At 62.7% G+C, this 55,507-nt stretch carries 59 protein-coding genes and 1 pseudogene (1 of these 60 cut by a window edge); 11 read left to right on the plus strand and 49 right to left on the minus strand.

The genetic code is table 11. The annotated features are described in order from the left end of the window. The 21 genes and pseudogenes from NKI39_RS25020 to NKI39_RS25120 all read right to left on the minus strand — a co-directional run. Nucleotides 1-306 (minus strand): annotated as a pseudogene (locus NKI39_RS25020) (IS110 family transposase); the annotation flags it as partial. Nucleotides 307-597: 291 nt separating this feature from the next. Beyond that, nucleotides 598-2,094: a sugar ABC transporter ATP-binding protein gene (locus NKI39_RS25025; protein ID WP_352771376.1), complete on the minus strand. Its 1,497-nt coding sequence runs from the start codon at nt 2,092-2,094 to the stop codon at nt 598-600. Continuing rightward, a complete protein-coding gene (locus NKI39_RS25030; RefSeq protein ID WP_352474242.1) occupies nt 2,094-3,152 on the minus strand; it encodes a hypothetical protein in 1,059 nt (352 codons plus the stop codon). Before NKI39_RS25030 ends, NKI39_RS25025 begins: the two co-directional genes overlap by 1 nt. Beyond that, entirely contained in the window at nt 3,149-5,272 is a 2,124-nt protein-coding gene (locus tag NKI39_RS25035; RefSeq protein WP_352835145.1) for an ABC transporter permease, read from the minus strand. The genes NKI39_RS25030 and NKI39_RS25035 overlap by 4 nt, the downstream gene beginning before the upstream one ends. 217 nt (nt 5,273-5,489) lie before the next feature. Then, nucleotides 5,490-6,515: a sugar ABC transporter substrate-binding protein gene (locus NKI39_RS25040; protein ID WP_352835147.1), complete on the minus strand. Its 1,026-nt coding sequence runs from the start codon at nt 6,513-6,515 to the stop codon at nt 5,490-5,492. 57 nt (nt 6,516-6,572) lie between these two features. After that, on the minus strand, nt 6,573-7,559 hold the full coding sequence (locus NKI39_RS25045; protein ID WP_352452739.1) for an ABC transporter permease: 987 nt from the start codon (nt 7,557-7,559) through the stop codon (nt 6,573-6,575). A gap of 280 nt (nt 7,560-7,839) precedes the next feature. Then, nucleotides 7,840-9,282, minus strand: coding sequence for a DHA2 family efflux MFS transporter permease subunit (locus tag NKI39_RS25050; RefSeq protein WP_352835150.1), 1,443 nt, complete (start codon nt 9,280-9,282; stop codon nt 7,840-7,842). Between the two features lie 226 nt (nt 9,283-9,508). After that, on the minus strand, nt 9,509-10,309 hold the full coding sequence (locus NKI39_RS25055; protein WP_023675787.1) for a 3-methyl-2-oxobutanoate hydroxymethyltransferase: 801 nt from the start codon (nt 10,307-10,309) through the stop codon (nt 9,509-9,511). Nucleotides 10,310-10,346: 37 nt separating this feature from the next. Then, entirely contained in the window at nt 10,347-10,661 is a 315-nt protein-coding gene (locus NKI39_RS25060; RefSeq protein ID WP_023675786.1) for a MocE family 2Fe-2S type ferredoxin, read from the minus strand. Between the two features lie 44 nt (nt 10,662-10,705). Next, nucleotides 10,706-11,794, minus strand: coding sequence for a fatty acid desaturase family protein (locus tag NKI39_RS25065; RefSeq protein ID WP_352835153.1), 1,089 nt, complete (start codon nt 11,792-11,794; stop codon nt 10,706-10,708). Between the two features lie 91 nt (nt 11,795-11,885). After that, on the minus strand, nt 11,886-13,067 hold the full coding sequence (locus NKI39_RS25070; protein ID WP_352835156.1) for an aldose 1-epimerase family protein: 1,182 nt from the start codon (nt 13,065-13,067) through the stop codon (nt 11,886-11,888). Between the two features lie 34 nt (nt 13,068-13,101). Beyond that, complete coding sequence (locus NKI39_RS25075; RefSeq protein WP_352835234.1) at nt 13,102-13,884, minus strand: ATP-binding cassette domain-containing protein; 783 nt, start codon at nt 13,882-13,884, stop codon at nt 13,102-13,104. Beyond that, nucleotides 13,881-14,885 carry an ABC transporter permease gene (locus tag NKI39_RS25080; RefSeq protein WP_352835159.1) on the minus strand — a complete coding sequence of 335 codons (1,005 nt, stop codon included), beginning with the start codon at nt 14,883-14,885 and terminating at the stop codon, nt 13,881-13,883. The genes NKI39_RS25075 and NKI39_RS25080 overlap by 4 nt, the downstream gene beginning before the upstream one ends. A 61-nt stretch (nt 14,886-14,946) precedes the next feature. After that, the gene (locus tag NKI39_RS25085) at nt 14,947-15,888 is read right to left on the minus strand and encodes a sugar ABC transporter substrate-binding protein (RefSeq protein WP_023675781.1); all 942 of its coding nucleotides are present in this window, start codon (nt 15,886-15,888) and stop codon (nt 14,947-14,949) included. Nucleotides 15,889-15,925: 37 nt separating this feature from the next. After that, nucleotides 15,926-16,840 (minus strand): sugar phosphate isomerase/epimerase family protein, encoded by a 915-nt coding sequence (locus NKI39_RS25090; protein ID WP_352835162.1) that lies wholly within the window; start codon nt 16,838-16,840, stop codon nt 15,926-15,928. 26 nt (nt 16,841-16,866) lie between these two features. Beyond that, nucleotides 16,867-17,955 (minus strand): Gfo/Idh/MocA family protein, encoded by a 1,089-nt coding sequence (locus NKI39_RS25095; RefSeq protein WP_352835237.1) that lies wholly within the window; start codon nt 17,953-17,955, stop codon nt 16,867-16,869. A 50-nt stretch (nt 17,956-18,005) separates the two neighbouring features. Beyond that, nucleotides 18,006-19,067 (minus strand): ABC transporter ATP-binding protein, encoded by a 1,062-nt coding sequence (locus tag NKI39_RS25100; protein WP_352835165.1) that lies wholly within the window; start codon nt 19,065-19,067, stop codon nt 18,006-18,008. A 4-nt stretch (nt 19,068-19,071) separates the two neighbouring features. Then, nucleotides 19,072-20,163 (minus strand): ABC transporter ATP-binding protein, encoded by a 1,092-nt coding sequence (locus NKI39_RS25105; protein ID WP_352835168.1) that lies wholly within the window; start codon nt 20,161-20,163, stop codon nt 19,072-19,074. Then, entirely contained in the window at nt 20,163-21,122 is a 960-nt protein-coding gene (locus tag NKI39_RS25110) for a carbohydrate ABC transporter permease (protein ID WP_352835170.1), read from the minus strand. Before NKI39_RS25110 ends, NKI39_RS25105 begins: the two co-directional genes overlap by 1 nt. After that, nucleotides 21,119-21,979: a carbohydrate ABC transporter permease gene (locus NKI39_RS25115; RefSeq protein WP_352835174.1), complete on the minus strand. Its 861-nt coding sequence runs from the start codon at nt 21,977-21,979 to the stop codon at nt 21,119-21,121. Before NKI39_RS25115 ends, NKI39_RS25110 begins: the two co-directional genes overlap by 4 nt. 79 nt (nt 21,980-22,058) lie before the next feature. Then, the gene (locus tag NKI39_RS25120) at nt 22,059-23,672 is read right to left on the minus strand and encodes an extracellular solute-binding protein (protein ID WP_352835177.1); all 1,614 of its coding nucleotides are present in this window, start codon (nt 23,670-23,672) and stop codon (nt 22,059-22,061) included. Between the two features lie 374 nt (nt 23,673-24,046). Between NKI39_RS25120 and NKI39_RS25125 the strand changes: the two genes are divergently transcribed. The 3 genes from NKI39_RS25125 (at nt 24,047) to NKI39_RS25135 (ending at nt 28,537) form a co-directional block, all read left to right on the plus strand. Then, entirely contained in the window at nt 24,047-25,078 is a 1,032-nt protein-coding gene (locus NKI39_RS25125) for a LacI family DNA-binding transcriptional regulator (protein WP_352678761.1), read from the plus strand. A 241-nt stretch (nt 25,079-25,319) separates the two neighbouring features. After that, the gene (locus tag NKI39_RS25130) at nt 25,320-27,452 is read left to right on the plus strand and encodes a TonB-dependent hemoglobin/transferrin/lactoferrin family receptor (RefSeq protein WP_352835180.1); all 2,133 of its coding nucleotides are present in this window, start codon (nt 25,320-25,322) and stop codon (nt 27,450-27,452) included. 2 nt (nt 27,453-27,454) lie between these two features. Then, the gene (locus tag NKI39_RS25135) at nt 27,455-28,537 is read left to right on the plus strand and encodes an SIP domain-containing protein (RefSeq protein ID WP_352541118.1); all 1,083 of its coding nucleotides are present in this window, start codon (nt 27,455-27,457) and stop codon (nt 28,535-28,537) included. On the opposite strand, the gene NKI39_RS25140 is transcribed toward NKI39_RS25135, so the two are convergent. From NKI39_RS25140 to NKI39_RS25150, 3 genes are all read right to left on the minus strand, one after another. Then, complete coding sequence (locus NKI39_RS25140; RefSeq protein ID WP_352474226.1) at nt 28,534-28,956, minus strand: aconitase X swivel domain-containing protein; 423 nt, start codon at nt 28,954-28,956, stop codon at nt 28,534-28,536. The genes NKI39_RS25135 and NKI39_RS25140 overlap by 4 nt on opposite strands. Further along, complete coding sequence (locus NKI39_RS25145; protein WP_352503643.1) at nt 28,953-30,203, minus strand: aconitase X; 1,251 nt, start codon at nt 30,201-30,203, stop codon at nt 28,953-28,955. The genes NKI39_RS25140 and NKI39_RS25145 overlap by 4 nt, the downstream gene beginning before the upstream one ends. A 202-nt stretch (nt 30,204-30,405) precedes the next feature. Beyond that, nucleotides 30,406-30,660, minus strand: a complete 255-nt coding sequence (locus tag NKI39_RS25150; protein WP_352474222.1) for a hypothetical protein — start codon at nt 30,658-30,660, stop codon at nt 30,406-30,408. Nucleotides 30,661-30,935: 275 nt separating this feature from the next. On the opposite strand from NKI39_RS25150, the gene NKI39_RS25155 reads away from it, so the two are divergent. Further along, complete coding sequence (locus NKI39_RS25155) at nt 30,936-31,268, plus strand: hypothetical protein (protein ID WP_352474220.1); 333 nt, start codon at nt 30,936-30,938, stop codon at nt 31,266-31,268. A gap of 134 nt (nt 31,269-31,402) precedes the next feature. Here NKI39_RS25155 and NKI39_RS25160 read toward each other — a convergent pair whose 3' ends face one another. Beyond that, the gene (locus NKI39_RS25160; protein ID WP_502898606.1) at nt 31,403-32,158 is read right to left on the minus strand and encodes a hypothetical protein; all 756 of its coding nucleotides are present in this window, start codon (nt 32,156-32,158) and stop codon (nt 31,403-31,405) included. 379 nt (nt 32,159-32,537) lie between these two features. On the opposite strand from NKI39_RS25160, the gene NKI39_RS25165 reads away from it, so the two are divergent. After that, complete coding sequence (locus NKI39_RS25165; RefSeq protein WP_352474216.1) at nt 32,538-32,852, plus strand: hypothetical protein; 315 nt, start codon at nt 32,538-32,540, stop codon at nt 32,850-32,852. Between the two features lie 137 nt (nt 32,853-32,989). On the opposite strand, the gene NKI39_RS25170 is transcribed toward NKI39_RS25165, so the two are convergent. The 4 genes from NKI39_RS25170 to NKI39_RS25185 all read right to left on the minus strand — a co-directional run bounded on the left by NKI39_RS25170 (nt 32,990) and on the right by NKI39_RS25185 (nt 34,586). After that, on the minus strand, nt 32,990-33,217 hold the full coding sequence (locus NKI39_RS25170; RefSeq protein ID WP_352503642.1) for a DUF2934 domain-containing protein: 228 nt from the start codon (nt 33,215-33,217) through the stop codon (nt 32,990-32,992). 86 nt (nt 33,218-33,303) lie between these two features. Next, nucleotides 33,304-33,516 carry a hypothetical protein gene (locus tag NKI39_RS25175; protein ID WP_352452715.1) on the minus strand — a complete coding sequence of 71 codons (213 nt, stop codon included), beginning with the start codon at nt 33,514-33,516 and terminating at the stop codon, nt 33,304-33,306. Between the two features lie 124 nt (nt 33,517-33,640). Continuing rightward, on the minus strand, nt 33,641-33,946 hold the full coding sequence (locus NKI39_RS25180) for a DUF1236 domain-containing protein (RefSeq protein ID WP_352474210.1): 306 nt from the start codon (nt 33,944-33,946) through the stop codon (nt 33,641-33,643). 343 nt (nt 33,947-34,289) lie between these two features. Beyond that, complete coding sequence (locus NKI39_RS25185) at nt 34,290-34,586, minus strand: hypothetical protein (RefSeq protein ID WP_352474209.1); 297 nt, start codon at nt 34,584-34,586, stop codon at nt 34,290-34,292. A 168-nt stretch (nt 34,587-34,754) separates the two neighbouring features. Between NKI39_RS25185 and NKI39_RS25190 the strand changes: the two genes are divergently transcribed. Next, a complete protein-coding gene (locus tag NKI39_RS25190) occupies nt 34,755-35,030 on the plus strand; it encodes a hypothetical protein (RefSeq protein WP_352474207.1) in 276 nt (91 codons plus the stop codon). A 14-nt stretch (nt 35,031-35,044) separates the two neighbouring features. Here the strand turns inward: NKI39_RS25190 and NKI39_RS25195 are convergent, their stop codons facing one another. The 6 genes from NKI39_RS25195 to NKI39_RS25220 form a co-directional block, all read right to left on the minus strand. After that, the gene (locus tag NKI39_RS25195) at nt 35,045-35,344 is read right to left on the minus strand and encodes a hypothetical protein (RefSeq protein ID WP_352835182.1); all 300 of its coding nucleotides are present in this window, start codon (nt 35,342-35,344) and stop codon (nt 35,045-35,047) included. Nucleotides 35,345-35,515: 171 nt separating this feature from the next. Continuing rightward, a complete protein-coding gene (locus NKI39_RS25200; protein ID WP_036245970.1) occupies nt 35,516-35,839 on the minus strand; it encodes a hypothetical protein in 324 nt (107 codons plus the stop codon). Continuing rightward, complete coding sequence (locus tag NKI39_RS25205) at nt 35,839-36,042, minus strand: hypothetical protein (protein ID WP_352491004.1); 204 nt, start codon at nt 36,040-36,042, stop codon at nt 35,839-35,841. Before NKI39_RS25205 ends, NKI39_RS25200 begins: the two co-directional genes overlap by 1 nt. Next, the gene (locus NKI39_RS25210; protein ID WP_352773023.1) at nt 36,027-36,296 is read right to left on the minus strand and encodes a hypothetical protein; all 270 of its coding nucleotides are present in this window, start codon (nt 36,294-36,296) and stop codon (nt 36,027-36,029) included. Before NKI39_RS25210 ends, NKI39_RS25205 begins: the two co-directional genes overlap by 16 nt. Beyond that, the gene (locus NKI39_RS25215) at nt 36,296-36,508 is read right to left on the minus strand and encodes a hypothetical protein (protein ID WP_352474200.1); all 213 of its coding nucleotides are present in this window, start codon (nt 36,506-36,508) and stop codon (nt 36,296-36,298) included. The genes NKI39_RS25210 and NKI39_RS25215 overlap by 1 nt, the downstream gene beginning before the upstream one ends. Nucleotide 36,509: 1 nt before the next feature. Next, nucleotides 36,510-37,307: an N-acetylmuramidase family protein gene (locus NKI39_RS25220; protein ID WP_352835184.1), complete on the minus strand. Its 798-nt coding sequence runs from the start codon at nt 37,305-37,307 to the stop codon at nt 36,510-36,512. Nucleotides 37,308-37,459: 152 nt separating this feature from the next. Here NKI39_RS25220 and NKI39_RS25225 point away from each other — a divergent pair, with 152 nt between their 5' ends. The 5 genes from NKI39_RS25225 to NKI39_RS25245 all read left to right on the plus strand — a co-directional run bounded on the left by NKI39_RS25225 (nt 37,460) and on the right by NKI39_RS25245 (nt 39,660). Further along, nucleotides 37,460-37,645: a hypothetical protein gene (locus NKI39_RS25225; protein WP_352474196.1), complete on the plus strand. Its 186-nt coding sequence runs from the start codon at nt 37,460-37,462 to the stop codon at nt 37,643-37,645. A gap of 133 nt (nt 37,646-37,778) precedes the next feature. Continuing rightward, on the plus strand, nt 37,779-37,961 hold the full coding sequence (locus tag NKI39_RS25230; RefSeq protein WP_352491000.1) for a hypothetical protein: 183 nt from the start codon (nt 37,779-37,781) through the stop codon (nt 37,959-37,961). A gap of 176 nt (nt 37,962-38,137) precedes the next feature. Next, nucleotides 38,138-38,305, plus strand: coding sequence for a hypothetical protein (locus tag NKI39_RS25235; protein WP_352835187.1), 168 nt, complete (start codon nt 38,138-38,140; stop codon nt 38,303-38,305). Between the two features lie 166 nt (nt 38,306-38,471). Further along, nucleotides 38,472-38,645, plus strand: coding sequence for a hypothetical protein (locus tag NKI39_RS25240; RefSeq protein WP_352465314.1), 174 nt, complete (start codon nt 38,472-38,474; stop codon nt 38,643-38,645). 268 nt (nt 38,646-38,913) lie between these two features. Beyond that, complete coding sequence (locus tag NKI39_RS25245) at nt 38,914-39,660, plus strand: hypothetical protein (RefSeq protein WP_352835243.1); 747 nt, start codon at nt 38,914-38,916, stop codon at nt 39,658-39,660. Nucleotides 39,661-39,688: 28 nt separating this feature from the next. Here NKI39_RS25245 and NKI39_RS25250 read toward each other — a convergent pair whose 3' ends face one another. From NKI39_RS25250 to NKI39_RS25315, 14 genes are all read right to left on the minus strand, one after another. Beyond that, nucleotides 39,689-40,273, minus strand: a complete 585-nt coding sequence (locus NKI39_RS25250) for an acyltransferase (RefSeq protein ID WP_352458146.1) — start codon at nt 40,271-40,273, stop codon at nt 39,689-39,691. 33 nt (nt 40,274-40,306) lie between these two features. Continuing rightward, a complete protein-coding gene (locus NKI39_RS25255) occupies nt 40,307-42,913 on the minus strand; it encodes an SGNH/GDSL hydrolase family protein (protein WP_352835191.1) in 2,607 nt (868 codons plus the stop codon). A gap of 291 nt (nt 42,914-43,204) precedes the next feature. Further along, a complete protein-coding gene (locus NKI39_RS25260) occupies nt 43,205-43,579 on the minus strand; it encodes a hypothetical protein (protein ID WP_352835193.1) in 375 nt (124 codons plus the stop codon). Between the two features lie 1,089 nt (nt 43,580-44,668). Continuing rightward, complete coding sequence (locus NKI39_RS25265; protein WP_352835196.1) at nt 44,669-45,109, minus strand: hypothetical protein; 441 nt, start codon at nt 45,107-45,109, stop codon at nt 44,669-44,671. 87 nt (nt 45,110-45,196) lie between these two features. Next, a complete protein-coding gene (locus NKI39_RS25270) occupies nt 45,197-45,493 on the minus strand; it encodes a hypothetical protein (RefSeq protein WP_352472061.1) in 297 nt (98 codons plus the stop codon). 7 nt (nt 45,494-45,500) lie between these two features. Then, nucleotides 45,501-48,122 carry a hypothetical protein gene (locus NKI39_RS25275; protein WP_352835199.1) on the minus strand — a complete coding sequence of 874 codons (2,622 nt, stop codon included), beginning with the start codon at nt 48,120-48,122 and terminating at the stop codon, nt 45,501-45,503. Then, complete coding sequence (locus NKI39_RS25280) at nt 48,122-48,613, minus strand: hypothetical protein (protein WP_352501172.1); 492 nt, start codon at nt 48,611-48,613, stop codon at nt 48,122-48,124. Before NKI39_RS25280 ends, NKI39_RS25275 begins: the two co-directional genes overlap by 1 nt. 62 nt (nt 48,614-48,675) lie before the next feature. Beyond that, on the minus strand, nt 48,676-49,284 hold the full coding sequence (locus NKI39_RS25285; RefSeq protein ID WP_352835202.1) for a hypothetical protein: 609 nt from the start codon (nt 49,282-49,284) through the stop codon (nt 48,676-48,678). Nucleotides 49,285-49,490: 206 nt separating this feature from the next. Next, the gene (locus NKI39_RS25290; protein ID WP_352835205.1) at nt 49,491-51,944 is read right to left on the minus strand and encodes a phage tail protein; all 2,454 of its coding nucleotides are present in this window, start codon (nt 51,942-51,944) and stop codon (nt 49,491-49,493) included. Further along, a complete protein-coding gene (locus NKI39_RS25295) occupies nt 51,941-52,543 on the minus strand; it encodes a phage connector family protein (RefSeq protein ID WP_352835208.1) in 603 nt (200 codons plus the stop codon). The genes NKI39_RS25290 and NKI39_RS25295 overlap by 4 nt, the downstream gene beginning before the upstream one ends. A 290-nt stretch (nt 52,544-52,833) precedes the next feature. After that, complete coding sequence (locus NKI39_RS25300; RefSeq protein ID WP_031211513.1) at nt 52,834-53,079, minus strand: hypothetical protein; 246 nt, start codon at nt 53,077-53,079, stop codon at nt 52,834-52,836. A gap of 201 nt (nt 53,080-53,280) precedes the next feature. Then, a complete protein-coding gene (locus NKI39_RS25305; protein WP_352458159.1) occupies nt 53,281-54,270 on the minus strand; it encodes a Coat protein in 990 nt (329 codons plus the stop codon). A gap of 23 nt (nt 54,271-54,293) precedes the next feature. Further along, entirely contained in the window at nt 54,294-55,202 is a 909-nt protein-coding gene (locus NKI39_RS25310; RefSeq protein WP_352835211.1) for a hypothetical protein, read from the minus strand. A gap of 208 nt (nt 55,203-55,410) precedes the next feature. Next, nucleotides 55,411-55,507, minus strand: partial view of a hypothetical protein gene (locus NKI39_RS25315; RefSeq protein ID WP_352835213.1) — the 3' portion only. 476 nt of this gene lie beyond the right edge of the window; the window shows 97 of its 573 coding nt (coding positions 477-573); the start codon falls outside the window, past its right edge; the stop codon is at nt 55,411-55,413.

The raw sequence follows: 55,507 nt of genomic DNA on the forward strand, positions 1-55,507 counted from the left end.
GCTCATCGCCTCGCAGATCGCCTCGGCGTCAGCCGCGTCATGCTTGCCGCGCCGCACATACGGCTTCACGTGCTGCGCCGCGATCCGCACCACCTCATGACCCAGCCCCGACAGCGTGCGCGCCCAGTAATGCGAGCCACCGCACGCCTCCAGCCCGATCCTCACCGGCGCAAGCTTGGCGAAGAACGGGACTACCGCCCGCCGTTGCAATTTACGCACCAGCACCGAACGCTCCGCAGCGTCGACACCATGCAGCTGAAAAACACTCTTGGACGTATCCATGCCAATACGGATAAGGTGTTCCACGGACGGCTCCCTTGTTTGAGATCTCAACGAACTCATTCTGGCACATCCGATGCCGTCGGGCGCCGTCCACCCCATCATGCCGTGACCTTAGCCGAAGGGTGCAGCGGAGCAGGATGCTGCACCGCTGCAGCGCTCTGATGTAGCGGCATGGATCCTGGGATCTGCGCCGCGTCGCTTCGCTCCTTGCTTCGCCCCAGGATGACGAAACGACGGGCGCCTCGGCCAATCTCCAAAGTGTACGATCCGCCGGCGCAAAAACCGTCCAAATGTCAACCTTCCGCGCCCGGGAACCTAATGCACCGCAGCGTACATGATCTTCTCCTCCGTCGCCTCGGCAGGCGAGAACTCCTCGACGATGCGGCCTTGCCGGCAGACCAGGATGCGGTCGGACAGGTTCATGATCTCCGGCAGGTAGGACGAGATGACGACGACGGCCAGGCCCTCGTCGGCCAGCCGGTTGATGATCTGGTGGATCTCGGCGATGGCGCCGACATCGACGCCGCGCGTCGGCTCGTCGAAGATGACGATGCGCGGCTTTTGCACCAGCCCCTTGCCGATCACCACCTTCTGCTGGTTGCCTCCGGAAAGCTCGATCACGCGCGCATTATCGTTGATCGCCTTGACGTTCAGCGTCCTGGTCCATTCGGCAGACAGCGCCCGCATCTCCTGCGCGTTGATTACCCAGCTCTTTTCCCGCCCCGCCGCCAAAAAGCCGCCGAACAGGTTCTCGGCGACGTCCATCGTCTCGAAAATCCCCTCGCTCTTGCGATCTTCGGTGACATAGACGATGCCGTCCGCCACCGCCTCGCTCGGCACGAGATAGCGCACCGGCCGGTCGTCCAGCTCGATGGTGCCGCCGCGCAGGAAGTCGCGCTTGTAGATGCCGGAGACGATCTTGAATGTCTCGGTGCGGCCCGAGCCGATCAGCCCGAACACGCCGGTGATCTGGCCCTCGAAGATCGAGAAGGAATTGTTGCGCACGACATTGCTCATCGAGATGTCCTGCACCGACAGCACCTTCTTGCCGGCCTTGCGCAGCCTGGTCTCGTCGCGCTGGCTGTAGAGCTGCCCCGACAGCGTGCGCCCGACCATCGCCGCGACGATCCTGTCGCGATCGAAGGCGGCGGTATCGTCGGTGATCACCAGCTCGCCGTCGCGCAGGATGGTGATGCGGTCGGCGATATCAAGCGCCTCCTCGAGCGCATGGCTGATGAAGACGATCGACACGCCCCTTGCCTTAAGCCGGCGGATCAGCGCGAAGAAGTGCCGCTTTTCCTCTGGCGTCAGCGTCGCCGTCGGCTCGTCGAAGATGATGATCTCGGCATTGTGGTGGACGGCGCGCGCGATCTCGACCATCTGCCGCTTGGCGGCGCCCAGCGTCGCCACCATGGCATTGGGGTCGACGGGAAAATTCAGCGACTGCAGGAACTGCTGCGCCGAGATATAGGTGCCGCGCAGCCGGTTGAGAAAGCGCTCCGTGCCGAGGTAGAGGTTCTGCGCCACCGTCATCGACGGCACCAGGCTGGTTTCCTGGAACACCATGGCGATGCCGGCTTCAAGTGCCGCATGCGGCGAGGCGTAGGCGATCTCCTGGCCCTTGTGGAACATCGTTCCCGATGTCGCGTCGACGACGCCGGCGATGATCTTGGTCAGCGTCGATTTTCCAGCACCATTCTCGCCGAGCAGCGCGTGGATCTCGCCTTTGCGCAGTTCGAAGCTGACATTCTTCACCGCGGGCACGCCGCGATAGGTCTTGGTCACGTTCTCCAGTCGGACGATCGGTTCCATCAGCGATGCCCTCCTGAAGCCAGATCAATGGCCAGCAGGCAATCGCCGCCTTTCGAGGCAATGAAAAGGCGACCGTCTGTCTCCGCCACGCTGCAGATGCCGTGGCGCGTGCCGTTGGCGCGGCTGTGCAGGCTGAATTGCGGCCGCATCTCCCGATCGAGCCTGACCACCAGCCCGTAAGAGCGGCTCGGCGACCACGGCTTGTGGATGCCCATGGTGCGGATGCCGCCGCATTGCAGCGGCTCGAGGAAGCTGCGGTTGGAGGCGAGCGCCGGCGCGATCCAGTGTTGCGGCGACACTTGCGCCAGCATGTCGTTCCGATAGTGCGTTTCCTGCAGCACGAATTCGATCAGACGGTTCCGGGGCGCAAACAGCGCCAGCCAGGCACCGCCATCGGCGGCGGGCGATAGCCGCGCGGGATAGCCGGGCAGATGCGCCAGCACCGTCGAGCGGCTGCCTGTCGCGCCGTCGAAGCGGACGAGTTGGTGCCGCCAGCTCTCGCCGACCAACACGTCCTTGCCGGTTGGATGCAGCCCATAGGGAAAGGCGATGTCACCGGCGAGCTTGCGGAATTCGCTGCCTGCCGGATCGCGCTTCCACAGCGAACCCGACGCACCCTTCTTCATCAGATCGGCGGCCCATTCCGACGGCGCGTGTTCGGCCGAGCCATTGGCCAGCCAAAGCGTGCCATCTTCTGCGTAGGCGAGTGCTGTTATGCAGCGGATCTCGGCCGGCAGGGCGGCCTCCTTGCCTGCAATCAGCAGCCTGCCGCTTTCGAGCCCGACCGTCAGTTCGCCGGCGGGCGAGCGCGCGAGCGCGGTGACGGCGGCGGGAAATGTCTCGACCAGAACAGGCGCGCCACCGGCGGCGAGCGCGTAGAGGGCATTGCCGCTGGACGCCAGCAGCCGGCCGTCGGCGACCAGCAGATTGTCGGGCTCGGGCAGTTCGGCGAAGGCCGCAACATCGTCCAGCAGCGTGTTCGGCCTGAAGGCGCCATCAAGCGGCGGGATGGTCACTGCCTTGCCGCGAAAGATGTCGAGGATCGGGTCCAGCATCATGGCTTGGCACCCCAGTAAGAAGCGGGGCTGGTCCAGTTCGGGTCGGCGCCGGCAATCCGGTAGCGGCCGATGCGGTTGTTGAGGATGCCGCCGACGAACAGAAAACCCTTATGCTCGCGCATCGAAGTCACCATCGGATGCGCGGCGCCCGACAGGTCGCCCATCGCCTCGACGATGCCGCCGTTCTCGTTGAATTTTACCACACCGCCGGTGTTGATGTTGGGAAAAAGCCATTCGTCCTGCGGCAGCCGGCGCGTCATGCGCTTGCGCATGTCGGGATGGCGCAGCGACAGGTCGAAGCTCGGCGTGCGCATGCCGAGCCAGGCCATCCAGTAATTGCCGTCTGACGCTCGGTTGATGTTGTCGGGGTAGCCAGGCATGTCGCGGATGACGCATTCGGCAACGCCCGCCTTCGGCCCTTCCAGCCAGTAGCGGTGCACGCGGCAGGCCCAGCTTTCGGCGAAGAACAGCGACTTGCCGTCATGCGCCATGCAGACGCCGTTGGTGTAACGGTAGCCGTCGAGCAATGTCTTGGTCGAACCGTCCGTCGGATCACAGACGAGCAGCCGCCCGGTGGCGCGGTTCTCGATCGAATCCAGCGCCCAGTCGTGCGCGTCATAGCGCTTGGTGGAATCGGTGAAGTAGATGCGGCCGTCCGGCGCGATGTCGCAATCATTGGGGTCGCGCAACCGCGCATCGTCGACGATCGAGGTCCAGGAGCGCGACGTTTCCGCCGAAAGCCGCTTCACCTCGCGCTGCGGCGAGACCGAATAGAGGCCCATCGCGCCGACACAGCTGATCAGATTGCCTGTCTTGTCGAAGGCCAGGCCGAGCGGAAAGCCGCCAATATGCGCAAAGACCTCCGAACGTTTGTAGTCCGGCGCGAAGAAGCGGACGATCTCGCCATGCCTGGTGCCGCAATAGAGATGGTCGTCGCGGTCGAGGATGACGTCTTCCGGCCCTTCCAGCTCGCCGAGCCCGATATGGTCAGCCCCAGACAGCCGGTTGTCGAGCTCGTAAGGCGTGCCGGAACCCGGTGCGGCCGACTGCGTTGCGCCCATTTTCAGATAGACCGGTGCGACATAGACCTCGTCCAGCACCTTGTGGCGGTTCTTCAGCCAGCGAATGTCGATGGTGACGGCGACGGCCAGCATGATGCCCAGCACCATCTGGTTAGTGCCGGTGCCATAGCCCAGCCGGATCAGGCCGTTGGTCATCGTCAGCACGATGATCGCGCCCATCAGCCCCTTGATCACCGAACCGCGGCCGCCGCCCAGGCTGACGCCGCCGACGACCGCCGCTGTCAGTGCCATGACCTCGAGGTTGAGGCCTGTGCCCGGCCCTGCCCCGCTCAGCCGGCAGGCGATGAGGAAGCCGCCGAGCGAGGCGCAGAAGCCGGAGAACACATAAGTCATGAACACGGTGCGGCGTACGCGGATGCCGGCATTGTGAGCCGATCGCCGCGACCCGCCCACCGCCTGCACATGCCAGCCGGGCCGCGAGCGCGTCAGCGCGACATGCGTAATAATCGCCAGGATAATCGCCGCCCACACTGCGACCGACAGGCCCCAGAAGGTATCGTCGCCGATGAAGTCCAGCACATCCGATGTGGCATCGGAAAGCTGGACGTCGGCGGCATAGGTGGTGACCAGTATGTCGAACAGCGCCCGCCCGAAGATGAAGGTGACCAGTGTCGTCAGGAAAGCGCGCAGCCTGAAATAGCCGATCAGGTAACCGTTGATCGCGCCGAACAGCAGGCCGGTGGCGATCGAGGCGACCAGCGCCAGCCACACCGATTGTTCGAGGATGAAGAAGACGAAGACGGCGGAAAAGCAGGACAGCGCGAAGATCGAGCCGACCGAAAGGTCGATGCCGCCGCCAAGCATGACCACCGTCATGCCGGTGACGACCAGCGAGAACTCGCCGAGCTGGCGGGTCGATTCCTGTAGCGACATCGGCTTGAAGAAGCCGGGAATGATCGAACCGAACACGCCGAGCGTCGCCACCAGCGCCAGGAACGGAATGGCGTTGTCGGTCCAGCGTTTGCTCAATATCTCGCCGACGAGATGGTCGGGCACGAGATTGTAGCGCCAGGACTGGAGGCGTTCGCGAAAGGACATCGGTTGCTGCTATTCGAGAGAAAAGGGAAAAAGGGGCCGGGCTATCCGCAGAACAATCGCCTCAGGTTTGCGCTGCCCCTCACCCTTACCCTCTCCCCGTATAGAGACGGGGAGAGGGGGTCGCCAGCGTTGGAGCGTATCCCTTCTCTCCGTCACTATACGGGGAGAAGGTGCCGGCAGGCGGATGAGGGGCAGCGCGAAGCTCAGGAAAGCCGGCCTACTTGGCCGCAGCTTCGGCTTGCAGTGCTTTCAAATCCCAGCAGCTGTCCGGCTTGAGGTCGGCCTTGGTCGTCGCCTTCTCCAGCGTGTAGATGTAGGTGTGCGAGGTGCCGGCCGGCTGGCCGCTCTGCAACAGGAATTTTATGACGGCGTTCATGTCACCCGACTGGCGGGCAAGGTCGGTCATCACCACCGCGCCATAGGTGCCGTCCTGCAGCTTGTCGCAGTCGGCGGTTTTCTCGCCGCCACCGGTGGTGACCAGGAACACCTTGCCCTCGAGCTTGGCATCGCGGATCGCAGCCGATGCGCCGGTCGCGTCACCATCCCAGAAATCGATGATGGCGCAGATGTCGGGGTTCTGCTGCAGCATTGTCGTCGTCACGTTGCGCGAGGTCGTCGCATCCCAGTTGGAGTCCGGCTTGGCCACGACCTTGAAGTCCGCGTTCTTGTCCAGCACCTTCATGATGCCGGCATACTGGTAGAGGCTCGATGAGTTGGCCTGGTCGCCCTGCACCAGCCCGATCTTCTTGGAGGAGTTCGGCCCACAACCCTTGATCGCCGCTTCGGCTTCCAACTGGCCGAGGCGATCCCAGTCGCTGCCGACAAAGGCATCGGCCGGGAAGTTCGCCGGATTGTCGACCAAAAGCACATAGGTGCCGGCCGCCTGCGCCTTCTTCATCAGCTTGGCATAGGAATTGAGGTCCGGCGAATGGATGATCAGCACGTCCGGCCTGGCGTCCGACGAGATTGCGTCGGTTATCGCCTGCGCGCCGGCATCGACCACCCAGTTCGGATCACGCGTCTCGAACACGCCGCCCCAGGCCTCGACCTCCGTCTTCAGGTAATGCGCCCAGCCCTGTGCCAGGTCGAAGCCCATCGCCATCGGCACCAGCATCACACGCTTGCCCTTGAGCGCTTGCGAATAGGCGGCCGGACCCGGATCTTCTGCAGCGAAGCCCGGCGCCACGAAGGCGGAGATGGCAAGCGCTGCCGCGGCAGCCATAAATGTCCTGATGATTTTCATGTCACATCCTCTGGTTTGGTATGTCGTTCGCGGCCGGCCCCAACCGTTCGCGTCAGTCTAAATGTCGCCTTGCTGCGCGGTCTGCTCGTCGCGCGGATTGATGAACCCATCGACGATGATCGCCGCCAGCAGGATCGCGGCCTTGATCAGGTTCTGATAGAGCAGCGGAATGTCGATGATGGTCATGGCGTTGAGCAGGATGCCGATCAGCGCGGCACCCACCAGCACGTTGCGCACCCCGCCCCGCCCGCCCGACAGACCGATGCCGCCGATCACCGCCACCAGCACGATGTCGTAGAGCAGCGTGGAATTGACGATGCGGGTGTTGATTGAATGCAGGCTGGCGGCGGTGAGCAGGCCAGCCACCAGCGAGACCAGGGCCGACAGCACGTAGCGCAGCACCAGCATCGGGCGCACTGGAATGCCGATATTGCGCGCCGCGACCGGGTTGTCGCCGGCGAAATAGACGTAGCGGCCCCATTTGGTGTAGCGCAGGAACAGGAAGAAGGCGAAAGCCAGCCCGGCGAAGACAAACACCTCGACCGGGATGTCGAGGAAACGCAGCCCGCCCAGAAGCTCGACCCAATGGCCGGGCGGCACCGGCACGGCGTCCTGCGTGATCAATTGTGAACGCACATAGCCGAAGACGAAGGACGCGGTCGCCAGCGTCACGAAGATCGCCGGGACCTCGGCATAGGCGACCAGGATTCCGTTCAACAGCCCGATGGCGAGAACACCGGCGAGCACATAGGCGAAGGCCAGCCCGTCGGGCATCCCCGAATTCAGCAGTTGCAGATACCACGCGACCGACATCGCCATGATCGCCACCGCCGAGAGATCGATGCCCCTGCCGATGATAACGACCGCCATGCCGAGCGCCAATATGCCCAGCACCGAGACCGAGCGCACGATGGCAACGAGATTGTTCGAATTGATAAACCCGGGCAGTCCGATGGCGGCGGCAATGAACAGCACAACCGCGATGGCAAAGACAATGCCCTCTTGGTTCAGGCTTCTCCAGTTTAGCCAGCCGGTCGCGTTCATTGCCCGCTTTCACCCGCGATGGCTACGCCCTGCTCCCTCTGCGGCCATCGGAACGAAAGCTAATCGGCTCAAGACCAATTCGTCAAATGAATCCGTGCATTGCAGGCCGGCTTGCGACGAAATTCCGCGCTTGGATGCACCGATTGGCGAGGCTGGCGCAATGCCGGGAACTCAAGCTGTTTTGCAATTGATCGCGCCGATCGGACCGCCGGCAAAGGTTTGCTCCGGAACGAGCGAAGCAGGCATAATTTATGTCCGCGATTGCCGCTGGATTCCTGCGTCAAATCCGCAAAACATGGCCCGAGACCTCGGCGCCGGCAGCCTTCGGCAACGCCAGGAAGCGACACGAGGCGACGAGCCCGATTGCGCCGATCGCCACGAAGGCGAGTCGGAAGTCGACGAGATCGAGCGCCGCAGCGCCCCTGGCGATCTGCGACAGGTTGAGCAGTGCCGCGGCGACCGCTACGCCGAACAGCATCGCCACCTGCTGCAGCATGCTGGACAACGTCGCCGCCGAGCTGCGCTGCGGTGAGGCCACATCGGCGAAGGCCAGCGTGTTCAGCGCGGTGAACTGCATCGAGCGCGACAGTCCGGCGATCAGCATCAGCGCCACCACCAACGCTTGCGGCGTCTGCGGCGAAAGCGCCGCGCAGGCCATGATCGACAAGGAGGCGATCACCCCGTTGACGATCAGCACCGAACGGAAGCCGAAGCGCCTCAGCGTCGGCGTCGTCACCGCCTTCATGCCGAGATTGCCGAGGAAATAGGCCAGGATCATCATGCCCGCATCGACCGGGCTCAGGCCGAAGCCGACCTGGAACAAAAGCGGCAGCAGGAACGGCGTGGCGTTGATGGCGATCCGGAAAATCGTGCCGGCCGACAGCGTCGAGATGGCGAAGGTCTGCACCTTGAAAGCTGTGAGATCGAGCAGCGGATGGTTGGCGCGTCGCAGATGCCGCACCGCCAGCCAGCCGACCAAAATGCCCGTGCCGAGCAGTGCCACGGTCGGCAACACACCCTCTTCCGGATGCGCGATGCGCTCGAGGCCATAGAGCATCGCGGCGAGCCCCACCGAGGTCAGCAGGAAGCCCGGCCAGTCGAGGGGCTTGGCCCCAGCTTCGCGGTCGCCGGGAATGAAGCGGGCGACCAGTGCCAAACCGGCAACGCCAAGCGGGATGTTGATGAAGAAATTCCAGTGCCAGGAGAGATAGGTGGTGATGAAGCCGCCAAGCACCGGCCCGACCACCGGCGCAAACAGCGCCGGCCAGGTGATCAGCGCCGTGGCGTTGAGAAGCTCGGATTTCGGCGCGTTGCGCAGCACCAGGATGCGGCCGACCGGCGTCATCAGCGCGCTGCCCAGGCCCTGAACCGCGCGTGCGGCGACGAACTCGGCCAGATTCTGTGAGATGCCGCAAACGAGCGAGGCCAATGTGAACAGGGCGATCGCCACGAGGAAGATGTTGCGCGCGCCAAAACGGTCGGCGAGCCAGCCGGACAGCGGCACGAATACCGCCATGGTCAGCATATAAACGGTGATGCCGATGCTCATCGCCACCGCCGGCACGCCGAAGGATTCTCCCATCTGCGGCAGCGATGTCGAGATGATGGTCGAATCCAGAAGCTGCATGAAGAAGGCGACGGCGACGATCAGCGCCACCCGCCGGGCTTGCCGCGCCGCCGGCGCGGTTTCGGGCAAGGCTTTGTTTTCGGGAATGGCGGTCATGCACAGAACTGCCCGAAGGGGAATTTTCACCCGCTCCATCGGCAACCGCACAATTATCCGGCAAACCGATGACCCACCGGTTTCAACAGTATCTGGCCGGTGCCGTCCAGACCTGGTTCAACAAACTTTCGTGTGGCATCGCAGCCGGCCATGCGATGACCCGGCCCTGGCGCCGAACCGGCCTTTCACGATCCGCGATGATGCTTTGTGCCGCTGCCGGGGCGTCTTATGCGGCTTCGATCTTCTCCAGGAACAGGCTGAGCTGGTCCGGGTCCATGTGCACGACGTGCCTGTCTTCGGGATAGGCCAGGCTGTTCACATCGGCGACATATTCGGAGAAGGCAGCGATTCGTTCGGCCTGCAGGCGATCGTATTCGGCGGCGAAATTGCGATAGACCTTGGAATGGCGCGGCATGTGGCCACGGTTCTGGCCGAGGATGTCGTCGGCGAACAGATACTGCGCGTCACAGCCGGTGCCCGCTCCCATCGACAGCATGATCAGCGACGTGCGTTCCGAAATCGCCTTGGCCACCTCGACCGGCACCACCTCGATCTCGGCGCCGATCGCGCCGGCGGCCTCCAGTTGCTTCACCGCCTCGAACACCTGCATGGCGGTATCGGCGGTCTTGCCGACAGCCTTGAAGCCGCCCGTCCAGGTGGCGCGTGACGGGATGAGGCCGACATGGCCGATCACCGGAATGGCATCGTCGGCCATCCGCTTGATGGTGGCGTACCCGGCGCTGCAATAGACCGCATCGGCGCTGGCCTTGTAGAGCCGGAACGCCCAGCGGACGAAATCATCGGCGGTGCCGATTTCGAAGAAATTCTCGCCCGGCATGGTGAACAGGCTGGGTGCCGCATCGCGGTATTGCGGATTGAGCACCAACTCCGGCGGCACCGAGACGATATCGACGCCGGCGCGTTCGGCGGCCTCGGCCTCGTCCATCGTCAGCACGCGCAGCATGGTCAGCTGCCGCTTGCCCTTCATGGCACGCAGGTCTGCGACGGTCGGTCTTTTCCGGCTCATGGATTTTGGTTCCCTTTGCTACGTGACAGAAGGCCGGTCAGGCGATCTGGATCATCACCTTGCCAGCTTCCACCTTGACTGGATAGGTCGCGAGATTGACGCAAACGGGAGCGCCCTTCGCCTGCCCGGTCTTATAATTGAAGCGGCCATTGTGCTTGGGGCATTCGATGATGTCGTCCATCACAAGCCCATCGGCCAGATGCGCCTTCTCATGCGTACAAAACCCATCGGTGGCGAAGAATTCATCGTCCGGCGAACGGTAGATCGCGAAGGTGCGGCCGCCATGGTCGAAGCGGATGACATCTTCCTCTTCGACATCGTCCACGGCGCACGCTTCGACCCAATCGGCCATCTCTATCTCTCCTGAAATTTCTGCGTTGCGCTGGTGCGCAGTACCTACTCAGCCGCTGCCGACATGTTCACTTCGTGGAATTCGCCACGATAGGGCCGTGCGGTTGGCGGCAGTTCGCGCTTGAGGAAATAATCCTCGTATTTGAGCTGCCTGAGCAGGACAGGCCAGACCTCGCGATAGGCATGCCATATCGACGGGTTCGGCTCCGGCAGATCGTGCTTGATCAGTTCATGCAGCCTGGGCAGCGCGTGATAAGGCACCATCGGAAACATGTGGTGCTCGACGTGGTAGTTCATGTTCCAGTAGATGAACCGGCTGATCGGGTTCATGTACACGGTACGGGTGTTGAGCCGGTGATCGACGACATTGTCGGCCAGACCGATGTGCTGCAGCAGGCCGGTCATCACCATGTGCCAGGTGCCGTAAAGGCGCGGCACGCCGATAAGCACCACCGGCACCCACGACTGCAGGTAGAGGGCGAGTGCTATCGTGGCGATGTAGATGGCAATATGCCAGCGCGCCGCGATGACGGCCTTGTGCTGTTCCATCTCGGGAACGTAGCTTTTCTCGTCGGGCGTCAGCTTGCCGAACGCCTGGCGTACCAGTGCCGGAAGCGAATAGCGAAAATCGAGGATGCCGGTGAAAGCCAGCGCCGCACGCAAAAGGTCCGGCGGGCGCATCACGGCGATCTCGGCGTCGCGGCCGACGATGATGGTGTCGGTGTGGTGGCGGGCATGGCTCCAGCGCCAGGTCACCGGGTTGCGCATCAGCATGAAGCTGGCGACCTGGTAGACGACATCGTTCATCCAGCGCGTGCGGAAGGCAGTGCCATGGCCGCATTCGTGCCAGCGCGAGTCGCTGGACGAGCCGTAGAGCACGCCGTAGACGAAGAAGAACGGCACGCACCACCAGGTACCCCAGAAATAGATGGCGCCGGCGGCGGAGCCGAGGATGGCGACGATCCAGATGATCGTGTCGCGGATCGCCGGACCGTCTGAGCGCTGCATCAACTCCTTGATCGCCTTGCGGGGGACATCCGTGTGGTACCACTCCGCCGAGGCCAGTCCCGTCTCGATCGCCCTGCGCGTGCTTTCGCCGACCAGGCTGTAATCGCGCTTTACCGTGCCAGCCATTGTGACCTCCAATTCCCGATCGGCCGCGAACCCTCCCCGCTCCGGCCGGAACCAGCCTCCCAACTGGTGTCCCGTATCGTCTTCGCCATTATCACGACCTGCCTCCAAGAACAGGAAAACGGCCCGACGGCTGGGGATAATCCTGCTGCGGCTGCCTGGCGATTGCAGCGATCCGGCTTTCGGCGGCGGCGATCTCGCCGGCGCCGTCGAGGACCCGGAACGCCGCATCGTAGGAGCGGCTCTCGCCATGCTCCAGCCAGATCATCTCGCCGCGTTCGCGCGCCGCCAGATTGCCCAGCACATGATGCGTCGACGGCTCGATGCCCAGCGCGTACTGCCCGGCCTGGAAATTCTGCCATTGATAGGCGCAAGGCAACTGGTCCTTGCGCGTGACCACCTCGAAGCCGAGGCCGAGCCTGTCGTTGACCACCGCCACCGGGACTTCGCCGGTGCTGTCGGCGCCGAGTTCATGCTGCCAGACCTGTTCCTTGAATCCCGGTTGCGGCGCCGGCACCGTGCGGTAGCCGACCTTCTGCGCTTCATAGCGCTCGCCGGCATGCCCGGCCCAGACGACGTCGCGGATCGGCGCCAGGTAGCGCGATCCCTCGTCGAGCACCGGATGACTGACATTGATGTGGTAGAAATACATATGCGGCGTACGGTTGAAACCGTGATTGACGACACGGTCCGAAAGCCGGATCTCGTTGCCGCCGACATCGGCCTCGATCCGCCGCAGCAGGTGCAGATCCTCGCCGAATACAGTCGATTGCTGGACGATGCCTTCGGCCCACAACAGGCAGCGGTCGCCGTCCCAGGTCTCGCCATAGCCGGTCAGCCGCGCCGGAATGGTGCTGACACGGCCGTGCAGCGAATGGCGCACCGTCTTCTTCGGCGGGTAGTTGTAGGTATCGGCCGGTACTTCGTTCATGAACAATATATGGTCGAGGCCGCAGGTCAGCAGAAGGCCGGAAAACGACCGCGCCCACGCCAATCCCTCCTCGCCTTCATATTCGTGCAGGCCGGGATGGCGAAAACCGCTCGGCGAGTGCCAGCCGATCGCCTGGCCCCTGAAGTCGCAATCGGCGATATCGAGCGCCCGGTCGACCAGCGCGGTGAAGCGCAGGCCGGAGCCGGTGCGGAATTCGAGCATGCGGATGCCGCGCTCGATGCCGTCGCCAAGCGTCATCAGCCGCACGCCGGCGAACTGCGACAGCATGCCCGAGCGTTCCGAGACCTGCCGGCGCGACAGCGTCTTGCCGTAAAGCTCTACCATGTGACGGCCAGTTCTTTCACTTTGCTCCCGTCCTTCACTTCGCTCTCGTCTCCTTGAGCAGGGCCGACATGTCGGCACCGGTGATGATGCTTTCCACGGTCAGCAGATCGGTGTCGGCGACCGTCTGCTCGGCGACGATCTCGCCGCGGCGCATGACGATGATGCGATCGGCGACCTGGAAGACGTGATGGATGTTGTGGGTGATCAAAAGCACCGAGTGACCGGCGTCGCGCACTTCCTTGACGAAGCGCAGCACACCGTGCGTTTCCTCGACGCCGAGATTGTTGGTCGGCTCGTCGAGGATGATGACCTTGGCGGCAAATTGCATGGCACGCGAAATGGCGATCGATTGGCGCTCGCCGCCCGACAGCGTGCTGACCAGCGCATCGGCGTCGAGTTTCTTCGAGATGCCGACGCGCTTCAAAAGCGCCGAGGCGGCATCGCGCAATTTGGCAAGATCGAGCGGTGCGAACACGCCCATCCATTTGAGATTGACCGGCTCGCGGCCGAGGAAAAGATTGCGCGCGATGCTGAGGTCGGGCGCCAGCGAGGTGTCCTGGTGGATGGTCTCGATGCCGAGATCCATCGCGTCGCGCGTCGAGCGGATGGAGACCTTCTGGCCGCGCACATAGATCTCGCCGCGATCGACCGGAAACACGCCCGAGATCGCCTTGATCAGCGTCGATTTGCCGGCGCCGTTGTCACCGAGCAAGGCCACCACTTCGCCCTCGTTGAGCGCGAAGGACGCGTTCTTCAGGGCGCGGACGCTGCCGAAGGATTTTTGCAAATTCTGCAGCCGAAGCACTTCCATGATCAGCTCCTGGCGGCGTTCTTCTGCAGCAAAGCGTGCAGGATGAGCATGGCAAGGATGATGACGCCGACGAAGATGTTGTAGGCGAGCCCTGGCACGCCGATCAGCACGATGCCGTTGCGGATGCTGCGCAGCATCAGCGCGCCGACGATGGTGCCTAAAATGGTGCCGCGTCCACCGGTCAGCGCGGTGCCGCCAACCACCACCATGGCGATCACTTCGAGCTCGTAGCCGGTGCCGGCCACCGGCGAGGCGGCAGAGATGCGGAAGGCGCTGATCATGCCGGCGAGACCGGCAAGCACCGAGGTCAGGATGAACAGCCAGATCTTGACCGCATCGGCCGGCACACCACGCGCCACGGCAGCGTTACGGTTCGAGCCGATAGCGCTGATCCAGTTGCCGAGCTTGGCGTAGCGCAGCACATAGATCGCCAGTAGCGACAGGCCGATGAACCACCACAGCGAGGTATAGAAACGGAACGTTCCGATATTGAAGCTGCCGGCCAGCAGCGTCACGAAGAAGCCCGGCCGGTCCCAGGATTTCAGCGGAAATCCTTGCGTGATGTAGAGCGCTGCCCCGCGCACGACGAGCAACATCGACAGCGTCACCAGGAAGGACGAAATGCCGATCTTGGTGACGATCAGCCCGTTGATCGCGCCGATGGCTATGCAGAGCAGCAGGCCGGCCAGCAGCGCGACGCCAATATCAAAGCCGCCGTTCTGCACCAGCAGCATGACGACGACCGGCGCCAGCCCGAACACGGCACCGACCGAAACGTCGAACTCGCCCGCCGTCAGAAGCAGCGTCATGCCGAGCGCGATGATGCCGAGCTCGGGCAGGAACGCCATCATGTTGGAGATGTTGAGCGGCGACAGGAAATTGGCGTCGGCGATCGCGAACACCGCCAGCAGGACAATCAGGATGACGAGCGAAGAGAACTGCGGCGAGCGCATCAGGCTCGACCTGCGTTTGGCACGCGGCATTTCCTCTTCTGCGGCAATTGTCATGACTGTTTCGACCATATCTCAAGGTGACGCCCGCCGCCTGCGCGGCGAGCGTCAGTTCCAATCACTTGTTGTAGAGTTTCAGGATCGGTTCGACGCTCGACGCGTCGTAGAGACTGAACGTGTGGATGTCGTACCCGATCGGTTCGCCAGCGGCGGCCAACCCGAGCAGCGCCACCGGCATGAAGCCCTGCGCCGATGGGAACTGCCAGGCAGCCGCGTTGATGAACCCAGACTTCACTGACTCGGCCGTTTCCTTCGAATTGCCCCAGCCGACGACCGGGATCTTGCCGGCCGGCACGCCGGCGCCGTCGAACACCCGCTTGACGCTGGCCGCGACGGAATCGCCGAGCGCGATGATTGCCGGCGGGTTGTTGGCGACCATGTAGTCGGTCATCTTGGCGATGATGCCGGCCGGATCGGTGCCGCAATCGACCACATCATATTTGATGCCGAGCGGATCGAAGACGCTGGCTATGCCTTCGGTCTCGAGCTGCTGGTAGCTGGCGCCCGGCACTTCGACCGGCAGGAACACTTTGTCGCCCTGCTTCACCATCTTGTGGTCGACCAGATATTTCGCCCAGATGACACCGGCTTCCTTAAGGTCGGCGCCGACATAGGCCTGACGGCCGGTTGCCGGATCGTCGGTGTTGAAGAACACGATCGGGATACCGGCCGCCTTCGCTGCCTTGACCTCCTCGGTCCACAGGCCGGGCTGCGCCGAGGTCGTGGCGATGCCGTCCGGCTTGGCGGCAAGTGCGGAGTTGAAGGCCTCCTTCTGCGCCGCCATGTCGCCACCGCTGAACGAGATCTTGCAGGTCACCTTGAGCTGGTCGCAGGCCTTGGTGGCGCCGGCATTCCAGTCGATCCAGAAGGCATCCGACGGGCCGCCATGCGACAGCAGATAGAACGTCTTCTGGGCGTCCTGCGCCAGCGCCGGCGTACCCAGCGCAACACCGGCGAGAACGGTCGCCGCGGCAGCGATTTTCAACGCGAATTTCAACATTTCTCTTCCTCCCTTGTTTCGTAGCCGAACCGCGCCATCACAGTCCGTTGGCGCGGAATTTCCCGTCGAGGAATTTCTTGGCGCGCGGCACGTCGTATTCCGAAAGATGTTCGATGATGACCGGGATGTTCGGGTGCTTTTCGGCCAGCCGCTTGAGATAGAGGTCGTAGTTCAGCGAACCGAGACCGGGCGCCGGCAGCTCGATCTCGCCGACGCCGCGGAAAGTGTGGCTTTCCAGCGCGTCCTCGTCGCCGATGTCGGCGTGCTTCTCCGACTTGTCGCCGCCGGAGCGTTTGACGTCCTTGGCGTGGGCTATCTTGATCTTGTCGGTCAGCGTGTCGAACACCTGGTTCAGGATCTGGTCCATCCTGTCGATGTTGTGCGTTTCGAAATAGTTGGTCGGGTCCATCAGCAGGCCGAGGCCTGGGTGGTCGACCTGCGCGAACATCCTCACCGTCTCCTCGACCGAGCCGACGACATTGTTGACATAGGTCTCGAGCAGGAAGACCGCGCCGTGGTCATAGGCGGTCTGGGCAAGGTCGGCGATGACCTTGCGGCATTCCTCAAAACCTTCCTCGGTCTTGTTCTTCGGGTGATGCACCCAGTCGGACTCGGTGTTGTAGGTACCGGTTTCCGAGATCACGTAAGGGGTGCCGAAATGGCGTGCGTTGCGGATGATCTCCTTCAAATAGCCGACGCGCCTCTCGCGCTCGCCCATATCCGGATGGATGATGTTGGTGTAGCCCGATACGCAGCAGATCGGCAGATTGTGGTCGCGGAACGTGTCGCGGACAGTCTTGGCCTTGTCCCTGGTGATCTGTCCGGCGGAAAGGTCGATATCCCTGAAATGCAGGTCAAGCTGCACGGTGTTGAAATCGAGCGCCCGGATCTTCTGCGCGGTCTCCTTGAGGCCATACGGGAAATAACCCGTGAAAATACCTGCCTGCATCATGGTGTGAAGTCCTCCCTGTAAGTGATTCAGTCAGTTGATATTTCGGAAAGTTTGACTGTCCGGCCCTTGTCGATCGAACGATAGCCGGCTTCGACCAGCGCCATAGTCTTGACGTTGTCGGCGACCGACAGCGCCGGCGGCTCGCCCGTCTTGACCGCGTGCTGGAGCTGCTCCATGACGCCGATAAAAGCATGCGGGAACCACATCGTGTCCCAGCTGGGTGTCACCCATTCACCACCGGTAGTCTCGGTCGAGGCATAGGTCAGCGTCGAGGCAGCGCCAGTCGGCCAGCCGATGGTGCCCTTGGCGACGCCCTTGGTGCCGTCGACGCGCCAATTGATGTGCTGGTCGTCCTTGTAGTCCTCCTGGCGCGGACCGGACCAGACATCCTCAAGCGATACGGCAAGCACGCCCGACGGGAACTTGATCGTCGACACGGTGATGCCGTCCGAATGGTCGAAGCGGGTGCGCGGGTCCTTGCGGGTCAGGGTGGTGATCTCCAGGGGATCGCCGAACAGGAACCGCAGTACGTCGAGATGATGGACGCTCATATTGGCGAGCGTCAGCCGGTCATAGTCCTCGAGGAAGCTCTGCCAGTGCGGGATCGCATGCATGTCGATCTGGGCGAAAACGATGTCGCCGAGCGCGCCGCTATCGATGATCTGCTTCAAGACGCGCATCGACTGGTCGTAACGCATGTTCTGGTTGACCGAGAGGATCTTGCCTGCCTTGGCCGCCTCGTCGCGAAGTTTGACGGCCTCTTCAAGGGACAGCGCCAATGGCTTCTGCGCCAGGATCGCCTTGATATGTGCCTGCTTCAGAGCATGGCGGATCAGCGCCGGCTGCTGGTCCGGTGGAAAGGCAAGGTCGATGATCTCGACGTTCTTGTCCTCGATGAGCTGTTCCGGCGTGTCGTGGACGGTTGGGATATCCCAGCGTTTGGCGACCTTCTCGGCGCTGGCCTTGGTCCGCGAGGCAATCGCCACCACGGGGAAACCGGCTTCCTTGTAGGCGGCAAGGTGACATTCGGCCATGATCATGCCGGCGCCGACGCAGCCGATCCTGTATTCCCTGGTGCGGACTTTAACGTCCGGCTCGAAGCCGTTGCCCGCCATTTCTTGGCTTGCCATATGTTCCTCCCGAAGCTCGTTCCTTGCCGCCGCCGTCATCTTGCCAGCGCTCCCCCGCTCTGTCCGAAATAATGCACCCTGCCCGGCTCGCAGGATATCGCCACCATCGCGTCCGGCCTGATGTCCGGCTGGCCGCGCAACAGCGCCCGCAGACGCGCCTGCCCGGCGGCGAGCGTCACAACGGTGTAGCCGCCGAGCGGCTCGACCTCGAACACTCGCGCCGGGCGGCCCGCGCCCCCCTCCGACCAGGCCTTGACCTTGATGTCTTCCGGCCTGAGTCCAATTTCCACGGCATCGGCCGGGGCACCGGCATCCGCGATGCGGATCGTGCCTTCCGCCGCCTCCACGCCTTCGGCGCCGTGCACCGACTTCAATATGTTCATCATCGGCGACCCGAGCAGCCGCGCCACATAGGTGCTGGCTGGCCGGTCATAGATCTCGGCCGGCGCGCCGATCTGCCTGATCTTGCCGTTCTCCAGAATGGCCATTCGGTCGGCGACCGACATCGCTTCTTCCTGGTCGTGCGTGACATAGATCAGCGTCTTGCCGAGCTCGCGCTGGATGCGCTTCAGCTCGACCCGCGTTTCCTCGCGCAGCCGGGCGTCGAGCGCCGAAATCGGGTCGTCCATCAGATAGGCGGCCGGGTCGCGCACCAGCGCACGGGCGATCGCCACGCGCTGCCGCTCGCCGCCTGAAAGCTGTGCCGGCGGCTTGTGCAGGATATGGCCGATATGCAGCTTGGCCGCGACGTCGGCGACGCGCTTTTCGATCTCGGCTTCGGCGACCCGGCGTTCGACCAGCGGAAAGCGGATGTTGGCGCGCGCGCTCATATGCGGAAACAGCGCCAAATTCTGGAACACCATGGCGACGTTGCGCTCGGCCGGCGACACCGTGTTGACCGGCTTTCCGCCGATCAGGATCTCGCCCGCGTCCGGGGTTTCCAGCCCGAGCACCAGACGCAGTATCGTCGACTTGCCCGACAGCGGCGGCCCGAAGAAGCAGAAGAACTCATTGTCGTTGACAGTGAACGAGGCGTCGTCGACGGCGAGCGTGTTGCCGTAGCGTTTGGTCACATTGCGGAAGGCGATATCGGCCATGGTCTCAGCCCGCTCTCAAGGCGAGGCCGGTGACGGCGTCGAAGACACGCACCGCCTCCACCGCAGGTGCGACGACGGTTGTCTGCCCGATCGCCAGCCCGACATCATTGTCGAACACCGCCTTCACCGCAGTCTCGCCGTCGCCAAGGTGGATGATGGTGCGCGCGCCGATCCGCTCGACGAAACTCACCGGCATGGACAGGCCACGGCCGTCTTCAGCCAGCGTCACCTGCTCCGGTCGAAAGCCATAAAACACCTCGCCGCGCATCCTGCGTACGGCATCGGCGATCTCGACCGGCAGCGGCGGTGTCACGCCGAGCGGGCCGAGATCGACGACCAGGCCACGGTCGCTTTCCGCCGGCCAGCCCTTGAGCAGGTTCATGCCCGGCGCGCCGATGAAGCGGGCGACGAAGACATTGGCCGGATCGTTGTAGACTTCCAGTGGCGTGCCGACCTGCTGCAGCACGCCGTGGTCCATCACCGCGATGCGGTCGGCCATGGTCATCGCTTCGAGCTGGTCGTGGGTGACGTAGACCATGGTCTGCCGGAACTGCCGCTGCAACTGCTTCAATTCGGTCCGCATCACCGCCCGGAAGGCGGCATCGACATTGGACAGCGGCTCGTCGAGCAGGAAGATCGCCGGCTCCATGATCGCCGAACGGCCGATCGCCACCCGCTGCAATATGTTGACCGACAGTCTGTCCGCCTTGCGGTCGAGCAGCGGCGTCAGTTGCAGCATCTCGGCAATGGCGCCGACACGGCGGCCGATCTCGGCCTTTGGTGCGCCGCGCATTTTCGGCCCGTAGGCGAGGTTCTGCCGCACGCTCATATGAGTGAAGATCGCATAGTTCTGGAAGACGAAGCCGACGCCGCGCCGCCCCATCGGCACGCCGGCCATGTCGCGCTCGCCGAACATTATCTTGCCGCTGGTCGGCTCTTCCATGCCGGCGATCATGTTCATCGTCGTCGACTTGCCGCAGCCGGACGGCCCCAGCAGCGCCATGAACTCGCCGTCGGCAATGGCCAGGTCCATCGTCTTCAGCGCGGTGAAATCGCCAAATTTCTTGACCAGGTTCTGCAGATGGATGGTGCTCATCAGGCCGCCACCTCGCGTACCCGAGCCATGCGTTTCATGGCAAACACCGCGGCGATGGACAGCACGATCAATATGGCCAGCGCGATTGCCGCCACATAGCCCCAGATCAGGTCCTGGGTGGTGAGCTTGTAGATGTAAACGGAGATGGTTTCGGTAGCGACGCCAGGACCGCCGCCGGTCATGATGTAGAGCGTGTCGAAGATCTTGAAGTTCTCGATCACCCTGATCGCCAGCGCGATGATGATGATCGTCTTCATCTTCGGCAGCACGATGGTGATGAATCGCTGCCAAGGGTTGGCACCGAGCAGCGTCGCCGCCTTGATCTGGTCCTCAGGCACGCCGACCAGGCCGGCAAGCAGGATCAGGAACATCAGCGGCGTCCATTGCCAGATGTCGGCGACCATGACGGCGACGAGCGCCAGCGTCGGGTCCGACAGCCAGGCGATGGTGACGGGAAAGCCTGAGATCGCCGACAGGATGTCGTTGACCGGGCCGCCCGACTGAAACAGCATGAAGAACATGTAGCCGGCCACCGCCGGCACCACCATCATCGGCATCAAGAGGATCGAGTAGAAGATCCGCTTGCCGGGGAACTCGTCCGCAAACAGTGTCGCGAGCGCCAAGCCGAGCAGGAACTCCGCCGGCACGCAGACGATCATGACGATGGCCGTGCGCTTCAGCGCGCTCCAGAAGCGCGCATCGGCGGCAAGGTCGGTGTAGTTGGCGAAACTGTTCCACATCGACCAGGCGTTCCACCAGCCGGTGCCCGACAGCGGCGACCAGTCGGTCAGGCTGATGTAGAGCTGCATCAGGAGCGGGAAGACGGCGATGAACAGCACCAGGATCTGCGCCGGCAGCGTCAGCCGGAAGCCGAGCTTTGCGCCCTCGTCCGGCAGCACCGACGCCGCTTTGGAGGCTTGCATGTCGCCCTCCGAAATCGTCGCAGTCACCGCGCTCATTGCTTGAGCGCCCCGAAGGTCAGTCCGCGCACCAGATGGCGCTGGATGGCGATGCCCATGATGACAGGCGGCACTGCGGCTATCAGGCCGAGCGCCGCCTTGGCGCCGTAGAGTTGGCCGGTCATCGAGGAGGACAGCGAGGCCATGTAGACAGGGACCGTCACCCATTCGCGCGTCGTCAGAAGCAGCGCAATCAGATAGTCCGACCAGTTGAGAATGAAGACGAACAACGCGGCACTGGCCAGCGGCGCGCGCATCATCGGCAGCGTGATGCGGATGAAGACGCGCCACCGCGAGCAGCCCTCGACCAGCGCCGCCTCCTCGATCTCGCGCGGCATGTCGTCGAAGAAGGTCTTCATCAGCCAGAAGGCGAAAGGCAGCGTGACGATGCCGTAGATCAACGACAGCCCCCACCAGCTGTCGGTGAAGTTGAGGAAGGCCGACATGATCATCACCGGGGTCATGACCGCCATCGGCGGAAACAGGCGAAGCTGGATCAGCGCCAGCGGCAGGTTCTGGCCCGAGCCGAAGCGCGACAGACCGTAGGCCGCCGCGGTGCCCGCCGACATGGCGATTGCCGTACCGAATGTGGCCGACAGCAGCGACGACAGGATCGGCTGCAAAGCTGTGCGGTCGAGGGCGACGATCAGATTGTTGGTCGACTCACCGAAGACGAAACGGAAATTGCTGAGTGTCGGGTTCTTCGGCCACCATGTCAGGTCGGCGCCGGTCGCCGACCATTCGGCGATCGGCTTGAACGCCATCGACACCATCCACAGGATCGGCACCAGCGTCACCGCCATCGCCGCAAGGATCGCGGCATAGCGGAATATCTCGAAAGGAACTGAACGCTTCATCTTGCGGCTTTGCTGGGTCCTTCGTTGCCGAGGGGAAGAGCGACCGCTCCTCCCCTTCTTGGTAGGATCCTTGGAAGGATCAGGCGATCGGATCGAGGACGGTCGGCCAGGCCTCCTTGTTGGTCTTGATCGCTTCGAGAAGCTTCTCCTCGCCGGTGCGGCGGGCAATCTTCTTCCACTCGGCCTCGGTGTCGGCCATCGCCTGCTCGGCTGTCTTGGCCTTGGTCAGCGCGGCGACGAGGTTCTCGTCCAGCGCGTTGTGGAAGGCGGTGGCGCCGGGATAGTTGATGGTGGGCACGGTGCGGGCGACCGTCTCGCGCACCACGTCCATGTGGTAGGCGTGGTAGGTCTGGCGAACCAGCGGATCCGAGAAATCCGATAGCCGGAACGGATCGAAGTAGCCGCCCGGATTGGCAGTCATCCAGGCGTAGATGCGGCTTGAGCCCAGCCACTGCAGGAACAGGTAGCAGGCCTCCGGATTCTTGGCTTGCGAGGACACCGACGCCGACAGATTGAGCCACAGCACCGACCGGCTGACCAGCTTGCCGTCGATTTCGCGGCCGGGCGGCAGCATCGAGCCGATCTTGCCGGTGACAGCTGAATCCTTGTTGCCGGCATTGTCGAGGAATTTCGGCAGATTGGAGAAGGCACAGGTCATGGCCGCGCCGCCCTTGGCGAAATTGCCGTACTGCTCCGGCCAGCCCCAGGAGATCGCATCCGGCGAATGGTGCGAAAGCGACGCGATGTACTCGCTGGTCGCCGCGATACCTTGCTCCGAATTGATCAGCGGCTTGCCGGTATCGTCGAACAAGAACTGATTGGGCGAAGCCATTGAGACATAACGCTGATACCAGTTGGTGTAGCCCCAGCCCTGGTTGCGCAGATCGGTCGAGCCGAACAGGCCCTTGTCCGGGCGCTGGAAGAAAGCCGCGATCTCGTCATGCTGCTTCCAGGTCTTCGGCGCCGCCAGTTCATAGCCGTATTTGCCGGAGAAAGCCTTCTTCTCGGCTGCGTCGCCGAACAGATCGGTGCGGTAGACCCAGGTCTGGAAATCGCCATCCAGCGACACGCCGTAGGTCGAGCCGCGATACTGGTTGAGCAGCGAGACGCCCTTGGCGCCGTCGACATAGCCGCGCTCGGGATCATCCCATTCCGGCTTGTATTGCGCGACGAAGTCGTCGAGCTTGAGGATGCCGCCGGTTTCGGCGAGGTCGCCAAGGCGGTTCCATTCGACCGCGTAGATGTCATACGCCCCACCCTTGGTGGAGATGTCCTGCATCGTCTTGGTAAATTCCTGGCCGTTCGGCACACCGACGATTTCCAACGGAATGCCGGTTTCCTTCTCCCAGAGATCCTTGATCGACGGCGCGCCGGCCGGAAACGGCTGGGTTAGCTGGCCGATCGAGCCGTCGGACAGGCCAAGCACGATCTTGGCCGGCGCCTTGCCGGCGCCCTTCATCGCCTTGGCCGCCTCAATGGCGCGACCCTCGGGCGTGTCGGCGCCATACTGATAGCGCTCCGAACCGTCGAAACCCGTCGGGCCACCGATCATGCCGGGCGCCAGGGCATCGGCGGCATAGGCACGGCTTGGACGAATGAATTTCGGCGCAATACCTGCGGCGGCAACAAGGACTGCCGCCTTTCCACCGGACGCCAGCAAATGGCGCCGCGACACGCGGATCAAATTCGACATTGGAACTCCTCCCTCAGGGCCTTGTTCCTCCACGGCCCTTATGATGGATATTGACGGAACTATAGGAAGCCTGTCAACATCATAAATAATCAATACACCTCATAACATCTCATGGGAGGGGAAGGATGGCGTCTATCAAGGCTCTCACACTGAAGCCGGTGCTTGAATTTGAGGGAGCCCGGCTGCCCACCTCCCCGCTTTGGTCCGCTTGGGCATTTTGGTGTAGCGCAACGGCTTGCACATCGGCCAAGGCCAGTTACATCATTTCCCATCAGAATCGCGGACGGCGATGAAGCCGCTCTGCGACATCGGACCCATGAAATGTGCGTAATCTCGATGCGCCCCTGGCGCGTTTTGGAATGAGGTGATCGACAGTGCGGTCCACCCTGACAGACATAGCCCGGGAGGCCGGCGTTTCGGCCGCCACGGTCGACCGTGTGCTCAACAACCGCGCCGGGGTTCGGGCGCGCACCCGCGAGGTCGTGCTCGAAACGGCACAGCGGCTTGGCTATATCGCTGAAAATTCGAACAATCCGAACCAGCGCAACGCGGTTACTGGCGAGGTCATACGGCTGGATTTCGCCCTGCCCGCCGGCACCAATTCCTTCATCAAGATGCTACACCGCCAGATCGAGGCGCAGGCGCAGGCGCGGCCCGACCTCGACGTCCGCGTCGCTACCATCGAAGGTTTCAATCCGGACCGGCTTGCGCGTCTGCTGCAGGAACTGCACGGGCAGACGCAGGGCGTCGGCGTGATCGCGCTCGACCATCCAACGGTCCGCGAGGCGATCCGCTCGCTTTCGGCCAGCGGCGTCAGGGTCGTCACCATCGCTTCCGACATCCTGCATGTGCCGAGGGTTGCCTATATCGGCATCGACAACCGCGCCGCCGGCCGGCTCGCCGGCTACCTGCTCAACCGCTTCATGGGCGCAGGGCGTCCGGGCAAGGTCGCGCTGTTCGCCGGTTCGCTCTCCTACCGCGGCCACGAGGAGCGCGAGATGGGCTTCCGCCACATACTGGCGGAAGAATCGCCCAATCTGCAGATCGTCGAGATGCGCGAAATGCTCGACGACCGGGAAAAAGCCTATTCGGAGGCCTCCGCCCTGCTCGACCGGCACCCGGACCTGGCCGCCATCTACAATGTCGGCGCCGGCAACACCGGCATCGCCCGCGCCCTCAAGGAGCGCGGGCGTGCGCTGTCGACGGTCTTTCTCGGCCATGAGGTGACGGAAGGCACCAAGGAGCTTCTGCTCGACGGCACGCTGGACGCGGTCATCGACCAGAACCCGCGCGTAGAGGCCCGCGAGGCGCTCAACACCTTGACCCATGCGGTCAGGGGCTTGCCTTACGAACTGCACCAGCCACGGCTGCAAGTGATCTTCAGGGAAAGCATCCCGGAGATCTGAACCAGGTGAAGAAGCACGGGTGCGTCACAAATTCATAATCGCTCGGGCGAGATTTTGGCGGCCAGATCAAGGGTCCGACCGAGAATCTTCGATCAGGCTCAGACCTGCAAAATTAAATTGACTATTATCATCATGTTTTAATAAGTATCCCTGCCCGGCCCGTGTGTCGAGGCTTCTCCATCATGCCAGCCAGGGCCAACGGCCGCCGCCAGCAATCTTTGCTTTTCCCGGGGCTGCACGCATGAAACAGACAAGCAACAAGACCTTGATGGCGAGCACCGCGCTCGCCTTCGCGCTCGGCCTGTGTGCCGCGCCGCTGGCCGCCGCGCAGGAGCCGGAGAAGAACGGCGCCGCCGCCAAGGCCGATCGGCCGGTCAAGGTCGCCCAGCAGGCTAGAACTGGGCAGAACGAGCCGACCGTGCTCGACCTGATCACCATCTCGGCGACGATGATCAAGACGGCGATCATCGAATCGATGGCCGCCATCAGCGCCGTCGATCAGGAAGAGCTCGAACGCATCCAGCCTGACACCGCCGCCGACATGTTCCGCACCACGCCCGGCGTTGCCGCTTCGATGAACGGCGACGATCCGGCAACCGCCATCAACATTCGCGGCCTCGAACAATATGGCCGCGTGGTGGTGACGCTCGACGGCGCCCGCCAGGATTACTGGCGCGTCGGCCACGGCTCGGGCTCGTTCTATGTCGAGCCGGAACTAATCAAAGAAGCGACCGTCATTCGCGGCCCGGTCTCGAACGCCTACGGCTCGGGCGGCATCGGCGGCGTTGTCTCCTTCGAAACCAGGGATGCCGGCGATTTCCTCAAGCAGGAGGAACGCTGGGCGCTGAGCGAGAAGCTGGGCTATGAGGATAATGGCGACGGCTTCACCACCAGCACCACCGGCGCCTACCGTTTCAGCGACGACGCCGACATCATCGGCAACCTCATTTATCGCGACCGCGACAGCTACACCGATGGCAATGGCGACGCCGTGCCATGGACCGGCGAGAGCATCACCAGCGGCTATATGAAGGCGACCCTGCGGCCGGCCGACGGTCACGAGCTCAAGCTCGGCGCGATCCTGCAGCACTACAATGACCAGATCACCGGATCGAGCGGCTCGACCTCGCCAACGCTGAGCCGCTACGACACCGACACGACCAACCAGACCTACACGGCTGCTTATATGTGGAGGCCGGACGACAACGAACTGATCGACCTCAGTGTCAACGCATACCACAACCGCACGCGCGCCGAGCAGACGCAGGTCTGGCCGGCAACGGCGATCGGCAACTTCCGCTATTACGACGTCGCCACGACCGGCTTCAACCTGAAGAACTCCTCGCGTTTCGACGCCTGGGAGTTGGCACATACCCTCACCTACGGCCTCGACTACTACTATCTGGAGGCCACGTCGGAGGCCGCGCATTTCGGTTCGGGCGAGCAGCAGGGTTATGGCGGCTTCCTGCAATGGCAGGGCGACTACAGCGACTGGCTGCAGCTCATCGCCGCCATGCGCTATGACGGCTACCAGCTCGACGGCAAAACGAAGACCGTGCCGCCGGCGGAAGCCTCGATTTCGGGCGATCGCTGGTCGCCTCGCCTCACCGTCGGCGTGACGCCGTTGGATGGCTTCCAGCTCTACGGCACCTATTCGGAAGGCTACCGGGCACCAGGCCTGCAGGACGTCTATCGCGGTGGCGGCGCGCATGGCGGCGGCGACAGTTACCAGCCTAACCTGCTTCTGCAGCCCGAAACGGCGAAGAACTGGGAAGCCGGGATCAATCTGAGATATGACGATGTGCTGGCCGCAGGCGACCTTTTTCGTGCCAAGGTCAACGTCTTCCACACCGCCGTCGAAGACTATATCGACGTCGACCTCACCGTTTTGCCGCGTATGGCGATCAACATCGGCGACGCGCGGCTGAAGGGCGTCGAGGCCGAAGCCGTCTACGACTATGGCTGGGGGTTCGCGAACCTCGCCGGCGCCCTGATCGACGCCAAGGTCGTCAGCGGCGTCTATTCCGGCCAGACGCTGAACAACACGCCGCTCGACCGCTTCTCGGCGACCGTCGGCTTCCGCATGCTGGAAGACCAGCTCACCGTCGGTGCGCAATATCTCAGCGTCGGCAAGATCACCCGGACAAGCCGCACCAATCCCGACGCGCCGGTCGTGGTCGATGACGGCTTCGACCTGGTCAACGTCTTTGCCAACTGGCGCATCAACGACTACGCCAAGCTCGATTTCAGCGTCGATAACGTCTTCAACACCGCCTACACCGACCCGCAAAGCGCCTGGTCGACGACGGCGGCGACGGAACAGGGCAAGGGCCGCACCTTCAAGGTGGCGCTCACAGGCAGGATCGGAGGTTGAGAATGAGGGAAGCTTCAGTGAGCGGACTGGCCTGCGAAGCGCGCTTGAACCTGCGCAACCTGCCGCATTACATCGACCGCATCAGCGACAGGCTGCAGAGCTTCGATGCCGATGCCTCGCGGGAGGGGCAGCGGCTCGACTTCCGCTTCGCCTTCGGCGACGCGTCCCTTGACATGGAGCGGCTGGTGATGCGGGCCAACGCCGCCGACCGCGATGGGCTGGCCCGCATCAAGGACCTGCTGGCCACCGCCGTAGAGGTATATGCCAAGGAAGAAAGTCCCGAGATCGTCTGGACCGGCGATCTCGCCGAAGAAACCCGCCTCGCGCAGTTCCGTGAGATGGTCGTCACCCAGGTCGGCGACCTGACGCGGCATATGCGCCGCATCCGCTTCGCCGGCGAGGATCTCTCTCGTTTTGCGAAATTCGGCGGCATGCATATCCGCATGCTGTTTCCGACCAGGGACGTCCCCGATCCGCTCTGGCCCGTGCTCGGCAGCAATGGCCTCCCGGCATGGCCCTCGGACGACAGGCGCCCGGCAGCGCGCGTCTACACCATCCGGGCCCTCGACGTCGAAATGGGCATCATCGAGGTCGACTTCCTCATCCACCCCGGCGACAGCGTCGGCGCCCGCTGGGCCATGCAGGCGGCGCCCGGCATGAAGATCGGCATGATGGGGCCGGTCGGCCGTCGGGTGCGACCGGCGTCCTGGTATCTCATGGGCGCCGACGAAACCGGCCTGCCGGCGCTGGCTCGCATGCTGGAGACTCTGCCCGCCGAGACCAAAGGCGTGGCCTTCATAGAGATCGCCGACGATGGCGAACGGCAGGTCGTCGACAACGCAACCGGAATAGAGGTGCACTGGCTGCCGAGAAATGGGGTGCCAGCCGGGCTCGACGACAGGCTGGCGCGCGCCATCCGGTCAGTCGCATGGCCGACCGGTTCGGCATTCGGCTGGTTTGCGGCCGAAGCGGCAGCCGCCACGACGGTGCGCGAACACTGGCGCGGCACGCTGGCGCTCGGTCGCAACGAAACACTGGCGGCAGCCTACTGGCGGCGGGGCGCGGCGGGACTGATGGCCGGCTAGAGCTTGCTCACCATCGCTTGCGCATCTTCGCCCAGACCGATTGCGATCCGGTCGCCGGAGACAATGCCTGACACGTCGCAGACAACCAGCGGCATGCTGATTTCGTAGAGGAATTCGGCAACGATGGCGCCGACGGCAAGGATCGGGTCCGGCCGCTCCAGGATAATGCCGGCCGGCGCCGTGCCTCTGCGGATCGCTTCGGCCAGAACCGAAGACGAGGACGACGACCCTCGCCCGCTCGGCATCACCAGGATCTTGCGGGCGATATTGCCGCCCAGGTCCGGATGCGAATGGTCGATGATGTCGCCCGTTTCGACGTCGATCCCGCCCCAGAAGCTGAGCGCCTGCGAAAGCACCAGCGCTGGGCCTTGTGCCGAGCCGGAAAGGTGGAATGTACCGGTTCTGGCCGGCGTCTTCATGGCGCGCCTCGCACGACGCGGCCGGCCGCAGCCGAGCGGACGCAGTCTTCCATGTCACCGAAGGCCACCGAGACACCGATATTGCCAGGTGCGTAATGCGCCCATTTGCCCGAATTGGTCATCACCACGCCATCGAGACGCTCGAGGATCGACGTGACATAGGTGCAGGTGTCGGTGACCGGGACAAGGCCGAAGGCTTCCATGCCGGCCAGTGCGCCTTCGTCCTGCAGCCGCGTCAGCGTCGCGCGCCCTGTGTTGACATAGATCGGGACACCTTTGCCTGGACCGACTTCGCGCAGCAGCGGCAACAGGCGCATCCACTCTTCATGGGAGAAATGCGGCGTGCCTAACGACACGGCTGCGAGCTGCACGCCGTCGGGAACGCTCGACAGCCTGGCCAGCGCATGGTGGATGTCAGCGCGAGAGATCCGGATTTTTTCCTCCGGCGCCAGGCCGTGCAACGCCTCATCCGGCGTCTCCGCCTCCGGCGTGATGCCGACGGCATGAAACAGCGCCACGGCACCCGTCGTTGCTGCCGCCGCCCCCAGCGCCTTCAATTGGTCCTCGTCGCGCGGCTGCGGCAGGCCCGATATGACAGGGATGCGGTCGCCAGCCCTTTGCCCGATGATCAGCCCGACGCCGACAAACAGAGCGTCGCTTGGCTCGAAAGCAGCGTCAGTCAGCTCGAACAGGACCTGGCCTCGTCGATTTTCACTCAGATGCAGCCCCCATGCCGGCGCGCGCCCGGTCATTGCGCAGCACAAATCGATAAAATCGCCATAGCGGTTGGTCCGCGCGCCGATCACCGAATTGGCAAAGACGATGGCGTTGGATTCACCCCAGGCGATCTGCTCGCCGAACCTTGGCCGGAACCGGGTCTGATAGGGTGCGCAGGTGAAGGTCGCCTGGCAGCCGAGTTCCAGATGCGCCTTCATCAGGCGTCGCGCCGGCGTTTCTTGCGACACCGGCATCTTCACCAATCCGGGATGGATGAGGTCGAACGAACCGACATTCAGCGTCGTCGGCACCCGAACGCGGCCGCCGCCCTCGATCAGCCTTTCGACGAAATCGAGGCTGGCCTGGCCGTGATAGAGGCAGCCGTCGATATGGGCACCGGCAATGTCCAGCAACTTGCGCGCGCCGACCGCCTTCGAAAAGGCAACCAGGATCGTCATGGCGGCAGCCGCTGCCGAGCCTTGCTCGCCATGCAGCATCGACTGGTCGCCCGCCGTCAATTCCAGCGTCATCGGCAATATTCCCGAGCCCGCACTATGCCGATCAAGCACTCCCTGATTACGGAGCGTCTGGCAAGACAGAGCTTTGGATCTCTTCTACTTCGCAGCCGTCAGCAGACCAGACGTTCACAGCTCATCGCGAAGCAAGAGAGAGACGCGAAGCACGGTCGCAGAGCGGGCGATCCGCGGCGGAAACGGCGCTATTCCTTCGGCGCTATTCCTTCTGGGACGGTCCGTCGGCCGCGCTGCGGTCACCATCTGCAGAATGCGGCAGAATGCCGAAATCGCGCGACTTGGTCCCATGCGCCGCCGTCAGGAAACCATCGGCTGTGAGACCTCGCCTCAAAAGCTCACGTACCGCGGCCGACCGGCTCGGCATGTGCTTGTCGAAGCGCCAGTTCTCCAACGCCGCCAGTTCATCGACGGTCAGCATGATCTGCAATCGTTCCGGGCGTTCCAGTTCGGACATCTCGGCCTCCTGTCACACCAGCCTAAATGCAGCTGAGTTAGTGTGTTCCTAATTTTCTGTAGAGTTAGGTACGTGAGCAGAATGCGTCAAGGCCTTCGGATCAGCGAGTCATGCAGAAGTCAGATGAAGCGGATCAAGCGTCAGATAGGCAATCAACAAAATACGCTAACTATTTGACATGAAATGAGTTTTTAAGGAATTTCGCTTGCCAATCGCGAATCCTGGGCGCATCGTGGAACATGAGGGACAAACCGCTCCTGAAGGGAAGGTTTTCCATGCGCTACGGATTTTCGGTTCGCCTGCACGAGGACGTCAGTTCCCGAGTTCGGGCTGTATTGCGGTCCGGGATTGCCATCAATCTGACTGCTGTCGCCGAAGCCGCGCGACTGCAGAACCTCGCCGAGAATGTTGCGCGCGAGGACATCGAATGGCTCGTCATGCAAGCAGCCCAGCTCTACGGGGCGGCTATCGAGTTCGACGGCTTCGCGGAAACCGATCTGGCGGAGTTTGCGTGCCCTCAGCTGATGCAAAGCAGCCCCGCCGCGGGTTGGGACTCCCTGGAAGACGAAGCGTCCGCTTCGCCGGATCCTGGCCGTCAAACACACTGAGCGCGTGTGAGCCCCGCCATGCTGCCGCCACGTGCTCGGAAAAAAGCCCGCCGCAATGGCGGGCTTTGGACTGCTGGAGCTTTGGTGGACGAAGGCCTCTCGGCCCGGTCCGACATTCATCCGATGTATTCGCCTTAGCGGCGGGCGATCAGCAGGCACAATTGGCGCAGATCGCTGTCGTAAGTGCCTTCGCTGCTGAGCACGTCAACGCAGCGCTTCTTCATCCTGGCCAACTTGTCGCCCGACATGTCGGCAACGACCTGGGGCAAGCTGGGATTGCTGGGGTTGCTGGGGTTGCTGGGATTGGACGGACTGCCCGGGTTGGACGGATTGCTCGGATTGGTGCCACCACCGATCCCGACACCGGCGCCGACATTGATGCCGCTGCCGATCCCGACCCCCGTGCCAGCCCTAACGCCGCTGCCGATACCTACCCCCGCGCCGGCAGCAATGCCACCGGAACCGCCGATCGTCGCGCCGGCACCGGCGTTGATGCCGCTTCTGCCCCCGACCGATGCGCCGGCGCCCGCCGCGATTCCGCTGGAACCGCCAACCGTCGCGCCGGCACCGGCGTTGATGCCGCTACTGCCGCCCAACGACGCACCGAGGCCTGCCTTGATGCCGCCGCTGCCGCCAACCGTCGCGCCGGCACCGGCGTTGATGCCGCCGCGACCGCCAACCGTCGCGCCGAGGCCGGCTTTGATGCCGCCGTTGCCGCCGATGGATGTTCCAACACCAACGGCAATTCCGTCCGCGGCATTCACGGGCATCGAGAGCATGAAAATAACTGCGCTGCCTGCCACCGCATCGGTGATTGTTTTGATTAAGGTGGTCATAACACTCTCCTTGCTGTAGTTGCGCTGAACAGCCCGCGACGTCGCCGGTTGCATACCTACTAATTTGCAAGAAGATGATCGGTTTCGTTGCCGATCAGCTCGCTGGCCTCATGGTATATTTTCAAATAACAGCCGCGTGAAATTTGTAGTGAAATTTTCCGAAAGTTTTACTTGGGATGGTCTCTACCAATTGAAGCGATGCGAGACTCAGCTGATGGCGCCGCAATAGACGAACGTTGCGACGGTCGGCGGCCAAAGAAGGCGAATTCCTAATCAGCAAACCACAACATCAAACCTACCTACGGTAATAGAACAAGGGGGGCCGAGAAGATCCGCGCTGCGCGGGTTTGCTTCACTGTGCTGCGTCATTTTTGCCGGAACCTTTCCATCACCCGGGTTGTTTTTTCTGTAGTCGCCACATGATGATAACCCAATGATGGAGATCAACATGCTTACGAAAATCGTGACAGCTTCCATACTTGCAGCCGGTCTGGCGACCGCGGCGATGGCCCAGAACGCCGGGTCGGACAACAATGCGCCTGGCAGCGAGAAGAGCATCGTCGTCCAGCCCAAGCCGAACGGTATTGACCCTGGCACGACCCGCAGCACGATGGGCACGACGGGTACCATGAACTCCAATGCGGATGAAAACTGCCCTGCAACCCCGCAAGGAGCTCAACCCGATGCATCCAACAAGCCTGCCGGGACGGTTTCACCGACTGTCAACGACAACAATTGCGGTAAGTAGTTAGCCGCGCCAATCGGGCTTGCCATCGCGGGCTTGCGGCAGCAGGACCGGTCAGGACTGGTTTTGCTGCCGATCATGGAACGATGTATGGGCCGACCACCCGCGAGATCCAGCGTTGGAATCAAATCCGCTTGCGTTCACGCTTTACGTGGTCGCGCCTTGGATTTGCTTCCGTCCTTGCTGGCGGCCGGCCTAGGCTGGCGTGCTTTCGGCTTCGGTCGGCTGGCGGTCTCCGGCGCGGCGGTTTCTGCGTCGATTTCGGCGGTAGCCTGATCCCAATGCTGCTGATGCGCCCCGTCGGGCCTGCCTGCCTGTTCCCAGATCGCGTGTGCTCGCTGGCGAATCCGTTCCTGCCTGTCCGTCATTGTTGCCTCCGTCGGCTCGGTTGATGCGTAAGCAACCTTGTTCTAGCTGAAATTTCGACCGGCGTCTTGAGCGGCAGGCGACACCGTCATTGAACCTCTCTGTCACACAGGACGGCGACCCCGAGGAGCGCCGCCTTCTTGATGATCAGCCCTTCAAGGTCCGCGTCCGAGCGCTCGGTTCCGGTGCGTTCGCGCAACAGTGCTATCGCCGCCTTCATCGACAGCAGGCCATCGCCTCGTTCAGCAAGCAGTTTGTCGACGGCTGCGGCCACGTTGACCGGCTCGACATGCGGCAGCATGGGAGTGGCTCCTTTCCTTGTTTCGAGACGACAGCGGCTCCATCCCGATCCCTCGGGATGGAGCTCTCATTTGATAATTTAGGCCATGACCTTCCAAATCCGGTTCGCGGTTTGGCAACGCCGATCACTCGATGACCTGCACGATCTTGCGGGTGTCTGGGTCGACGAGCACGGTGCGATTGCCGACGACGACGTATCTGTACCGCACGTCTGGAACATCGATCGGTTGCAGCTCAACCGTATCGGGCAACGTGGAACCGATATTGAGCTCCACCCCCAGAAGACTGATCGACGCCAGCGGGTGCTTGTGGACGTATTCGCGGATGACCGTCTGCTGTTTGGGCGTGACAATCACCTGGTCCGCGGTGGCCACGCCGACGCCGGCAAGCAACGCCAATCCCGCCGCAGCAGGAACAAGGTGGATTTTCATCGTCTACTCCTGTTGTTACGGGCCTCGCCCTTACAATTGCGACGCGGCATTCCGGTCGAAGCGGCGAACCCTCTAGGCAAACGCCCACGCCACCTTGTTGTTCCGTAAGTGGCGGCTAATCGAACAGCGGTGAAGTGCCCGCGCGATGCGGCGAATGGACTGCGAATGAGCTTGCGGTGGCCCGCGTCGCAAGACGCGGGCCGATCGGTTTCCCGATCAGCAGCGATACCGGAGGGGGGTGATATCTACTGCGTCTGAAATAACATTTAGGACAAGCTAATGTTCCTCAGCGAGTGCAACAAACCTGCCGGCGCGAGCGGCGCGAAGTTGCCGCTCGTCGCTGCTACTGCTTTGGCGGCTGTGGCGGCACCTCGCCGGGCTTGATCACCGGGGTCTTGCCCTCATCCGGCGGTGGCGCCGCCATGCCCTGATCGCCCGTTGGCGGCGGCTTCAGGACCCCACCGCATGGCTCGAGCGTATCGGACAAATTGTTGCCGGCCGGCTTCTGCTGTTGGCTGTTCTGGTCCGGCGGCTCGACTTTGCAGCGGTCGGATTGCGCCTGTTCGCCCGGCTGCGCGGCCGCCGGCACCGCCAGCAGCAGCGCACCTAACATGTACGGCAAGAAAATGAGCGGTCTCATGTCGAGCTCCTTTCGCGCCAGTATCTTCTGAATGTGAAGGCGGGCCGGCGCGATTGGTTCCGTCGTGCGGCAATGCGCGCGGACCGCAGCGGCCCGGAACCGGCTGCCAGACTTATGAGTTCAACCACTGAGCCAATTCAGGGCCGCTGACATTATGGAGAACCGGCGATGGAACCGCGCAGCAAAGAACGAACCGACGACGAGACGGAGAGCCCGACGATCCAGCAGCAGGACTGGGATGCCATCCGGAGCGGGAGAATCCTCCCTGACGGCGTGCCGCAAAACGGCGATATTCGCTATGACGTCGAGAAGAGCGGCGAACTGCCGGAGGAGGACGACGATAACGCTTACCAGGACAGCGACGAGGCCTTGCCGGACGATACGGATGAACGTGTCATTTCGCGCGATCTCGCACGCGAAGGTGGCCCTTTCGACGAGGAATGAGCCGCCGCCTGCTTTCAATTCGGGAGGTCGAAGAGCGGCTCCTGGCAGCGATAGACCAGACATTGACCGTCACGCGTCTTGATATACGCGGCGCGCGGCACCTGCGGCCAGTCGCATTCATTGCCGAATTGGCGGACGTAACGGTCGTAGGTGTTCTGGCCGGTGGTGAGCACGACAGAGCGATGCCTCTGGATCAGACGCTGCGTCTGTTCGCATGTCATCGCGCGGCTGTCCGGCCGCGCGTCGGCCGTTGCGGCAAACAGAAGCGCCCCGGCTGTCAGGACTGCCGCTTGTGTCTGGACCTTGGCAAGCATGACACCATCTCCCATGCCTAACGCGCATCTTGGTCGGGCAGCGCCGGATCGAGCCGCCCTGTCGCGAAAGAAAGATCGTACAGAATGCGAGCAAAAATGCAAAAAGCCCGCCGCACCTTTCGGCGCGGCGGGCTCCAACTGAACGTCACTATTTCGGCGGGCTTGGGCGGCTTATTCCTCCTTCACCGGCCCGAACCGGCGCACGATAACCTCGAAGACGATGTCCGAGATCCACATCGCCGAGACGCCGATGAGGAACGCCGCGGCCAGCGTCGTGGTGTCGTCGTCCGGAGAAGGAATGGGCAGGCCGGCGGCGCGGAAATAATGCACGACCGGCAGCGTCAGATAGGCCGCCGCCAGCGCGCCGCAGATCGGCGAGGCCACCATTTCGCGGACCTTGTAGCGATGGCGCGACAAGGCCCGCAAAATGCCGCCGGACAGGCCGGCGACCAACACCGGCGCCTTGATGCCCAGGACGTCGAGCAATTCGTGCATCATGGCGTCCACCCGCACCATCTGGCGCCCTGCCCGTTGAAGGCGTTCATCTCGTCGAGCTCGGGCCGGCTCATGGCGGCAACGACCGGGGAGGATGGCCGGCGCGGCTGGTTGTGGTCGCACCAGACCTGGCGCGGATTGCCGGCCGGCGCGGTTGTCGTGCAGCCGGCGAGCACCACGCAGAGGATCAGCGCCTTGCCCATTTCTCAGCCTCCGCCCTTGCTGCCGCATCGGCCATGCCGGCGGCCTTGCGCTCTTCGGCGGCGGCCTCGCGCCTCATTTCCAGACGATCCTCGGCGGCCGCGACTTTTGCCTCTGCCTGTTTGACCGCCTCCTTCCTCGCCCGGTTGATGCCGCCGGCAACGTAAAGGCCGATGCCGCCCGCCACAGCAGCGAATGCCGTCATGACGACCCTGTTGCCGATGATGGCGCTGAGAATGCTGAGAAGCGCTGCCATCACAAGTCCTCCGCGCGGCGGCGGCGCAGGAACTCGGTCAAAACGCCGTTGATCACAAGAAACCAGGGGAACCATTCCCCCGGAACGACCGGCGAAAGAACCTGCGGGTCGACATAGGTGACGATAGTCGCGATGACGCCGATGGCCGCCTGAAGCCGCGCCCAGAATATTGTCTCGCTGTCGCGGAAAAAGCTCTTGATCCGGGTCCACATGTCATTTCCTTCCGAATAGCTTGAGGATGGCTGATAATTTGAGGATGGCGGCGATCAGCGCTGCCCAGAAGCCGGGCCTGGCGACAGCCACGGGAGGCCCAGAGGGCGTAGCGGTCGCTTGTGGAACGGCAATTGGCTTGGCGGGCTCTGGCGGGACTGCAGGGGTGACCGCCGATGACACCGGACCGGCAGACGGCCAGGGCGTGTCCTTGATGCGCGACCATTTGCGATAGGCCTCGGCAAGCCTGGTATCGTAGGCGTTCTTGCGATAGCCGGCGCCGTTGTAGCCCTTGGCGAATCCCGACCAGTCATGATTGCGCAGATTGTCGTCGAGCCGCTTCTCGACGATGAAATCGATCGCCGCGCCGAGCTGCAGCGCCTCGTCCGCCATCATCGCCTCGGCCATCGCCTGCACGGTAAGGAAGCCTGCCGCCTTGAAATTCTCGCCGAGGACCTTGCCCAAGCCCCACGAAGCGGATTTGAGCGCCGCGGTTTCGTCGATCGCACAAGCTGCCCTGAGCCGTGGGTAGCTATCCCTGGGATAGGGCTTTGCGCCCCACTTCGGATAAGCGAGGCCGGCGGCTACCGCTTGTGCCCGCTTGGCACCCGACAGGTTGCGGTAGAAGACGTGCGGTTCGAACAGGATGACCGGCCGGCCAACGGCGTCGAAGCCGTGCCCGCTGGTCTCGACATCGAGGAACGCGTGCATCTCGTCCTCGCCGACGCCGATCCGGGCACCGAGTTTCGGCAAGTCTATATCATCGAGGCGCCTGGCGGCGCCCCTGAACGTCATGTCCATGGGCAGTCCTTTCCGCCCTCGCGGGCAAGGTTTTGAGGTTGAAAAAGCAGATGCGCGGCGGCAAAGCAGAATTTGGCGGCAGCCCGCGCCGATGTGGCAAGGAAGGTTGATGTTTTCGACCCGCCGTGTGAAATGGCCGCGGGATGGTGCACATGTCTGATGATGAACAAACCGCTGCGGCACGCTGGTCGGTGAAGTCCGAGCTCCGCGCCGTCGCTCGCGACAAGCCGTTGCTCGCGGTGCTGGCGGCGATCCTCTGTCTCTATTGTGCGTTTATCGCCGGACCGATCGTCTATGCGGTGCTGGCCATCAACGGCATTGCGGATTTCTTCAAATGAAGCCGGTTCCGGCGATATCGCTGCGGTCAGGCGCGCTGCGTTTTCGGCCCCGAAATTGCTTGGCCTGGATGAAATTGCCTAGCCGGGATGAAACTGTTCCCGTCTATCGTTCGTAGCTTTAGCGGGAGGACACGTGACGATAAGAATCAGGCTTCCGGGCGGCACCTTGAAGATCAAGAAAAGGAGCGAGCTGCGGCGCCGCGAGCAGAACCGCGAGGTGCCGGTTTGGCAGGTCGGCAATTACTTCGTCATCTGGTGGCCGAGCGGCGTGTCCGATCGCCCATCCTCGCCCAGAAAATCCTCGCCCAGGAAATAGCCCGCGCACCCGACGATCCCGACTGGGCATGCCGCCTCGGTGATCAGGAACCGCCGTGCGCGCCAAAACCTCAAAGCCGCTCGACTAGTCCCAGAAATAGTCAGCGGGCAGGCATTGACTCTTCCGCAGCGGAAGGTCTCTGATGCTGCATTGCACAATTTGGGGCGGCGGAAGCGATGGCAGTGCGTATCAGAATGCCGGGCGGCACGCTGAAGGTGAAGGTGTACCGCGAATTGCGCGAACGCGAACGCGCCCGCCGCATACCCGTCGTCAAGATCGGCCGGATCTATTTCACCTGGTGGTCGAACCGCCAGCGCCTGGTTGACGATCAGTCGCCAGGGTGACGCATGAATTTTTTCGGCTGCCATGCGCCTGGGAAGCCCGCCCCGACCTCCGCCGGCCAGCTTGCAAAATAAGTTGATGATCCTGCTGTTGACTCTCCCGTAACGGAAGGTCTCTACTTACCGCATTGCACGAAAATTGCTGCGTTGCACAACGGGAGTTGGACCGATGGCAGTGCGTATCAGGTTGCCTGGCGGCACTCTGAAGATGAAGACCTATCGTGAGTTGCGGGCCAGGGAACGCGACCGCCGCGTGCCTGTGATGAAGATGGGCTCGCTGTATTTTGTCTGGTGGTCGAAAAGCCAGGACCTGCATCAGAAACCGCAGGACAGCAGACGGTAGCGGCTCCGCCGGCGGCGGGTCCGCGTCGGCGATGAACCCTGGCAATTCCGAAATACCGCCCAGCTGTAGGATTTCTGGTCGGCCTGCTGTGCCATTGTTGGTGCGCACAGCATCCCGAGCGGCCTCGCAGAGCAATTCTTCTGACGAACTTTTCGGCGATTTTCAAATGGCCTCCAGACTGGCGGACACGCGCGTTTGCAAGCTTGCAAACCGCCGCCGCTTGTCGCAAATAATTGTCCGCGGGCGGGCGATCAGGAGTCATCCATTGATGAATGTCCAATCGCGCATGCATGCTTTCCTTCGCTCAAGCCCCCTCCGATATTATTTTCACCTCGCAAAGGCTCGCCTTGCCGGGTCTCCGCAATCAGACGAAAGTGTAATCCTGTCGCAGATTGTTGGCCAAAGCCCGAAAACGTTCTTGGAATTTGGTTTCCATCCGACGGAGTACAACTGCATTGGGCTTAGTGAATTCAGGGGTCTGCTCGTCGACGGCGACGCAACGACCGTGCGGTTGGCGCGCTCGCTGCTTCCAAAGCGGATTGAAGTGCGCCAGAGCTTCATTGATCTCAACAACATCGAAAGTCTCGCCACGCATTTTCCGCAACTTGGAGTGCTTTCCGTCGATGTCGATGGAAACGACTACTGGTTTCTGCAAGCCTTGCTGCCAGTGCGCCCGGCCATCATTGTCGCGGAGTACAATGCCAGCTTCGGGCTCAACCCCGTCACCGTGCCATACGATCCGTCGTTCGATAGGGCCGCAAAGCACGAAAGCGGTTGGTATCACGGCGCCTCGATCACCGCTCTGACGCAGCTCTGCAATAGTCACGGCTACAAACTCGTCGCTGTCTCGGCGGCTGGCGGCAACCTGTTCTTCTTGCCGCAGACTGTGGCCTTGCCCGGACTAGAGCCTGTGGAGGCGTACCGCGAGAGTGCACTTCGCAACGGCTGGTCAGGAACCACGGCGAAGGAGCAATGGGAGCGGATCAAGCACATGCCCTTCGTGACAGTGAGCTAACCGTGTGATGAGCATTAACCCAAAGGCATCATTTCACGACCCGGTCAGGCCGCACCAGGGCGTCAGCAGGGACGTCGGTTCGCACTATGGAACCGGCGGAGATAATCGCCCGATCGCCGATCGTGACACCCTTCATGATCATGGCACTGTTCCCAATCCAGACATCGTCTCCAATCACGATCGGAGCGGAGCGGATGCCAGGGTCGACTCTAGGATGGCCCCGCTTGAAGATGGCTTGCATCTGCGCGAAGCGCTTCTTCGGGTCCATAGGATGCGAGTTGGTGTCGTGGATCGCCACACCCCATGAGACGTGTACCCGCTTTCCGATCTTGATCCCCACCGGGTCTGACGACCAAATCGTCGAGCTTGGGCCAAGATAGAACCAATCATCAATCTTGATCCGACCCTCGTGGGCAAAGACCTGCAAATGCCCATCCAAATGGCTGTCCGCGCCGATTGAGACGCGAGACCGGTCGCCGTGGATATTAAAGATCTCTGCCCCGGCGCCGAACTTCGTGCGCGGCCCGATGACGGCATTCTCCCTAGCGGCGCCCGTGGCGATCCACGACCAAAAGCGGCGGCGAAGAGTGAGAACGGTGGAGAAGACGCGCATTCGCGAACATCTGCCACACAGGACCATTCCAGTCTAGGCTCCGAAGAAGCCCCGGCGCGACAGACAACGGAGTTCCTCAGCGTCGAAAGTTCCGTGACGCAGACTGCCCGCAGCATTCGGATGGAGCTCATCGCCCATGTAAAGCAACGAGGTCAGGTAGCCGATGCCACTCTCACCACCTACGTCGATTAACGGTATGGACAGCAGCTTCGCCACTTCGCGCTCGGCGTTGAAGAACTGGTCCATGGTGTTGCCCTGGCCATTCACCCGACCTATCCGGTGCGTCGCGTGTCCAGGGCCGCCGCTGTAGGTGCCAATCATGATGATCTTGGCGTTCGGCGCACGCGCTCGGATGGCGGCGCACGCCGCCCACAGCGAACCATAGTGAGTGGCGTAGGTCGTGTCGCCGAGAGCGCCCAGGGGCGTCTCCTGCGCGCCAAAGGCGTTCGGGCCCGGCTCCAGGATTACCAAGTCCGCGTCGACCGGAATGTTGGTGATCGCATTGGACATTCCGTAGCTCGGATAGGCGGTGGTGCTCAGCCCCAAGGCCGAGCCACTGACGGCTAGATTGGTAGGGACCATACCGGTCAGACCGGCGAGGACGGGAACGTAGTAGGCTCCGGCCGAAATACTAGAGCCGATCAGCGTCAATTTCTTACCAACCAGGGCGGCCGAGCCGTCGTCATATGGATCGCCGCCGATGTTGGCCGGATCCGACAGTAGGCCAAGATACAGAGCGCCATTGGCGACTGCCGTCACGCCGGCGCTTTTGGTCCAGGCCGAGTTGGAGAGGTTTTCCGAAGACGAGAAGACATTCGGCCCACCATTGATGCTTAGAGCCGACCTTTGGACATAGAATCCAGACACACCATCGCCGACATACGGGTGACCGCCAGCAGACGGGAAAATACGCTGTTGCCAGTTCGTCGCGGCCGTGGCCGTTGCCGTCTTCGTGACCGTGCATTCGTACCAGCCGTTGCCAAGAGCGACGATGCTCGCGCCCGTGCCGGTCGCAGTCCCGGTGTCGAGATTGAAGGTGCAGTCGAAGATGACGGCGTTGTTGGAGTAGAGATTGAGACGATTGCGTTCGGCCTTTTTGGCGGTGACTTTCCAGACGATATTGTCGCCATTGACCACGGACCTGCCCTGATAAACGGAAGGATTGCCAGAGCCGACCATTTCGACAAGCTTCGACGCCGTCATTCGGCCTCTGACGGTCACGTCGAGGCCATCGACAAGCGGAGGCAGGGAGATCAGCACCGGTTCATAAGGGCTGACCGTGGTGGTAACCGTCACGTTCTGCTTCGTGAAGGCGGCGTTGGCGGGGTCGCTGCTCGGGAACAGGTTAGCCGGCAGGCCCTGCTTGCGCAGCACGATACTGCGAATGTACATACCGCTGGTTCCATCGCCGGTGAACGGAAAAACGCCAGCAGCCGACATGCGTGCCTGCACATTGTTCGTAATATTTGCCGCAGCCAGGACGACAGCCTTGCACTCGTACCAGCCGGAGCCAATATCCGTGATGGCAGCGCTGACGAGGTTCGCGCCAGAACTGCTTGAGACGATACCCTCCTCAAGATTGAAGTTGGCTGTATAGGCCGCACCAGCCCCCGCGTGAATAAGCTGCAGAATGCTTCGCTCTCCAGCTTTGGCAATGGCAATGTGCTCGATCGTGTCGCCCGACACAAAAGAGTAGGATCGATATACAGATGGGCTGACTGATCCGGCCGCCTCAGTTAGCCTGGCGGTCGGAACGCTAAGGCCTTCGATCATTGCAAGGCTATCGACGCTCGAAAGGAGAGCAGCCGTTGCCGCGCGAACGCCCGTATCGGCCGCCACAGGCCCGGCCGTGACATTGTACAGCCCAAGCACACCAGTCGAAACTTCCGTCCAGAAATACTCGCCGACATCGACATTCCTGCCCAGCACCGCCGCGGCGGCGGCGCCGGCCAGCCCTGCCGACGCCGCAAAGCTCAACGTCGGCGCCACTGTGTAGGAGCCCGGCGCCGTGATCAGTATCTGCGTCAGCGCGCCGCCCGCCACGACGAAGCGGCCGGCAGCGCCCGAACCGGTCCCGCCGGTAAACGCCAGGTCGAACGTGCCGTTGGCGCCGCCGGAGCCTGGCGTGATCGCACCGTTGCCGGCGACGCCGAAGCCGATTGCCGCCGCAGTCGTCGGGAAAATGCCCTTGCCGTAGAGCGAAGCGTCGCGTGCAGCCTGAGCGCTGATGACGGCGGCCGCGGCCGCGACGGCATCGGAATTGGTGGCAGCCCGGTCGGCTGTGGTTTGTCCGGCATTCGCGGCGGAAGCGGCAGCACTGGCGGTTGCCTGGCCGGCGCTGGCAGCGGCAGCATCCTTCAGCGCCTGGGTTTCATCGCGCAGCGCTTCGACCTCTTCGACCACATCGGCGATGTCGGGCGGAACGGATGCGGCGATGGTGATGGCATCGGCGCCGATGGCCGGCTCGTCGGCCGTGAACTCGAACACGCGGTCGGCGTTGACCGACCCGACCTGGGTGTGAACGGTCGTGCCCTTCTGCAGGGTGCGCGTAGAACGGGCGTCGGCGGCGCGGAACCAGTCGCCTTCGCTCGCCGTGTAGATGCCGTTCTGCGTCGGGTCGGCCTGGTCCTTGACCAGCACGCGGTCGCCGATTTCGGTCGGCACGCCGTCGATGGCCTGCAGGCCGTGCAGGAGGATGTCGGCCGTGGTTGCGAGGCGCACGGGTTCGCGTTCACCGGTCAGGAGACGAACGGCGGCAGTTGCAGGTCGGGACATGAGGGCTTGCTCCATAAAAAAAGCCCCGCATAAGCGAGGCTGGAAGGGGGTTCGGTGCTGTCGGTGGGAGACTTAAGCTACGCGGCCGGACACCGCGCTATCCGGCGCAGCCGGCGATTTACATTTTCCGGACGGAGAGCGGCAACGCGGTCGAGACTACAGCAGCCCGCCAATCAGCCTTCTTGTGCCGCCCATGGCCGCCAGCCCGCAGGCCATGCCGGCGCAGTCGGCGATCCAGTCGAGGATATCCATATCGCGCGCGATCAGCTGCACGCCCTGAAGCAGCTCGATCGCCGCGCCGGTAATGGCAAGGAGCACGACCAGCCTCGTCTTGTGTTCCGGCCAGCCGAGGCTTCCGAGAGCCGCCAGCACAGCGAACGCCGCGGCGTGATTGAGCTTGTCGTGCTGGAAGGTGAAGCCCATGTCCAACTCCTGCAGGAAGCGCACCGGCGAAAGCGCGAGCAGGAGAACACCGGCCAAGGTAAGCAGAAAAGCGATCCTTGCCATGGTCGGAAAAGTGTCTGTGCGCAACAGGTCAATCCTTCATCTTAAACAGGAGGCGATCCAGGAGGCACCGCCAACCTGACCGCTCGGCGGTTAGCAGGCCATAAGCCAGGATCGTGACCACAATCAGACCGACGGCACGTTGCGTGCCTGGTCGCCATTTCCGGCGTGCGCACTCACCAGTGATTGCGCCAGTGCTGATCCGGTCGAACCGAGTGCCGGGCTTGCATCCGCGACGAGCCACGGAGCACGCCAGTACATCACTTCGGGAGCAACGAAAGCACGTTCTCGTCAAGGAACTGACGGCGCTTGCCGACAAGCGGCAGCCGATCACTCTCGAAGTTCCGGCAACACCCTTTCGTCGAGAAATTTGAGACGGCTATCCAACATTTCGGCGTTGGCTGGGCTAGGCGGCACGTTGACCGGGATTAGATCTGCCACCGAGTCCCCCGTCGCGCAGCTTCGACCCACTCTTCCATGGCGCCGATATATCCATCCAGCGCCTCGTATGGAGTCTTGGCGTCTACCGCCGGCAGATATGTCGGGGGCACATCGCCGACGATTACCCATATCCATGGGTCAACTTCCGGCCTGCCCGGAACAATCTCGAAGAGAAAAATATAGGTTATGCCGTCGGCCCCGTATCCAAGGTATTCCCCCTTGATGTCTGAAACCCAATCATAGAAATCAAGATATTTTCAGGGCTTCCAGACGTGCAGCATCAAGCTCTTCATCGCCTGTGCTTTTGTCAGTCGACGGCAAGCGGGTGACGCTGGTCAAGTCGGGTTTGACGTCGCTATAATTTCTCTCGACCACTTGTGTTCCCTTTCATTTCTTGCTTGAGCCATCTTCTTCTTGCCCAGCGAGCATAGTCTCCTGCATCGCCATGGTGTTTAATATGATCTGCTCTCGCACGATGCGTGATGTTTGAGAGGTGATCTGCCCCCCGTCGGCCAGCGCTTTCTCGTGAGACACATCCATATTCCGGCCCGTGGGCTGATTGGTCCTTGCCAGAACGCTCCGTGCGAAGTGACGCCCCGGTTTCTTGCACCGCTGTCGGCTCCGCCGCTCAGCGTCGCAATCACCCATGTCAACCGTTACAATTGGAAGTCGAAACTAACTCCGCTCCGATTCTGGGTGTTCGTCGAGGGTTTTGCCTCGCCTCCATGGCGAGGTTTTTGTCTCGCGCCAAGCATACCAGCCGTAAGGTAAATCAGCCAACTGCATAATAGTCTTGTCTTTTTCAACCATATTTTTCAGGCTTATGATCATAATATCGCTTTCATCGAAATCTTCGGATTCATCCGCGTGAAACTGCCATGATCCGTCATCATCATCATGCACGACGCGAGCAACCCACCTACCATTGCGTATAGCTTTCCTGTTTACAAAAACAGCTACGTTCTGGGGGTCTTCAAACTTCCATTTAGTCATCACAGCGCCTATTTGTTCCACTTTCTCTGTTTCGAATTCTTGCAACCATCCTTGCATTGGTGTAACTATTCGATCCGGGAGTCTTTGTCGGATCAACTGGAATAAGCGGATCGATGTGATCAAACTGTGATTCGTTGGCGGAGGAGTAACGCCTTTTTTTACTTTCACCGGGTCAAAGCAGAGTAAACTCCGCTACCATTCAGAATGTGTTTAGGTGATTTTGTCGCGCTTCCATGGCGAAGACTTTGTATCGCGCCACGCACGCCAGCCTAACGGCAAATCCGCCAACTGTGCAACAGTTCCATCAAGCTCGACCACCTCGACCAAGGCCACTAAAATTAGGTCATCTTGATCAACTTCAGCTTCATTTCCGTAGAATTGCCACGACTCATTATCATCGCCGTCATCATCATGTGACACATACGCAATCCAGCCGCCCCCCCTAAATATCTTCCGAGTCGAAATAACGGCTGTGTTTTTTGGGTTTTCGAACTTCCATTCGGTCATATGTCACCTATTTATTCGATTTTTCTATATTCTCAAACCCAGCCGTAAGACGAAGATTTTTATGGCTATTTGATCCTGACGATTTTGTCTTGTCAGCGGGATTAACCGGATCTATGTGATCGATATGAGCTTCATTTTTTGGAGGAGTTACGCCTCTTTTGCTTTTCTTTGCTGGAATTATTTCTATACCACTCTCATCCGATCTCAAAATTCCATCATTCACCCTTTTATTTTCCTCGAAAATAGCTATCCTCTGCTTCTTTGTTGGATCCTTGCCGGACGCAACGTTGGGAGGATCTTCCAAATGCGTATAGGGCCTCCTTATTTCTCGGGCCTTGCCGGTCGAGATCGGAATCTCTTCTGCATTGACAGAAACCGGGGGAGCCCCACTATCCAGTACGATATCAGGTTTAGCATTCGCAGAACGCCCGGCAAGCCTTGCCAACACCTGGCTGCCAACTGCACTGAGCCCTTCGGCAAGGACATTGCCGCCCGCCCCCCAAAGCGCGCCGTTGGCAATTCCCCAGGGGACGCTCTGTCCTGTGTTGAAGGCGTATGCCCCGCCATAAGTGTCACCCGCCACACCCCCGACGCCAGTTCGGGCAGCAAGACCGATCAAGCCGTTCTCTGCCGCCGCGCCAACGCTTGCCCGGCCCAGCAAACCGAACAAACTCTCCGCCAGGCCATATCCGCTTAAGCCGGTGCCGAGGGCTTCCGCCGCCCAACCGGCCGAACCGGCCCGGTCCTCGGCGTCCTCGGTCTTGGCCTGTTCATCTTCGAGGAGGTTCTGGTAGTTTCCTCCGGACCAAGCGGAGTCCAGCCCGGCGGAGATCGCATCCGCACCGCCGGCGGCCGCGCCCTTAGCCGTGAGGCGGCCGACATCCGAGAACGCCAAGCCGAATTGCTGTAGCCACGGCATGGTGCTGTACTGGGCTTGGGCCGGATGTTCCCCGATCCACGCCAGCCTGTTCTTGAGCACTGCAACCTGGGCTTCCAACGACTCTGGCGCGACGTTCGGATCTTGGGCGGCCTTGGCTCGCCACTGGGCTTCCGCCGCCACAGAAATCTGTTGGGTTGTCGCCTTGCGGGCATCAGGATCGCGAACCGCCAGGACGATCGAACTCAACTTGGCAAGGCGCTTTTCGAACGGCACGCCTTGGTCGATGTATTTCGCCGCCTGCTGGCCAGCTACAGCCCAGGGCATTGGCAGTATTCGGTCGAAGCCCAACTCCTGCTGAGCAGCGACGGCCCAGGTGACGGCAGCCTTATAATCCTCAGGAGCTGTGATCTTATCCCAGTCCGGAGCATGGTTCGGGAACAGTTGGCCGACGTAACCGGCGGGATCGGCGCGCCTGGCACCCAGCACCAATTGCGCGGCGCCGGCCCTTATCTCATATTGCTCCCGCTCTTCCGGCGAGCCGTAGGGGCCGGGTTCAAAATCCCGAATCTGGGCGTGTATCGCCTGGTTCGGGACGGGTCGCATGTCGAAAACCGCGCGGCCGATATCAGCCGTTATGTCGAAGGCTTGGAGACGCTTGCCGCCATCTTCGGCGCCGTACACGGCAGTGAAGTCTTCGGCACCCGGTGTCTTGCCAGAATAGCTGCCGGTATTGGCAATGGCAGCCGGCGCGTTCTGCAAGGCGATGTCGATGTTCGTGCGCGCATCGACCAGGCTTGCCACAGTCGCTACCTGCGCCTTCTGGCCGAGATCCTGAACCGTGTCCGGCGACAAGTCGGCAATCCAGGGTCCTGCGGCAGCCCAAGCCGTATTTCCGACGGGCCCCACGGAACCCGTGCGGATAGGTGTTTCGTCGGACGGAAGGCCACCTACGGGCGCTTCGCGCGTCGCCAGCACGCTGGACCCACTCGCCCGAGGTCCGCCCACAGCTTCGATGGTATCGTCCTTAGTCCTGCCGTCCGTTGAGACCGGCCCAGTCCCCAGCACCTCCGCAGCACGCTTCGGGTCCTTGGCGATCATCGCGTCGGCGAGCGCCTTTGCCGTGTTGCTGCGCCAGGCAGCCTCGGCGGCCTGGCGGGCCACCGGGTTGCCCATCTTGCCGATCAGCTCGAGCCCGCTCTGCCTGATGGCATCGAATGTTTCTGTGTCGTCCGGGTCGCTTTGCGCGATGGCGCTGGTATAGCCGTCCTCGACCTTGCTCCACTCGGCCTGCTCATAGTTCTGGCGCCGCGCGTGCTGCTGCGCGGCCATGCGCGCCGAGCCGGCCAGCCGCAATGCCTGCTTTTGGGCGAGAAAATTGGCGCGTTCGCCCTCCGGCACTTTCGCTACGGTGTCGTCGAAGATCTGGTCGAACAGGCCGGGCCTGACGACGCCGTCGCTGCGCGGATCGAGCTGGCCATACATGAAGTCGTGCAGGCCGCCGCCGTCGGCCGGCGCGGTCTGCACCGCCACGGCCTCGGCGTGGGCGATGCGTGCGTTCAGCTCGCGGCCGATAATGTCGGCGTCGAACGCGTCCTGCTGCTGCTTCTGTTGCTTGAAGCGCTCGGCAATCGCCGAGAGCTCGTCGCCAAAGCCTTGCATGGCGGCGCCCACCGGCGAGCCGTCGGGATAGGAGGCCACAGTGCCGGTATCGAGGCGGCGCTGGGCAAGCTGGAGCGGGATGGTGGCCATCAGTAGAGGCCTCCACCCGGCGCCGGCGGGAAGGCGCTTCCGCCGAACGTCACCGCCTTGGCCGGGTCGTAGATGCCGGAGATGCCGGACACGAGATTGCTGCCGGCCTTGAAAATCGAGGCGCCCACCGCCTGCCTGCCGGAAAAGCGCGCGATCGCCGCCTGCGTGGCGAGACCGTTCTGGCGCAGCTGCGAGCCGTACTGGATCGCCTTGAGGTCGAGCTGGCCCTGCCTTGCATTGGCCGCCATCACCTCGGTCGGCGAACCAGAAATAGCGACGCCCGAAGCGCCGGCCTGGGCACGCGCCTGCGCCTGCAGCAGATCCTGCTTATGGCGCTCCTGGCCCTGCTCGAAGGCCGAGCTTTGGGCGTCGGCCCGCGCCTGCTGTTCATAGGCCTTGGCCTGGTACTCGGCCATTTGCTTCGACTGTTGGCCTTCCGCCAGCGCGCCGCCGACCGAAAGCGCCGTGCCGATAAGAGCTAGTGTGCACATGGTCAGCCTCGTTCGCCGGCGGGAATGAATTTGCTTTTGATGCCGTCGACCGGCGCACCGACCTACGGGCGCCGGTCGAGCACACCGCCGGGGCTGAGGAAGGACAAAAGCAGCCGGTCGGCCTGGATTGCCGGGCGGCTGAGACGCGATGGCGCGGCGGCCCGCGGGCCGGCCATGGCGGTGCGCCGGATGGTGGTCAGGTTGATCTTCAGGTCGACGGCGCCGTCGGCATCGAAAAGGCCGTTGGCGGCGATGATGGCGCGGCTCAAGGCATCGGCCGCGAACAGCTCCTGGCGCAGCTGCTCGATCAGCCAGTGGACCGTGCGCCAGCGCTCGCCGAGCGCCTCGGCCTTTGTCCTGACCTCGTCGCCGGGCGCAGGCGTGGCGACGGCAGCTTCGGCGGGGGGTTCGTCCAGGGGGGCGCCAACGCGGCGCTCGTCCGCGTCCTCGATGGTTTTCTCGATCAGTGCGATTTCAGCGTTGCAGTCGTCCAATGCGGCACGCGCCGCCGTCAAATTTCCGGCGCCGAAGATCGCGTCAAACTTTTCCGTTTCCAGCTCGCCCTTGCGGGCGATCGCATCGTTGAGGTCGGTGTCGAGCAAGGCGATGACGGCTACAAAATCGGCAGCCGTCCGCGCCTTGCCGAGTTGCTCGGCATGGGTTGGGGTCACGGGTGGGTTCCTTGGTTGGGGAAGCGATGGAAGACGGAGCCGGCCATCTCCCCCCTCGAGGGGGAGATGGCCGGTAGGCCAGAGGGGGTCGTCTCGCGTGGAGCTCCAACCCCCTCAGTTTGCGATGGGAGGCCGCGTCAGGACGTGCCGACCCCCTCTGTCGCCTTCGGCGACATCTCCCCCTCGAGGGGGGAGATCAGCAGTTTCTAAGGCTCGGCGTCGAACACCGGTGTCATCGCCCTGATCGTGCAGGGCGTTGGATTGACGTGGCGGATCTTCACCCGCCCCTGCCCTTCCCAGCTATCGTCGATCGGCACCTCGACATTGCCGGTGAACAATTTCGCCATGCCGTCGGGTGCAACCACAGACGGAATGCGAACCTGCTCCCAGCGGCCGCGGATGAACGACTGGACCTGAAGCCCGGTTGTGTCGGTTTCCAGCAGCGAAAGAATGAGCTTGGCCACCTTCTTGCGCCGCCCGACGATCGATCCGTCGCGACCGCCGACGTCGAGCTCCAGCGTGTTGGCTTCGGACTGGTAGCCGAGCCCGACCTGCCATTTGGCTGCCGTAGCCCCACCGGGCAGCGAAACCGCGCCAGCAGCCACAGCAAGGCCCTTGTAGACCTTGCCATCGGCCAGGACGTCGAGTGTTTCGCCGTTGAGATGATCAAGCCCTGAGACCGTGCCCACGGCGACGCCATCATAGGTCAGGCCGCAGTCGACTTCGAATGCATCGCCGATCCCGCCATACTCAAACGGCGCGGTCTTGATTTCGATATAGCGCCTGGTCACGCCGCCGATCGTGCGCTTGACGATCAGCCAGAGATCGTCGTTGCCGTCCTGGCCGGGCGTCACCACGGCGCTTTCGACAACGGCCCAGTTCGATCCTGCGAAGCTTCCGGCGATCTGGTGGATGTGCATGCCGCGAACGTCCTGCGACGGCTGGTGCGTGTAGCCGCCGAGTTCGCCATCCCCGAGCGGGCACCAGAGCAGCGGATCGGGGTCGGTCTGGAAGGCGAGTTCGACGACGCCTTTCTTGGGAATGTGCTCCGATATCTGACCGACATCGTCGGAGGTGAAGCGGCCGGTGGCGTTTTGCGTCAGCTCGGCGATCGATTTGCGGGAGCGGGTGACATAGAGGAACGACTGCCCCGCATCGACGGGACGCAGCGGGGCACAACCGAAAGTCCGGGACCGGCGGTTCTTGAACGAGGACGGCGTCAGCGCCTCGTCGATGCCGGAACCCGACAGCGCCCTCACCCCGCCAAGCGTTCCGATGATCAGCGCACCGTCCGATTCCGCCACCCACGTAATGTCATTGGCCTGGCCGCCACCTGCCTGCACGAATTCCAGCGCGTCGGTGTCTTTCTCACCGGTGGCGAAGTTGTCGAAATCGCCGGTTTGCGAGGCATAGACCGAGAATTTTCGGCTGAACGCCAGACGCTCCTCGTAAAGCGAACCGCTCTGGACATACTTGCCGGGCACGAACGTGCCGAGACGCCAGCGAATGATCGGGCTGAGATCGGGCAGAGCATGCCCGTACAACTGGACCGTGACCACCGTCGTGCTGGTCCGGGCAACGACCTTGGCCCAGCGCCAGAAGCCATCCGCGCCAAGCAGACGAATGGCGCGGCCGATATCGCTGGTCTGGAAGCCGATGCCGTCGTTGATGCCGACGATCGAGGAGGCCGAGAGATCGAACGGCGTTTGCGACGGCGCGTATTCGTGCAGGGCCAGTTCGGCGATAGCGGTTCCGTCGCTGCCGCCACCTGAAAACAGTAGCTGATAATATTCGTAGGCAACCGTGTTGTTGAAGCCGTCGAAGAAACGGGTTTCCGACTTGGACCAGCCGGTCTCTCCGTCCCGGCTGTCGAGCGTCGTCCAGTCGGTGCCGTTGTGCGAGGCCTGGAATTGCCACTGGGTCGGCGATGCAGTGTCTGAGTGATCATTCGTGGCGGTAATCCAGTAGGCGTCGACCGTCTTGGCCCCGCCGCCGAACTGGTAGCGCAGATACCCGCTCGGAAAGCCCGCTATGTTCTCCCCCTTCTGCTTGTCGCCATCGAACACCTGCCACACGTCGGATGAGCCGTTGCTGTTGCTGACCGTGCCGCTTGGCAGCCTATTCGAGGCCATGACCGGCATGGCGTTGCCGGTTGCGGCCGGCGTTAGCGTCGTGGCCGTGGTGTTGATCTTGTCGTATGGGCCGTCGAGAAAGACGAAATCGGCGAGCGTCCAGGTCGTGTGCGCAGTGCGCGTCAGCACTTTGACCGGATGATCCTTGTGGGTGATCCACATCTGGTCTGCCGACTGGACGAATTGCAGGTCGAACAGATCGGCCTCGGGATAAGGCGAAACGACTTCGACCGTGCCGACACGCGCGCCATAGGCATAGACGCGGATGTAGAGATCGCCGAATTCGAGCGCATAGGCCTGATCGGCCGAGAAGATGAACGGGATCAGCCGTGTCGCCTTTGACGGAGCCTTCACCTGCGCGCAAAAATACGTGCCGCCGCGTTTCCTGATGCCGCCATGCGGCAGCGTGACGAAGTTCGTGCATTTCGACAGCGCCGCCCGGTAAAGCTCGAGCGAGGCGCGAGCATGCAAGCGGGGAGAAATCTCGCCGCGGATGAAAGCATCTTGGACCGGATAGAGCGTGGTCATCGGCCGACGCCCCGGCTGTCGCCGCGCTGGAAAGCCCAGGACGTCGTCGAAAATCTGCCGCCGCGCTGGATCGCATTGGCCGAGTAGGCTGCATCCAGCGCCCTGTCATAGGCGCTACGGGCGACGTCGATCATGCTGGCCTTGTGGGTCAAGGGATGGGCGATCTTGATGGCGAGCGCCGCCACCAGCACTTCGCTGAACAGCGCGTCCCAGTCGTTGGGGTCTGTCAGGTTGGCGACATAGCGGATGATGCGCGGCCCGGCCTGATCCGAATAGATCAGCCCGGCCTCCTGCCGCCATGAGAGCGGCACGCCATCCGGCTCGCCATTCCCTGTGAGCGGCAAGGGCCGCAGGCAATCGGCGGGAAGCTCATAGGCGAAGTTCAGCGTGCCAGCGCCGCTGCCGGTGTCGAAGCCGGCGACCGAGGCCGCCAGGATGGCGAAGACAAAGGCATGCTTGGTCAATTCGGCCTCGCGGGTCAGGTCGAAATGCAGATTGAGCAGGCGCGCCGCCTTGGCGTCCTGGTCGAGGCTTTCGATCGGCGCCTCGTCGAGCACGGCGAGCGCCATGTTGGCGATGTCGAGCGGGGTGATGGCCATGGCTCAGGCCTCTGTCTGTATGGTTGGTCGGAGAAAACGGGGCATGGTGCCTCCACGGCAAAAAGCCGCTTCGAAGCGGCTGGGGATTTTTTGTGATTTGTGGCTTGGGCAGAACGTTGCACGTCTCGTGCACGGGGGCCGTCACGACGCCACCCGCCCGTCATGAAACGGCGTGGCAGACGCTTCGTCAGCCGTCTTTTTCCCATTCGAGCAAGGAAGACGGCAATGCTTCGGCTATTGCAGTTTCACGACACCGCCGCGCAACGCGGCGATGTCTTGCCTGAATTGTGTCAGCCGACGTGTGCGCCGGTCGAGATCCCTGTTTCAGCTGACTTGGCAAAGACGCTTGCTTTCACCCTTCCGGCACCTCCCGCCAAAGCCAAGCCCCTGTCCAGGGCGTCCTGAAGACTTGGCGTGTAGTAGGCGGTGTCTTCCAGGCCGCTGAAGAAGTTTATGCGATGAACTTCCCCTTTCTTGCTCATGACAATGCCCGCTTTTCGGAGCACTTCCTGAACTGTTTTGTACTTCATGTTCATGGTGACCTCCCTTACCAAGACAAGGCAGCATCGCCCCTTCTTGTAACTGTTTGGTGCCGTCGATTGGCCAAAGGGCAACATGAATGTTGTAGCGAACGCCAAAATTCACATCACTCCGACGCAGCGCAGCGGGTGAACTTGGGATTCGCCGACCTGGTGTCCCGAAGGGGCGGGACGTCTGACGCCCGCCCCTTCGCCCGATCAGGCCTCGGTCGTCTTCAGCGCGATGAACGTCATGTGCTTGACGCTCGACGCCGTGCGGTCCCAGTTTGCCGCCAGTGCCAGCTCGGCATCGGTGGCGAATTCGCCGGCCGAGGACGCATCGAGGAAGCGGGTGCCCGGCACATGCGGCACGAAATGCCGGCGGCCGACCATTTCGGTGACGCCGCCGCCATGGCCCTGCCGCGGCTTGCGGTCGAACTCGAGCGGGCCGCCTTCGGTATTGACTGGCAGCTCGTTCCACAGGATTGCCTTGTCCTTGAACATGAACGCCGTGTAGACGCCGCCGGCAACCGGAATGTCGTCGTCGACGACAGCCCTGAGCCCCATGTAATAGGGGATCAGCGGCCCGCCCTGCTCGGACGACGGCACATAGTCGATGAGGTCGGCGAGTTTCAGTGCCTTCATCTGTTTGGAATGCATCCAGATCGTCTTGAACTTGTCGGCGCGGTCGCCCATCAGATAGGCGGCCTCGATGATGTCGGTGTCGACGATGGAGGCGCCGGTGATGCGCACCAGGTCGCCGGCGTCATTGGCAATGTTGTCGGCCAGCACGCCTTTCAGTATGCCCAGCAGCGTAAGCTTGTTGGCGCGCTGCCAGTAGTCGGTCTGGCGGCGCACGATAAGCTTCTGCGGATCGTCGCCGGCAAGGATCGAGGTCAGATCCGGGATGCCCCAGGCCTGCGCACGCACATTGCGGGCCGCGACTTCGCGGCGCGCGCCGATCTTCTTCATCTCGATCGAGTCGGCCGGGTCGTCATTGACCGGCTCGGACGGATCGTTGCCGAGGTCCTTCCAGCCGGGCATGTCGACGGAACGTCCGCCCAGGCTGAGCTTCGAGGCGATCGACGGGTCGGAAAACAGGATCCCGGCCTGGTAAATCTCCAGCGACTGGACGTGCTCCTCGAACGAGTATTGCGCATAGACGGACGGAACGATCGCGTCCGCGATACGGGTATAGGCGTCTGCCATTTTTGTCTTCCTTCAGGTTTGGGTTAAAGAGGATTGTTGGGCATCCACAGGTCAGGATTTTCGCCGGCCTCGCGTGCCAGCCGCCGGGCGCGGGCGGGGTCGCTTTTGACCAGGGCTGAGATGCCAGTCAGGTTGCGCTCGCCGGCGGCATTGCGCTTGAAGGGATTGCCTCCGCTCAAGGCAGCATTGCCGTCGATCGTGTCTTCGCGGAACATCGCCTCGCCGATGGCGTGGAACGCCTTGGCGATCTGCGGGTCGGTCAAGGCGCCGTCCGGCAGAAGGATACCCTTCGCCTTGTAGGCATTGACCAGTCCGAGCTTTTTCATCGCCCGGTTGGCGACCTCGAGCTTCTGGCGAAAGCCATCGCTGCCGGTCGGTCCCCAATCCCTGACGAGGTCGTCATGCGTCGTCTCGACCGAGCGGGCAAGGGCGATCTGCTGTGCCTTGGCCTGCTCGGCCATGTAGCCGACGAAGCGGTCGTGATAGGCCTGTGCGACCTTCGGGGTAGCACCTGCCTCGACCGCCCAGGCCTTGGACGCGTTGGCGAGCTCGTCCGAATAGGCGAAGTTTTCGGGGAGCCCGTCGGGGCGCCGGTACTCGACCTTGTCGGGCGAGGTCAGCGGACGCATCGCCTCGGGCAGCCGGGCATGGAACCTGTCCCAGTCTTCCGCGGCTGCATCGGCTGCCGGAACGCGCAGGCTCTCGCCCTGCTGCCGCTCCAGCTCCGCATAGGAGGCGAAGACCCGATCGAGGCTTTCAGGCTTGGTCCAGCCCCTGGTTTCAGCAAGCTTGCGGTTGCCTTCGGAAAGACCGTCAAACCAGCTTTTGGCCGCAGGCGGGGCGGACCCGTTGTCCCCGTTGGCCGGTGGCCGTGCAAGGTTGCCCGCCGGTGGCGCCGCCACCACGGACCCGGCGTCTGCCAGATCTGTCATGAGAAGATTCCTTTTGTTGACGTTTCAGAGGAGAGCCGATGGCGACGCTTGGTATCTCCCCCCTCGAGGGGGAGATGGCCGGCAGGCCAGAGGGGGTAGCCGCGCGTGGAGCGCCGACCTCATCTGTCGCCGGGCGTCGCGCCCGGTCGAACCGACCCCCTCTGTCGCCTTCGGCGACATCTCCCCCTCAAGGGGGGAGATTAGCGCCTCAGGCATTGTCGCCCCAGTTCTCCCAGAGCAGCGTGATCGTGCCCGTAACGGCAATCGTGCCGTCGGCATCGATGTCGGTGCCGATGGCAAACGCC

The sequence above is a fragment of the Mesorhizobium sp. M0664 genome (genome assembly GCF_040320565.1).
Taxonomy (GTDB): Bacteria; Pseudomonadota; Alphaproteobacteria; order Rhizobiales; family Rhizobiaceae; genus Mesorhizobium.

Coding starts and splice junctions, on each gene's coding strand:
- NKI39_RS25130 (WP_352835180.1), top strand. CDS start 25,320: ATGAAACAGACAAGCAACAAGACCTTGATGGCGAGCACCGCGCTCGCC.
- NKI39_RS25180 (WP_352474210.1), bottom strand. CDS start 33,946: ATGAAAATCCACCTTGTTCCTGCTGCGGCGGGATTGGCGTTGCTTGCC.
- NKI39_RS25270 (WP_352472061.1), bottom strand. CDS start 45,493: ATGACCGAATGGAAGTTCGAAAACCCAAAAAACACAGCCGTTATTTCG.
- NKI39_RS25310 (WP_352835211.1), bottom strand. CDS start 55,202: ATGACAGATCTGGCAGACGCCGGGTCCGTGGTGGCGGCGCCACCGGCG.
- NKI39_RS25105 (WP_352835168.1), bottom strand. CDS start 20,163: ATGAGCACCATCCATCTGCAGAACCTGGTCAAGAAATTTGGCGATTTC.
- NKI39_RS25235 (WP_352835187.1), top strand. CDS start 38,138: ATGGCAGTGCGTATCAGAATGCCGGGCGGCACGCTGAAGGTGAAGGTG.
- NKI39_RS25115 (WP_352835174.1), bottom strand. CDS start 21,979: ATGAAGCGTTCAGTTCCTTTCGAGATATTCCGCTATGCCGCGATCCTT.
- NKI39_RS25090 (WP_352835162.1), bottom strand. CDS start 16,840: ATGATGCAGGCAGGTATTTTCACGGGTTATTTCCCGTATGGCCTCAAG.
- NKI39_RS25100 (WP_352835165.1), bottom strand. CDS start 19,067: ATGGCCGATATCGCCTTCCGCAATGTGACCAAACGCTACGGCAACACG.
- NKI39_RS25300 (WP_031211513.1), bottom strand. CDS start 53,079: ATGAACATGAAGTACAAAACAGTTCAGGAAGTGCTCCGAAAAGCGGGC.
- NKI39_RS25055 (WP_023675787.1), bottom strand. CDS start 10,309: ATGAGCCGGAAAAGACCGACCGTCGCAGACCTGCGTGCCATGAAGGGC.
- NKI39_RS25120 (WP_352835177.1), bottom strand. CDS start 23,672: ATGTCGAATTTGATCCGCGTGTCGCGGCGCCATTTGCTGGCGTCCGGT.
- NKI39_RS25290 (WP_352835205.1), bottom strand. CDS start 51,944: ATGACCACGCTCTATCCGGTCCAAGATGCTTTCATCCGCGGCGAGATT.
- NKI39_RS25140 (WP_352474226.1), bottom strand. CDS start 28,956: ATGAAGACGCCGGCCAGAACCGGTACATTCCACCTTTCCGGCTCGGCA.
- NKI39_RS25035 (WP_352835145.1), bottom strand. CDS start 5,272: ATGTCCTTTCGCGAACGCCTCCAGTCCTGGCGCTACAATCTCGTGCCC.
- NKI39_RS25280 (WP_352501172.1), bottom strand. CDS start 48,613: ATGTGCACACTAGCTCTTATCGGCACGGCGCTTTCGGTCGGCGGCGCG.
- NKI39_RS25150 (WP_352474222.1), bottom strand. CDS start 30,660: ATGTCCGAACTGGAACGCCCGGAACGATTGCAGATCATGCTGACCGTC.
- NKI39_RS25065 (WP_352835153.1), bottom strand. CDS start 11,794: ATGGCTGGCACGGTAAAGCGCGATTACAGCCTGGTCGGCGAAAGCACG.
- NKI39_RS25195 (WP_352835182.1), bottom strand. CDS start 35,344: ATGCTTGCCAAGGTCCAGACACAAGCGGCAGTCCTGACAGCCGGGGCG.
- NKI39_RS25025 (WP_352771376.1), bottom strand. CDS start 2,094: ATGGAACCGATCGTCCGACTGGAGAACGTGACCAAGACCTATCGCGGC.
- NKI39_RS25110 (WP_352835170.1), bottom strand. CDS start 21,122: ATGAGCGCGGTGACTGCGACGATTTCGGAGGGCGACATGCAAGCCTCC.
- NKI39_RS25240 (WP_352465314.1), top strand. CDS start 38,472: ATGGCAGTGCGTATCAGGTTGCCTGGCGGCACTCTGAAGATGAAGACC.
- NKI39_RS25245 (WP_352835243.1), top strand. CDS start 38,914: ATGAATGTCCAATCGCGCATGCATGCTTTCCTTCGCTCAAGCCCCCTC.
- NKI39_RS25045 (WP_352452739.1), bottom strand. CDS start 7,559: ATGAACGCGACCGGCTGGCTAAACTGGAGAAGCCTGAACCAAGAGGGC.
- NKI39_RS25200 (WP_036245970.1), bottom strand. CDS start 35,839: ATGCACGAATTGCTCGACGTCCTGGGCATCAAGGCGCCGGTGTTGGTC.
- NKI39_RS25040 (WP_352835147.1), bottom strand. CDS start 6,515: ATGAAAATCATCAGGACATTTATGGCTGCCGCGGCAGCGCTTGCCATC.
- NKI39_RS25185 (WP_352474209.1), bottom strand. CDS start 34,586: ATGAGACCGCTCATTTTCTTGCCGTACATGTTAGGTGCGCTGCTGCTG.
- NKI39_RS25060 (WP_023675786.1), bottom strand. CDS start 10,661: ATGGCCGATTGGGTCGAAGCGTGCGCCGTGGACGATGTCGAAGAGGAA.
- NKI39_RS25155 (WP_352474220.1), top strand. CDS start 30,936: ATGCGCTACGGATTTTCGGTTCGCCTGCACGAGGACGTCAGTTCCCGA.
- NKI39_RS25030 (WP_352474242.1), bottom strand. CDS start 3,152: ATGATGCTGGACCCGATCCTCGACATCTTTCGCGGCAAGGCAGTGACC.
- NKI39_RS25305 (WP_352458159.1), bottom strand. CDS start 54,270: ATGGCAGACGCCTATACCCGTATCGCGGACGCGATCGTTCCGTCCGTC.
- NKI39_RS25160 (WP_502898606.1), bottom strand. CDS start 32,158: ATGCAACCGGCGACGTCGCGGGCTGTTCAGCGCAACTACAGCAAGGAG.
- NKI39_RS25210 (WP_352773023.1), bottom strand. CDS start 36,296: ATGGCAGCGCTTCTCAGCATTCTCAGCGCCATCATCGGCAACAGGGTC.
- NKI39_RS25275 (WP_352835199.1), bottom strand. CDS start 48,122: ATGGCCACCATCCCGCTCCAGCTTGCCCAGCGCCGCCTCGATACCGGC.
- NKI39_RS25250 (WP_352458146.1), bottom strand. CDS start 40,273: ATGCGCGTCTTCTCCACCGTTCTCACTCTTCGCCGCCGCTTTTGGTCG.
- NKI39_RS25225 (WP_352474196.1), top strand. CDS start 37,460: ATGTCTGATGATGAACAAACCGCTGCGGCACGCTGGTCGGTGAAGTCC.
- NKI39_RS25050 (WP_352835150.1), bottom strand. CDS start 9,282: ATGACCGCCATTCCCGAAAACAAAGCCTTGCCCGAAACCGCGCCGGCG.
- NKI39_RS25080 (WP_352835159.1), bottom strand. CDS start 14,885: ATGACAATTGCCGCAGAAGAGGAAATGCCGCGTGCCAAACGCAGGTCG.
- NKI39_RS25205 (WP_352491004.1), bottom strand. CDS start 36,042: ATGGGCAAGGCGCTGATCCTCTGCGTGGTGCTCGCCGGCTGCACGACA.
- NKI39_RS25175 (WP_352452715.1), bottom strand. CDS start 33,516: ATGCTGCCGCATGTCGAGCCGGTCAACGTGGCCGCAGCCGTCGACAAA.
- NKI39_RS25295 (WP_352835208.1), bottom strand. CDS start 52,543: ATGGCCATCACCCCGCTCGACATCGCCAACATGGCGCTCGCCGTGCTC.
- NKI39_RS25190 (WP_352474207.1), top strand. CDS start 34,755: ATGGAACCGCGCAGCAAAGAACGAACCGACGACGAGACGGAGAGCCCG.
- NKI39_RS25085 (WP_023675781.1), bottom strand. CDS start 15,888: ATGTTGAAATTCGCGTTGAAAATCGCTGCCGCGGCGACCGTTCTCGCC.
- NKI39_RS25215 (WP_352474200.1), bottom strand. CDS start 36,508: ATGTGGACCCGGATCAAGAGCTTTTTCCGCGACAGCGAGACAATATTC.
- NKI39_RS25165 (WP_352474216.1), top strand. CDS start 32,538: ATGATGGAGATCAACATGCTTACGAAAATCGTGACAGCTTCCATACTT.
- NKI39_RS25170 (WP_352503642.1), bottom strand. CDS start 33,217: ATGACGGACAGGCAGGAACGGATTCGCCAGCGAGCACACGCGATCTGG.
- NKI39_RS25135 (WP_352541118.1), top strand. CDS start 27,455: ATGAGGGAAGCTTCAGTGAGCGGACTGGCCTGCGAAGCGCGCTTGAAC.
- NKI39_RS25095 (WP_352835237.1), bottom strand. CDS start 17,955: ATGGCGGGCAACGGCTTCGAGCCGGACGTTAAAGTCCGCACCAGGGAA.
- NKI39_RS25220 (WP_352835184.1), bottom strand. CDS start 37,307: ATGGACATGACGTTCAGGGGCGCCGCCAGGCGCCTCGATGATATAGAC.
- NKI39_RS25070 (WP_352835156.1), bottom strand. CDS start 13,067: ATGGTAGAGCTTTACGGCAAGACGCTGTCGCGCCGGCAGGTCTCGGAA.
- NKI39_RS25145 (WP_352503643.1), bottom strand. CDS start 30,203: ATGACGCTGGAATTGACGGCGGGCGACCAGTCGATGCTGCATGGCGAG.